The sequence below is a fragment of the Candidatus Dedyshia acidiphila genome, assembly GCF_051025295.1.
Classification (GTDB): domain Bacteria; phylum Acidobacteriota; class Terriglobia; order Terriglobales; family Acidobacteriaceae; genus KBS-83.
The window spans coordinates 1-56,222 of the sequence record NZ_JBMGJV010000014.1; the positions used below are offsets into that span (position 1 = coordinate 1).

The following is a 56,222-nucleotide window of genomic DNA, read 5'->3' on the forward strand; positions in this document are numbered from 1 at the left end:
CACACCAAGCGATCATCGTTTAGGGCTAGGACTACCAGGGTATCTAATCCTGTTTGCTCCCCTAGCTTTCGTGCATCAGCGTCAGTTGTGGTCCAGTGAGCCGCTTTCGCCACAGGTGTTCCTCCTGGGTCGCCTTCGGCCCGGCGTCACCTTCCCCACACTACCCGGTCGCCTTCGGCCCGGCGTCACCTTCCCCACACTACCCGGTCGCCTTCGGCCCGGCGTCACCTTCCCCGCACTACCCGGCAGTCGCCTAAGCATCAGCTCTAAATGAGCAGTCTTTCTGCTACTGAAGGTGCAGGGAGACACGAAAGATCGTCACACTCTCGGGACATGATCTTCGCGTATTCTCTCCTTGGAAGAGAATACGAAGGTTCATGTCCCTTTCAACTTGGGAGTTCGTAATCGTCGTCGCGTCAGTGATCCTGGAGATCACATTGACGGCACTTCTCCTGCGTAGACGCATTGCAAGCACCTATCCCAGCTTTTTTCTTTATCTGTTCCTCAACCTGATTGAGGACCCCTCATCGATCGCAATCAGGCGCATCTCGCTTGACGTCTACACACAGTATTATTTCGTCATCACGGTACTGGACTACCTCCTGCAACTCCTCATCCTGGGCGAGATTGCGAGAAACGTGTTCCGGCTATTTGATCGAAAACGCCCGTTCAGCTTGCGGCCTATCGCCGTGATTCTGAGCTTTGTGCTGTTGGCCGCAATCGTAGTTACTGGTGCGCTGCAGCACTTCGCGCCTGGAGGTCTCAACGCCGCCTCCATCACTGTCCTCGAGCAGGCGCTCGTGCGCATCTCCCTGATCCTGGCCGTACTCAAGATTCTTTTGTTTCTGTCGCTGGCGGGCTTTGCCCAGGTACTCGGGATCAGCTGGAAGGACCACGTCCTTCAGCTCGCCTCAGGCTTCGCTTTCTTTGCCGCTGTCTCCGTCTACATTCAGTACGCGAATAGTCACGTTACCCATGGCGTGGCCTATCTCAAACATGTAGCAGTGCTTAACGACATCCAGGCAGGAGCGTATCTGCTCACCCTGGCCTTCTGGATCTGGGCGTTTTCCCGAAACGACGCACCGCGCAAAGAATTCACTCCCCAAATGCAGGAAGTTCTGGTAACAATAGCCCAGTCAGCTAAACGTACTCGATTAGCGGTTACCCGGAGCACTGAACGCAGATGACGTACTCAGCCTTTCAGATCCTGCTCGCTGTCTCCCTCCTCGTCGTGGTGGGGCTGTGGCGTCGTCAGCAGACGAAGCGAAAACAGCGCACCTGGGACGAGATCGTGTCCGCTCTACGGGTCAATGACTGGGGCCTCGAAGATGTTTCGGACCGCTATCTTTACCGGGGCGGTATCAATGCGACTCCCACCGACATCTGGGCACGAATCGACGGCGCCCGCGGTCTCTGGGCCATGTACTGCAATGCGCCCCTTCTGCTCCAGCTCGCCGACTACGCAGCCGAACACGGCACAGATCCGGACGAAGCACTGCTCGAGGGCCTGCGTAGTGACGCCTTCCAGATTCGCCTGTGCGTGCTGATGGCCCTGGGCAAGTACGCGCTGTCGCACTCAACAGTCGGTGCTTCGGTCAACGCACATCGCGCAACTGCGATGTACAGCGAGATGCTAGCCCGCCTCACCACCTTGTTCCAGGACAGCGCCGGTCAGCTCTTCCCCAAATACCTCGAAGCGATGTGATTCACTCCGTCGCTGCAGCAAGAGAGCCTGCCCTCGCGGCAGGCTCTCTTGTTCTCAGAGCTCATGGACTAGGCGAGCAGCCGGTCCGCCGCACTGCGCAACTGCTCGTATTCAATGTCACTTAGAGTGAAGGATGTGGCTGGGAAGGTTCCGTCCACCTGGTCGGGACGCCGGGCGCCCACAATGGCCGCCGTGACGGCAGGATGGTGCAGGGTGTACGCAATCGCGACGACACCTGCTTCGACCCCATGCCGCTTCGCAATGGCGCGCAACTCCTCGACGAGTGCGAGGTTTTTCTCAAGCTTGGGCGCCAGGAACTGCGGACTCCGCCGACGCCAGTCGTCCTCTGGCATCGCGTCGATGCGCTCCTTGCTCATGCGCCCGGTCAGCAGGCCCGAGGCCATTGGCGAGTAATTGATCACGCCCACACCATGCTTCTTGCACCAGGGCAGAATCTCCGCCTCCACCTTGCGATTCACGAGTGAGTAGGGCGGCTGCAGCGAGGTGATGGGAGCGATCCTGGCTGCACGTTCCATCTGCGCAACGTTGAAATTCGACACGCCCAGGTAGCGGACCTTGCCCTCCTGCTGCAGGCGAGCCATCGTCTCCCAGCCCTCTTCGATCTCACCTTCGGGGTCAGGCCAGTGGATCTGGTAGAGGTCGATCACATCGACCTTGAGCCGACGGAGCGACGACTCGAGCTCTTCGCGTACGGAGGCGCCTTTCAGACTGCGGTAAATTTTGCGCTCCTTGTCCCAGCGCATCGAGCATTTGGTGAACAGATATGGTTTCTGCGCGGACTGCTCCAGAGCACGCGCGACTACCTCTTCCGAGTGGCCCAGCCCATAGATGGCCGCTGTGTCGATCCAGTTGATGCCCCGCTCAAGCGCGCGCCGGATCGCCGCGACCGACTCGTCGTCTTCCTGGTGACCCCACGCGAACTGCCAGTCACCGCCGCCGATGGCCCATGCGCCGAACCCGATCCGCGTGATCTCCATGTCAGAGTTGCCCAGTTTGCGTGTGGGCAGATGCTGTGTTTTGCCTGCTGCTGTCGTGCTCGATCCGGATGTTGTCGCCATGGCTCGTTCGATGACGGCGGCACGGGATCGGTTTCGGCTTGTGGAACACGTATGTTGATGCTCTGACGTTGCTCTGGCCAGCCGCCGGTGCTTGCGGAAAGCAGGGGCTTCAGCGATACTTGATGGGTTGGGAGTGGTGCGGGTGCCATCGCTATCCGCGTCGCCGCTGGCGTCATCGCCGGCCGGCCTCATCATCCCGAGACATCGTTCAAGGTAGCTGAAAGGAAACATTCCTGTGCTGATGATTCGTTTGGCGCGCTTCGGAGCGCGCAAGCAGCCGTATTACCGCGTTGTGGTGATCGAGAAGGATCGTGCGCGCAATGGCCGTTCGATCGAAGTGGTGGGCACCTACAATCCGCGCACTAATCCGGCGACCGTGCTGCTCAAGAAGGACCGCATTGAGCACTGGACCGGCCACGGCGCCCAGCTTTCCGATCGTGTCGCGAAGCTGCTGAAGAACTACCAGCCCGCCCCGTCCGCAACCATCACCGCATAAGCGCGCGCCGAGCATCATGCCCGGCTGCTTTGCCTGCTGCACATCTCTGCTGGAGTCGGTCTACATCCTATGACCCACGATGAGAAGCTGGACGCCGCCGAAGCTCTGATGACGTCCATCGCTCGCGCCCTGGTGGACGCGCCCGATCAAGTGCTGGTCGAGGCCGTCGAAGGAGATGAGGGCGACGATCTTAACGTGCTGGAAATGCGCGTCGCTCCGGATGATGTGGGCAAGATCATCGGCAAGCAGGGCCGCACCGTCCGCTCCATGCGCACCATCCTCTCGGCGGTCGCGCAGGCGCATCATCTCCGCTATGAGCTGGATGTGGTTGAAGATGAAGACGAGGATGCCGAGGACGAAGATGACCTCGACGAGATCGTCCCGGGTGGCAGTGAATCCTCCACTGCTGGCTGATTCGCGCTTCAATTCCCCGCTCTGCCCGACCTCCGTATGACTATGCCCTCTGCACCTGACGACGCCGACCTCGTCCGCCTTGCTACGCTCGTGCGTCCGCAGGGGCGGCATGGTGAGATCCTTGCCGACATCCTGACCGACTTTCCTGAGCGGTTCGCCGAACGCAAGGACGTGTGGCTCGTCTCTGAGCAGAACTCGCAGCCATCGCGACAAGCGAAACTCGAGCGTGCATGGCCTCATAAGGGCCGCATTGTGCTCAAGTTTGCCGGCGTGGACTCGATCAACGACGCTTCCTTGCTCAATGGCTGGTCCGTGGCCATTCCGCGCGATCAGCGTGCGGCTCTCGATGAGGACGCGGTCTACATCGACGACCTCGTTGGCTGCCGCCTTTTTGACGAGACGACCAGCCTCGACCTGGGCACGGTGCGCGGCGTGGAGCGTGGCGAGGGCGGCGCGGCCGATCTGCTGCTCATCGCTCGCGATGAGCAGCCGGCGAGCAACAAAGATGATCTGCTCGTGCCATTTGCAAAAGCGTATCTGGTCGGGATGGATCTGCAACAGCGCTCATTGCGTATGCGGCTGCCTGCCGGGCTGGCCGATCTGAACGCGCCGCTGACGCCAGAAGAGCGCGAACTGCAGCAACGCGCCCGCGAGGACGCCTGACGCCCGCAATGCTCGCCTCCCTTCGCTTCGATATCATCAGTATCTTTCCAGCATTCTTCGATGGCTTTCTGAGCCACGGCATGGTTCGCCGTGCGGTCGAAACAGGTGCGATCGCCTGCGCGCGTCACGACCTGCGCGACTTCACCACGGATCGCCATCGCACGGTGGACGACCGCCCCTTCGGTGGTGGCGAGGGCATGGTGCTGAAGCCGGAGCCGCTGGCCACGGCCATCGAATCGCTCGGGCTGGTCCCGCGCGAAGAGCGCAGTGCAGCGCGCCAGTCGGTGATCCTGCTCTCCGCACAGGGTACGCGCTTCACGCAGGCCACGGCGCGCGAACTCGCCGGGCTCGACCGCATCGTGCTGCTCTGCGGTCGATACGAAGGTGTGGATGAGCGCATCTCTACGCTCTTCTGCGATCGCGAACTCTCCATCGGCGATTACGTGCTAACCGGCGGCGAGTTGGGCGCGGCGGTGATCGTGGACGCGGTCACGCGGCTGCTGCCGGGCGTGCTCGGCAACGAAGCGTCTTCAGCCTTTGAGAGCTTTGGCCTGCCGGAAGACAGCGCAACGGAGCCTAGCACCGCGCCGCGCTCGACGCACGGGAGCGGCGGCCTGCTCGATTACCCGCACTACACGCGCCCTCCCGAATTTCGCGGCCTCGCAGTGCCGGACGTGCTTGCGGGAGGGGACCATGCGGCGATCCGCCGCTGGCGTCGCGAGCAGGCCCTACTAAAAACGCTGCGCAACCGGCCGGACCTGCTGACCACCGCCGCGCTCAGCCCTGCGGATCGCGCGTTCCTGGCGCAGGCGGAACGCCATCGTCACGGCGACGATTAGGGCTGCCGCGTTTGCGCCCAGTAGCTCTTGCGGGCCGTGATCTCGAGCTTCGTATCCTGCTTCACCTCCACCGCAATCGTGTGCAGACCCGGATGAGGATCTTGCGGGCGAAAGCTCAGGACGTATCGGTTGGGCACGTGATTTGACACCGTCAGCATGGCCTTTTCGAGACTCCTGCGGTCTTTGAAGCTGTAGAACTCTCCACCAGTAAGCGTGGCGACTGTCTGCGGCGCATTGTGGCGCAGCTGGTTCATCGCGACCATGCCAGCGACCTTCGCCAAACGCAGCGGCGGGGCCAGCAGCCCGAGACAGTGGTATGTCTTCTCCAGCTTCTTCTTGTGACGCGAGGGATCCTCGTTGGGATCTGTTGCGAAGCATCCTCCGGGTGGCCCCGGGTCTGGATCGTTGATGATGCGCTTAGCCTCGTCGCCGGCAGCAGACCTGGTCGAACCGAACGCGAAGCTGTAAATGATCGTGTTGGTATCGCTGACCGCGCGCACTGCGTCTTCGAGCGCGGTTTGGCTTCCGTGATCAACCGTCTCGCTGATCAGCAGGATGGCGCGCCGGTACTGCTGCGGCTGATCGTGCAGCTGTTCGACGGCATAGCGCAGCGCGTCGTAGATAGCCGCCCCGCTGTCTCCTGACTTCAGCTCTTTGAGGCCATCGGCTACGCGATCAGTGTCCGGGGTAAAGTCCCGCAACATCCGTGGTTCGCTGTCGAAGCCGATCAGGCTGACACGATGGGCCACGTCGCCGACCAGAGCTTCGACCGTCGTGCCCAGACTGCGGTAGTCATCGAGGTGCCTCGCGCCGGCGCCGCCAACCTGCACCACAACAGCGAGCGCCAGCGGCTCACGGTCAGTGTCGCTTTCAAGCGTGAGCGTCTGGGGCACTCCGTCGTCCGTCAAGACGAAGTCCTGCGCAGTCAGCGTGTAGACGGGCGCACCTGCGCTGTTGCGGACCAGTGCCGGGACGAGGACCAGCGTGGTGCCGGCGCGAAAAACGGGAGCAGCGGGCGCGGGCGGTTCCTGCGCGGGCGCGCTTGCTGCCGCCGTGACCAGCCCGCTGACTGCCAGGACGAGAAAGAACATTACTCTGAGCAAGGGTGTCACGTGCCCATTCCGTCGCAGCGCGCCCAGCAGAACAGACGCGATGCGACGTGTCTCCGTGCAGATCGTCTGCCGTTTGTGTACACTAAACCTTCGAGTCCAACCCAGGAAATTGCTATGTCTATTCATCCAGTGATGCAGCGTCTTGCCGAGAAGCTCCAGCGGACGGACCTTCCCGACTTCGTTCCGGGCGACACAGTTCGCGTGCAGGTCAAGATCAAAGAAGGCGAGAAAGAGCGTCTGCAGGCGTTTGAGGGCATTGTGATTGCCCGGAAGAACGGCCCGCAGGGATCCTTCACCGTGCGTAAGATGAGCTTCGGCCAGGGCGTCGAGCGCATCTTCCCTCTCAACTCCAAGGTCATCGACAAGATCGAGAAGATCCGCTCTGCGCGCGTGCGCCGCGCCAAGCTCTTCTACCTCCGCGGTCTGCGTGGCAAGGCAGCCCGTCTCAAGGAGATCGAGCGCACCTAGCGCTTCGTTTCGGATTCGCAGGGCCCCGGCATATCGCCGGGGCCTTGTTGCGTCTGCCGTCCCATTCACAGCATGCGCCAGTACACTAAAGTCGATGTGCCCTCCCAGGTTGGTGTCGGAGCAGGAGATCGAGCGGCTCGAGGATGACGCCCTCTCTCCGTCCACGCGAAAGATGCGCATGCTGCGCAAGCTCCGCTGTGGGCTGCGCTATGAGCGCGAGGCGCGAGCCGCCGGCGCTGTTCACATCGCGGGTGTGGATGAGGTAGGCCGTGGCGCGCTCTTCGGGCCCGTGGTCGCCGCAGCCGTCATCCTTCCGCCAGAGTGCCGCATCCGCGGCCTGCGCGACTCAAAGCAGCTCGAGGTGGACGACCGCGAGCGCCTCGCTAAGATCGTCGAGCAGCGCGCCATCGCGATCGCAATCGAAGAGGTCGACGCGGAGACGATCGATCGCCTGAACATCTACCACGCTTCGAAGCTGGCCATGCTGCGCGCCGTTGTGCGGCTGACGCCCGCGGCCGATCATCTGCTGATCGATGCTCTGCGACTGGATCTGCAATGTGCACAGACCAGCATCATCTACGGCGACTCCCTCTCGCTTTCCATTGCGGCCGCGTCTGTCGTCGCGAAGGTGTATCGCGACCGACGAATGTGCGAGTACCACGAGCAGTGGCCGCAGTACGGCCTCAATTCGCACAAGGGATACTCGACGCCAGAGCACAAGCGCGCACTCACGCGGCACGGTCCCACGCCGCTGCATCGCTTCAGCTTTCGCCCTGTATCGCTGCGCTCGCTGCCCTGGGATTTGCCCACGGCGCTCGATCCGGAGCTCGCCTGCGCTGCGGCTCCCCTAGCTGAGCCGGTCTTCGAACCCAACATGTTTCGCGAAACGAACCCTGGAGGAGAGCCGATTGGCCTTACGGCTGATGTGCGTCACAGCGCACCCTGACGATGAGAGCGGCGACTTCGGCGGCGCGCTGCGGATGGCGCACCAGCGCGGCGCGGACACACGCGTGCTCTGCCTCACCGAGGGACGTGCAGCATCCCATCGCGGCGACACACGCAGCGATGACGAACTCGCCGCAGCGCGGCTCGCTGAGCTGGATGAGTCGTGCCGCATCCTCGGCGTCACCGGGTACGAGGTCTGGCACTATCCCGACGGCAAGCTGATTGAAGCCAATCTCTTCGAGATCACCACGCGCGTCGTCGAGCGCTTCCGTCAGTTCCGACCACACATCGTGCTTACCTTCGGCGGTGATGGTGGGCCGAACCTGCACCGCGATCACGCCGTCGCCAGCTTTGTCGCAACGGCGGCCTTTCACTGGAGTGGGCGCAGCAACTTCGCGCCCGAGCAGCTTGCATTCGGGCTGCCGATGTGGACGCCGCACAAGCTCTACTACTCGTCCTCGCCATTCACTATCTCGAAGTTCGAAGAGGAAGCAGCGATTGCGCCGCGCACGCCGGTCTCGCTCACGCTTGATGTCGGCGACCTGCTCGCGGTCAAGCAGGCTGCGCTTGCAGCACATGCGACGCAGGGAGTGCTGGACCGTGCCGGTGAGGCACTCGCCAAATACGGCCACGAGGAGCGCTACCTGCTTGCGTCCGCGCGTGACCCGGAACGCTTCGCTGGTGAGACGGACATGTTCGCCGGTATCGACGAACGCGACGGCGAACACGACTAGAGGACACGAGGGCCAGCATGCAGCGGAAACCGACATCACGGAAGCTCGCGATGATCGCTGGCCTCGTGTGCAGTGCGTTCACCTCGATCTTGCTCGCACAGATAGCTGATACAGGCAGTGTGCAGGGGCGCGTCTATTGTGCGGATACGCAACGGCCTGCTCGCTTCGTCCACCTGCGCTTACAGCCGATCGGCGGAAGCGGCGAGCGTGGCGGCCGAGGCGGCTTCGCCAACACAGGCGCGGACGGCTCGTTCCGCATCAGCGGCGTCGCGCCAGGCGAGTATTACGTTGAGGTCAGCATGCCGGGGTACCTCGACCCGCTGCGCGGCCTGCGCGACGGTCCGGAGCTCTCGCCGGCAGTGCGCGACCAGCTCAACGGGCTGGTGACGAGGGTCAGTGTTGCGGCCGGACAATCTGTCACTGCATCCGTCACAATCTTTCGCGGCGGCACAATCGAGGGACGCGTCAGCTACGACGACGGCGGCCCCGCGGCTGGCGTCAGCGTCCAAGCCTTCGACGCCAGCACCTCTTCCACGGGAACTCTGGGTTCAGCCGCGTACGCTACCACCGACGATCGTGGCGAGTTCCGCCTGACCGGCCTGGGAGATGGGACCTATACGTTCTACGCTGCGCCGCGCGCTGTCTTCCCCGTCTACTTCGGCAACACCATCGATCGCGGCCACGCACGCAAGATAGAGATCCACGCGGCGGCGGAGGTGGGCGGCGCCGATATCGAGATTCCGGCAGTGGCCATGCACCGCGTCGCTGGCGTACTGCTTGGCGAGGATGGTCATGCAGTCGCGCACACGCCGCTGCAGATGCGGCTGAGCTCTGGCGAGACGACGTCCATCACGGCCATCTCGGGGACGGATGGCGCCTTCACGTTCCCTGCGGTTCCGGACGGCAGCTTCGTAGTCCAGGCAGCCGGCGGCCAGCAGGCCGTCATTGTAGCCGGCAGCGATCTCACCGACCTGGTCCTCCGGCCAACGACGCACAACTAAGTGATCGAGTGGAAGCTTACGCAGCCGCTGCTGCTCTCCGGCTGCGCGCACGGCGCTGCTCCAGCCAGGTCCACGCTGGACGCGCCAGCAGCAGCAGCGCCAGCAGCAGCGTGAGCGGCAGGGGCGTGAGCACGCCCTTCTTCACGATCCACCAGTAGTGCACAATCCCGAGCCCCGCCGCGACATAAACCACGCGATGCAGCAGCTGCCAGCGTTTACCGAGCCGGCGAATGGAGCCTTTCGTCGATGTGAACGCGAGCGGCAGCAGCAGCAGCCATGCGGCGAAGCCGACCAATATGTATCGCCGCTTCGTGAGATCCCCCACGATGGTGGGGATGTCGAGGTTCGCATAGAGCTTGAGATAAATCACGAGATGCAGGGTGGCATAGACGAACGCATACAGACCGAGCATGCGGCGAAAGCGGATGAGCCACGCCAGCGACTTGCTCAACCTTCGCACCGGCGTGATGGCAAGCGAGAGGATCAGGATGCGCAGCGCCGCGTAGCCCGTGCCATGAGCAAGCGTGGCCGTCGGGTCGGGCCCGAGCAGAGCCGGTAGCTCCGGATGCCGCAGATCGTGAAACGTGTACCACTGCAGCATCAGGAGTGGCGCAAGGCAGGCCAGGTGCACCAGCACCTTGAGCGCGACGATCAGACGGTTCGACATGGGGATCAGTAGTACTTCATCAGGTCCATGCCCTTATACAGCCCCGCCACTTCGTTGCCATAGCCGTTGAAGGGCAGCGTCGGCTGACGCTGCTTGAATAGCGGTGCTCCGATGCGCCGCTCGGTCTTCTGCGTCCAGCGCGGATGATCCTTGCTCGGGTTCACGTTCGAGTAGAAGCCGTACTCGTCGGGCGCGATGCGGTGCCACGTCGTCTCCGGCTGGTCCGCGACGAAGTTGATCTTGACCAGGCTCTTCGCCGACTTGAAGCCGTACTTCCAGGGCACGATCAGCCGCACCGGCGCGCCATCCTGGTTCGGCAGCACGTCACCGTACAGGCCGAAGGTAAGCAGCGTGAGCGGATGCATCGCCTCGTCCATCCGCAGGCCCTCGGCGTAAGGGAAAGGAATGGTGAGCCCCACCTGCTCGAGCTGTGGCATCTGCTTCGGATCAGCGAGCGAGAGGAACTGCACGTACTTTGCGCTGGGCAGCGGGTCGCACTGCTTGATGAACTCCGAGAGCGAGTAGCCGGCCCAAGGGATCACCATGCTCCAGCCCTCGACGCAGCGGAATCGATAGACGCGCTCTTCCATTGGCTTCAGCTTGAGCAGCGTGTCGATATCAAAGGTGCGCTTCTTCTTGACCAGCCCACCGACTTCGACCGTCCACGGCCGCGTGTGCAGCGCACCGGCATTGCGCGCGGGGTCGCTCTTATCCGTGCCGAACTCGTAAAAGTTGTTGTAATGCGTGATGTCCTGGAGCGAAGTCAGCGTTTCGCCTGTGGTCGAGAGCGGACTCTTGACCGTCTGCAGCTTGGTCGCGGCATAGGCGCGCTGTGGATCGGCCAGGTGCGCCAGTCGCTCGGACGCAAGCGCCACGACGCCAGCCGCGGCCAGCCCCTTCATCAACTGACGGCGGTTCAGGTAGTCGGACTTCGGCGTGATCTCGGAGGAAGGGATGGCGGGGGACGTGCGAATCAGCATCGAGTGACTCCAATGACCTGCAGAAGGCTTACAGGCCCTCGTCTATGGGACGCGCTCCGCGCCCTACGGTTACAGTACGTCACCGGGGGCGGCAGCGGATGTGCCGAAGCAGTGTGGACTCAGGTGCTTACCGTCTTACTTCAGAAAAGGCCACGCCGCATCGCGTCGCGCGCGCCACAGGTACACCACCAGACCGGAGACCGTGACTACCAGCGCCGCGAAGATCTCCCGCTGCGCATTGGGCCGCGAGGCAAGCACGAACAGGAATCCGAAGGTGGCCACCACGACCGGCACGGGGTAGAGCCAAATGCGAAATGGTCGCGGCAGGTCGGGTCTTCGCCGGCGCAGCAGCACCACGCCAACCTGCTGCAGCAGAAACTGCAGCACGATGCGCAGCGCGACGAGCGCAGCGATGATCGCCTTCAGGTCGAAAAAGCAGCAGATGGATGCGATGCCGCCCAGCAGCAGCAGCACGCGTCCGGGAAAGCGGCCCACCGGATGAAGGCGCGCGAGCGGAGCGAAGTAGTTGCCCTCTGCCGCCGCCGCCCAGGGCACGCGCGATGCGCCCAGCAGCAGCGAAAAGAGTGAGCCGAACGCCGTCCAGATCACCAGCCACGCGCCGACCCGCGCCCACAACGGCCCGAAGCTGCGCCCCAGCAGCACAGCGACGACGGCGGTGCGGCTCCCGGTGCTCACCGGATTCGTGAACTCCTGCCACGGAATCGCCCCGAGCACGCTGATGTTCATCACCAGGTACACGCAGGCAATGATCAGGATCGAGCCCACAATCGTCCGCGGCAGCGTGCGGCCCGGATCACGCACCTCGCCCGCAAGATAGCTGATGTTGTAGTAGCCCCAGTAGTCGTAGGTCGCGATCAGCATGGCCGCACCAAGTCCGGTGAAGAAGCGATGCGAGAGGTGAAACGCGCCGGGAGGCAGCGTGAACGCGAGCCGCGGATCGAAGTGCCATAGACCCGCAACGATCGTCACCGCCAGCGTGAGCACGACCCCGGCCCACAGCACCCATGCCATCTTCTCGACCGCACGCAGCCGGCGATAGAGCAGCACGACCACCAGCAGTACCACTGCAACGGCGAGAAGGCGGTTTCTATGCACATAGCTGAGCGGGCCCGACTGCGCGAGTCCGCTGGCGAGTGAGGGATAGAGATAGCTCGCATACTGCGCGAGCCCGATTGCACCCGAGGCCATCACGAGCGGCGCGCTCAACGTGAACTGCCACACGTACAGGAACGAAACCAGCCGCCCCGCGCGACCTGGTCCGTAGATCTCGCGCAGGTAGGCATAGGAGCCGCCCGCCTCCGGGAGTGCCGCGGCCAGTTCGGCCCAGACCAGCCCGTCGCACAGTGCCAGCAGCGCGCCCAGCACCCAGCCCAGCATCGCCTGCGGGCCGCCCATCGCAGAGATGACCAGCGGCAGTGTGATGAATGGCCCCACCCCCACCATCTCCAGCATGTTGAGCGCGAGCGCGCTTCCCTGCCCCAGCTCTCGCGGAAGCTCGCGGGGCACTGCGCGGGACTGCTCGTGAGCCGATGGTTCCAGATGCTTAGGCATGGCGAAGTGGCGCTCTCGCGTCCCGCGCCGTCGCGGTCCGCTCACCGAGTGTAGCGGGTGAGTTCTACGCGGCAGCGGAGCCAGTCTCCGCTCTCGCTTTGGCGGGCGCGCACGCAACGGTACACTCTAGGTCCATGCCTGACTGGCGCGCGCCCCTCTCCACTGCTGTCCTCGCAGCTCTGCTTGCAGCCGCGGCCAATGCACAGGCGCCCGCTCCTGCCACACCGAAGGCTCCTGCGCCGCAACGCGAAGCCGTGCCGATCCCGGAGAACCGCGGCGCAGCAGCCCTCTACGAAGATCTGAAGCGCCTCGACACCACGGCCAGCCTGATGATGATCGTCGCGCATCCGGACGACGAAGACGGCGGCATGCTCACTTATGAGAGCCGCGGGCTCGGCGTGCGCACGGCGCTGTTCACGCTGACCCGTGGCGAAGGCGGCCAGAACGCGATGTCTGCCGCCGACTACGACGCGCTCGGTCTCATCCGCACCAACGAGCTGCTGAACGCAGGCGAGTACTACGGGCTGAGCCAGCAGTACTGGGGCACGGTCGCCGACTATGGATTTTCGAAGACGATTGAAGAGGCGCTGGCACAGTGGGGGCACGAGCGCGTGCTCTATGACGCGGTGCGCGCGGTGCGCCTCTATCGCCCGATGGTGGTGTGCTCGGTGTTTGTCGGCGGCGTGACGGATGGGCACGGCCACCATCAGGTCGCGGGCATGCTGGCACAGGAAGTCTTCAAAATGGCTGGCGATCCGAAGGCATTTCCGGATCAGATTGCCGCAGGGCTCAAGCCGTGGCAGCCACTCAAGGTCTACGAGCGTGTGCCCGGCTTCTCGCTTTCACCGCAAGGCATGTTCGACTACGCCACCGGCAAGTACGCGCCTGTGCGCTTTCGCGACTACGTGCATGACAAAACAATCGACGGCGTGCCCGCGACCAATCTCGTGGTTGAAGAAGGCCAGATCGATCCGCTGCTGGGGCAGACCTATCTGCAGATCGCTCGTCGCGGACTGGGCGAGCAGCGCTCGCAGCACGAAGGCCCGAACGTGCCTCTCCCGACCGAGGCATCGAGCGCCTACCACCTGTACGGCTCGCGTGTTCCAGTCCAGCCGAAGGAGACCAGCTTCTTCGACGGCATCGACACGACCCTGCCGGGGCTGGCCGGACGCGCCGGCGCGAAGGCGGCGGACCTCCAACCAGAGCTGCTACAAATCCAGAGCCGGCTCCGCACCGCTCTGGCTGGCTATCGCCCGGATCACCCCGAGGCCACGGCGCCGCTTCTGGCTGAGATCGACCACCGGCTCAGTCGCCTGCTGACCCAGGTGGCCGCCAGCACGCTCGAGGACGAAGCCAAGAGTGCGTTGCGAGCGGAGTTGGAGATCAAGCGCGAGCAGACCAATCGAGCGCTGGCCGATGCGCTGGGGCTTGAGATGAGCGCGTGGATGACGCCGGGCGTTGGACCGAGCGGGCTCGACCTTTACTCGGGTAGCCACGGCGCACTGCCCAGCACGCCGCAATCGACCCCTGAACAAGTCACACCCGGCAGCACGTTCCAAGTGCGCGTGCACACGTTTGCGCCGACGCCGGCCGTAACGCTGCGTTCGGTCGAGCTCACGACACCGGCGAGCGAGCACTGGACGGTAGACCGGCAGACGCTGCACGAAGGCCAGCCCTCGACCGCGAGCGATGCGCTCTTCCGTGTCATGGCTGACCCGAATGCCGCGCCAACGGAGCCTTACTTCACGCGGCCCTCACCGGAGCAGCCTTACTACGACCTGACCGACCCTGCCGACCGCAACCGCTCCTTCGCACCGTATCCCGTCACGGGGGTTGCGACGTTTGACTACCAGGGTGTGTCGCTGCGGCTCGCTCAGGTGGTGCAGACCAAGCGCGACGCACTCGGCTTCGGTGCTGTCTATGCGCCGCTGGTGGTGACGCCCGCGTTGTCGGTATCGCTCGAGCAGCCGTGGCTGATCGTGCCGCTCGCCGAAGCAGCTCACCCGGTCACTATTCCGACGCGCATTCATGCCACCCAGGATGCGGCTGGCAACGTGCACCTCAGCTTGCCCAAGGGCTGGCAGGCAACGCCGCCCAGTGCCGAGTTCCACCTGCATGCGGGCGAGGATGCAACGTTCGGCTTTGTCGTCTCCGCTCCGGCGCTGAAGGCGGAGAGCTATCCCGTATCGGCCACAGCAGAGACCGGTAATAAACGCTACACCAGCGGTTACGAAACTGCTGGATACGGCGCGCTCATTCCATACAACCTCTACCGCCCGGCAGAGGCGCATGTGCGCGGTGTGGATGTCACCGTCCCCGCACAGTTGAAGACTCGCCCCATCGGCTACGTCATGGGCACCGGAGACATGCTGCCAACAGCGATCGGGCAACTTGGGCTGCATGCGGACCTGCTCACCGCTGCCGACCTGCTGTCGGGTGATCTGCAGCGCTACCGCACCATCGTCATCGGCATTCGCGCGTATGCGGCGCGGCCGGAGTTGCCACTCGCGAATGCACGTCTCTTGGCCTGGGTGCATGCAGGCGGCACGCTGATCGTTACCTACCAGGGGCCTGAGTTCGATCACGACTACGCGCCCTACCCTCTGCACCTGAGTGCACAGGGCATTCCCGAGCGAGTCGTCGATGAGCACGCACCCGTCGTCCTGCTGCTTCCAGACGATCCGCTACTCAGCACGCCAAATCGCATCACCGAAGCCGATTTCGATGGCTGGGCCGAGGAGCGCGGTCACTCCTTCATGTCCTCTTGGGCGCCGGAGTACGCAGCGCCTACTGAGACGCACGATCCAGGGCAGGATCCGCAGCACGGTGGTCTGCTGCATGCGAAGTACGGCGCAGGTGAGTACATCTACGTCGCGTATGCGCTGCACCGGCAGACGCCGGCGGGTGTCCCCGGAGCCTATCGGATTCTTGCCAACCTGCTGAGCGCCGGTACACCTAAGTAGCTCAGACCAGAATCGTGCCACTCTGGCACCTCGTGTGTCTTTCACACGATCGCAAGCCGACTATTTAACCCGAATTCTTCAAACGTTTACAGAACACTGTCACGCTACCTATGCATCCCTTGTGCCCGCTCACATAGAAAACGCGCTGCCCTCTCCAGAGGCAGCGCGTGCCGGGGGTGAACTTTGGGAGAGAGGCCGAATGAATACACATTTGAAAGCAGTGGCAACCTGTGTGCTGATGTCCGCCATGGCTGCCGCGCATGCGCAGACCACGACCGGTGGCAGCACAGGAACTACGAAGAAGAAGACCGTCCACCACGCGACCCGGGCGAAGAAGCCGACCGTGGAGACGCAGATCCAGCAGCTCCGGCAGGACATGGAGACGCAGATCAATCAGCTGAAACAGCAGCTGAATGACAGCAATACAGCGCTGCAGTCCGCCCAGCAGCAGGCCGCGGCAGCGAACGCCGCCGCAGCGCAGGCGCAGCAGGCCTCCCAGCAGCAGCAACAGGCGACCGCCGAGAACACCACAGCCGTCTCCAGCCTGCAGGGCGCGGTCAATGACCTGAAGACGAACAGCACCTCGCTGGCTTCGAACATTCAGGAGACGCAGACCACCATTCTCAAGAAGGTCGACAGCCCGGACGCGCTGCACTTCAAGGGCGTGACGCTCTCCCCGACGGGCTCCTTCCTGGCGGCGGAAACAGTGTGGCGGCAGAAGGGCATCGGTTCGGACATCAACACTCCGTTCAACTCGACGCCACTCAACCATGCGCCAAACGGTCAGCTCAGCGAGTTCTTCGGCTCCGGCCGCCAGTCGCGTGTGGCCCTGCTTGCCGAAGGCAAAATCAGCTCCGTCACGATGCGCGGCTACTACGAGGCAGACTGGCTCAGCGCAGGCGTCACGTCGAACAACAACCAGAGCAACAGCTACACCATGCGTCAGCGCCAGGTGTGGGCGCAGGCAGCACTGCACAACGGCCTGACCTTCACCGGCGGTCAACAGTGGAGCCTGGTCACCGAGACCAAGAAGGGCGTCGACAACCGGACAGAAGCACTGCCCCAGACCATCGACGCGCAGTACAACGTCGGCTTCAACTGGGAGCGCCAGTACGGCTTCCGCGTCAGCAAGAGCTTCCACGACAAGTTCTGGCTGGCGGCATCGGCTGAGAACCCGCAGACACTCAACCTGGGCGGCCGCAACACCCCGAACAACATCCTGGTCGGTCAGGCCGGTACCGGTGGCGGTCTCTACAACTCCACCGCGAACTACTCATACAACCTGGCACCGGACATGATCGCGAAGGTCGTGGCTGAGCCCGGCTGGGGCCACTACGAAGTCTGGGGCGTTGCGCGCTTCTTCCGCAATCGCGTCTACCCGAACGCGGTCTACACCACGACCGGTGGCGTGACCACGGCGAGCGGCAGCGCGATCGGCGCCTACAACGACTCAACAGTGGGTGGCGCCATCGGCGGCTCGCTGCGTGTCCCGACCCTTCACAAGCACCTTGACCTCGGCATCAAGGGTGCATGGGGTGACGGCGCAAACCGGTACAACAACTCCGGTCTGCCCGACGCCACTCTGCGCCCGAACGGTCAGCTGGCTCTGATCCACGGCTACTCCGGCCTGGCCACGGTTGAATATCACGCCACGCCGCGCCTCGATGTCTACGGCAACTACGGCACGGACGGCACGCTGCGTCGCTACTTCGTCGGCGCAAAGGGTGCGCAGACCGGGTACGGCGTCTACACCGAAAATCATGCGGGTTGCGCGACCGAGCCGGTTCCGCCGGTTGGCGGTGCGGGCTTCGTTCCGGGCTCGCAGAGCAACTGCACCACGGACACCCGTGACCTGCAGGAGCTCTCGATCGGCTACTGGTATGACTTCTACAAGGGCCCGGCGGGCCGCCTGCGTCAGGGCGTCCAGTACTCGTACCTGACCAAGCAGATCTGGTCGGGACTCGGAGCCACGCCGAACTCGGACAACAACATGTTCTTCACGTCGTTCCGCTACTACCTGCCGTAAACACCACGCAGCGCACCCAGGGCACCCGGCGACGGGTGCCCGCGCTGTTTGCGGCGTCGAACTGCACGAAAACCCTGTGGTACCGTGGTGTCAGCAGCAGAGCGATCCTGTGAGCTCGTAGCTCAGTTGGTAGAGCAACGCACTTTTAATGCGTGGGTCCTGGGTTCGAGTCCCAGCGAGCTCACCACCGATCCTCGCCGCTCTCCTTAGCATGTCCCTTGCCTCCCACCGACTGGTCGATGCCGTCTCCCTTGCTCATTTGCAGGACGCATGCACCGCTCGGTGGCACGAGGCCGGCGACCCCAGCCTCGCCTCTCCGCCTCTGCAGGAGCTTGCCGCACTGTTCGAGACGCAGCACGCGGCCAATTACCTGCTGTGGCATGTCGAGGATGAGGCGCGTCGCCCGGGGGCGAGCGATCACGACGTTGCGGCAGTCAAGCGAGAGATCGATCGCGTGAATCAAAGCCGCAATGACCTGACCGAGCATATCGACACCCTGCTGCTCTCGGCACTCGGGGCCACAGACCAACACCAGCGGCAGCGCGGCGAGCAACACTCGGAGACTCCCGGTATGATTGCAGACCGGCTCTCGATCTTGTCGCTGCGACTGTTTCACACTCGGGAAGAGCTGGCTCGGCCCGATGCGAGCGCAGCGCACCGCGAGCGCAACCAGGGCCGGCTTGCCGTGCTCGACCAGCAGCGCAGTGACCTGGTGCATTGCCTTGATCGGCTATGGCAGCAGGTATGTGCTGGAGAACGCTTCTTCAAGCAGTACCGGCAGTTGAAGATGTACAACGACCCGGAGTTGAATCCGGCCATCTACCGGTTGCGCGCTCAGAACACGCAGCGTTGATCGCGAAGCTCCACCTTACGGACGGTTGACGAACCGGGGGGGCAAACGTGTACAACCACTGCACAGTAAGCGATGCGTCAACCCCCGCTTGACCGCAAACCAGGGCAACTTCAGAAAGAGCGAGCATGGCGAGCACAGGCAGTTCCAAACCGCGCACCCCGAAGACCCTTCACGGCAAGGTGCGCACGATGACGGATCCGGCACAGCAGAGAACCATGCAGGAATATGAAGCAGCCTTGAAGGCGATGCAGGAAGGCAAGTACGACAAGGCGCGCGATGGCTTTCGCAAGCTGAGCGAACAGGCCAGCCCGGAGGTCGCCGAACGTGCGCGCGTCTATCTGGAAGCCTGCGAGCGCCAGGTGAAGAAGAATACGCGCAGCTTCTCCGGTCCGGAGGAGCAGTACGACTACGCGATCTCCCTGCTGAACACAGGTCTGTACGATGAGGCACGCGACCAGTTAGAGGAGATCCTCGGCCGCGAGCCACATGCGGACTACGCCCTTTACGGCCTCGCCATTCTCGAAAGCATGACCGGGCAGACGGAGCAGTGCCTCGAGCACCTGGCTCAGGCCATCGGCATCAACGGGCAGAATCGCATCCACGCCCGCGTTGACTCCGACTTCCAGGACATGGCCGACGATCCGCGGTTCACCGAGCTGCTGTATCCGGAAGTGCAGTAGTGCGGGCCTGCCCACTCTCATACTGCTCCTGAGAGGTACCGCCGCATGCCCGTGACTCGCAAAGACGCGCCTCCTCGGCGGGTGACTGCTCCGACCGGAGTGCCCGGCGCACAGGAGCACCACTCGTCCCTGCGCGTTGTGGCCATCGGCGGCGGGACCGGCTTGTCCACCCTGCTGCGCGGCCTGCGACACTACGCCCCGTCGCCACAGAGCGCCGAGCGGGACGTCAGAACGGCGCCCGCTGCCTCGGCGGCAGTCCCCAGCCTCATCAGCGATCTTGCCGCCGTCGTGACGGTCACGGATGACGGTGGTTCGAGCGGCCGCCTGCGCCGCCACTTCAAAATGCTGCCCCCGGGCGATCTGCGTAACTGCATGGTCGCGCTGGCCGATGACGAAGCGCTGCTATCGCGACTCTTCCGGCATCGCTTCTCGTCGTCGTCACCGACCAGTTCGGACGCCGACAATACCGGCAGCCTCGACGGGCACAGCTTCGGCAACCTGTTCGTCGCCGCCCTGGTTGAGATCACCGGCGACTTCGCCCAGGCCATCAAACTCTCTTCGCAGGTCCTGGCGACGCGCGGGCACATCTATCCCGCCACGACCGAAAACGTCACGATCTCCGCACGCATGGACGACGGCTCCGTGGTCGAAGGCGAGACGAACATCACCGCGAGCAAGCATCGCATCTGCGAGCTGTCGCTCCACCCCGCAGGCGCTGAGCCGCTGCCCGAGACGCTCGAGTCGATTGCCCGCGCCGACTTGATCACCCTCGGCCCCGGCTCGCTCTACACCAGCCTGATCACGAATCTTCTGGTCAAAGGCATTCCACAGGCGCTGGCCTCCGCCCGCGGGCTGCGCGTCTACGTCTGCAACCTGATGACGCAGTCCAACGAGAGCCTGGGGCTGACCGCGTCGCAGCACATCGAGAAGATCTATGAGCACGCCGGGCAGGCTGTCTTCGACTACGCGCTGGTGAACACTGCGCCGGTCAGCGACACGCTGCTGCGCAACTACGCGCGGGAAGGCGCGGTGCCCATCGTGCCGGACGTCGAGCGCATGGAAGCGCTCGGGGTCAAAGTCGTGACGGGAAACTTCGCCGCGGAAGGCGACACACTGCGCCACAACGCGGATCGCGTTGCCGAAACCCTGCTGCACCTGGGCCTTGGCGTGGAACAGCAAGCTGCGCGTACGCAGAGCGCCTGATCCCGCTCGCTCACTCCGCCCTAAACGACGCTACTTGCAGACGAACGAGGCTGCGCTGCGGGCGCTTCCCTTGCCCGTGTACTGTGCCTGCTGCGGGTAAGGACACGCCGGTCGCGTCATGCGCACGCCCGATGCCGGATCGAACGACTTCGCGTACTTGGTCGCGACGATCGCATCGGGCGCATGGCCCTCTTCCACCCACTCTTCGACTGCGCGGAACGCATTGTCCTTGGCCGTTGACTTGGGCCCGAGCAGTCCGAACTGGCCGATGCTGTCCGGCCCCGGTCCCTCGGCGCAGTGCTTCACACCGGGCAACATGTAAAGCCGCGTAAAGCTTGCTGCCGTGTCCGCGCCCATGTCCTTCTGCACGCCCTCGTAGTAGCGGATCGTGTAGAGCGGGCTGATCGCCGCATCCGCCCAGCCGTGATACAGGATCAACTTGCCGCCGCGATCGCGAAAGGCCTTCAGGTCGGTGCTGCGCGCGTCGAGCGTCGCTCCGGTCTTCTCCCGCGCCGCCTTCATCGCCGGCTCGGCTTCGAAGGTGTGCAGGTCCCACTTGCGGTCGCCGTAGACCATGTTGCTGAAGAAGCCCGTCGCGAAACCGACGCCCGCAGACTTCGCCGGGGCCGTTCCGGTGATCCAGCTCGGCCAGCCGTTGGGGTCCTGCTCTGCGCCGGTAGCAAGCACACCGGGAAGAGCCTCGCCGCTTACCGTGTGAGCGCTGTAGAGCGCGCCCAGTGCCTTCTCTTGCGCTGCGGTCAGGCAGCGCTGTCCGCCGCCTGCGCTGCACGCAATCGTGGCGGGGTCGAAGTGGCAGGCGCGCGGATCGGTCACCAGGCCATCGCGCAGACCGTCGCCCTGATCGCAGGCCGCCAGCACTGCATGAGAGATGGTCGCGACCTTCGCCGCCGGAATGTAGTTCGCCGGGCTCTCGAGCAGCGCCTTCATCGCGATGCCACCCGACACCATCAGGTCAGTCCAGGCATACGCCGGTGCGCCGGCCACAATGCCGTCGTAATCCGCGGGAAAGCGCTGTGCCTCCATCAGAGCTTCACGTCCGCCGTCCGAGCACGCAGCGAAGTAGTTGTGGCGTGCCGGGTAGCCGTAGAACGCCGCCACGACCGCCTTGGCCTGCACCGTCATCTGGTGAATGCCCCGCCAGCCAAAGTCGACCACCTTCTGCGGGTGGCCGAGCGCCCAGCTCGCGTCCAGTCCATCGCCCTGGTGCCCAGTGTCGGTCGCCGTCGCAGCGAAGCCGTTCAGGACCGACGCAGCAAGCTGCCGGTCGTCGATCTCGCCCGCGAAGCCACCATTGCCGATACCCTGCAGCCGCTTGTTCCAGCCCTCTGCGGGCAGCCAGACCTCGATGCGAATGCTGGAGTCGGGCGACGGCGCTGCGTGCACGATCACGCGGCAGAATGCCGGCGTATGGTTGAACAGCGTCGCAAGAGGGTCCGCTTTGCCATCCTTCGCCGCGGGCCGGCTGAACGTTCCGGCGGCCACCGTCTCCGCCGAGACGACGCGCGCCTGATGCAGCGGCAGGTGCTGCAGGCGTGAGCACGCATCCGCCGCACTGGACTGTGCCCGGGCAGACGTGGCCGGAGCAGACATGGTCGGTGCGGACTGTGCTCGCGCGGATTGCGCCAGCGCGGGCGAGACAACCGTGGCAGTAGCGACCAGAGACAACAGCGCGGGCAGGAGCGACGACGAGTGACGCATGCAGTGCCACTCTATCCCAGGACGCAACTGCTCTGGTCTGACGCAACCGGAAAAGCACTCAGTCGGCGTTGCTCTCTGTCGTCTTCTTCAATTGTCCGCAGGCCGCGTAAATATCGCGCCCGCGCGGGCGGCGGATGAACGCAGGAACGCCACGCGCGATCAGCCGCTCCTGGAACGCGGCGACGTCCTTCGCTGCGGGCTCCTGGTACGGAATGCCCGGCCCTGGGTTCCAGACGATCAGGTTCACCTTCACTGGGAAGCCGGCTCGACGGGCGAGCACGACCACTTCGTCTGCATGCACCAGCGAATCGTTGACGCCGCCGAGCAGCACGTACTCGAACGTGATCTTCTCGCGCGGGGCAAGCGGCAAAGCGCGCGCTGACTCGAGCACTGCTTCGATCGGCCACTTCCGCGTGATCGGCATGATCGACTCGCGCACAACATCGTTCGAGGCATTCAGCGAGATCGCCAGCCGCGGACGCACCGTCTCTCCCGCAAAGCGCACAATGCCGGGCACGATCCCTGATGTCGAAACGGTCATGCGCGATGCCGCGATGCCCACTTCTTCCACCAGCAGGCGCACGGCATCCATGAACGCGTCGTAGTTCAGGAAGGGCTCGCCCATGCCCATGAAGACCAGGTTGATGCGGTCGCGGCCGAGTTCCACCTGCTGGCGGCGAAGAACGGCGACAACCTGCCCGGCGATCTCGCCCGAGGTCAGGTTGCGCTCGATGCCGAGCTTCGCCGTCAGGCAGAACTGGCAATTCACAGCGCAGCCGATCTGCGAAGACACGCAAATCGTCGCGCGGCGTCGCGCCGGCTCTTCGCCGTCGCTGTCTTCCGCACCGTCGCCCTCAGGCATCCAGACCGTCTCCGCCGTCTGGCCGCCGCTCACCCCGATCAGGTAGCGCTCGGTCCCGTCGGATGACTGAAACGCCGCGGCGATCGAAGGCAGCCCGACTCCGTACCCCGCATCCGTGAGACGACGGCGCAGCGCTGCCGGAAAGGTGGTGATCTCGTCCAGCGAGACAGCCCAGTCCCGGTAGAGCGCCTGGGCAAGCTGGCGCGCGCGAAACGGGGGCTCCCCGAGCTCGGCCATGAGCGAGCTAAGTTGCTGAAGGGATTGGCCGAACAGTGACAGCGACGGAGATTGCACCGGGGACGGTGCAGCGCTTTGGATCGAAACCGCCGCAGCGGAGTCTAAAATGGTGAAGTCTTCCTTCTCTGGCACGGTAGGCAGCCCCAGCGGCTGCTTCGACGGCATCACAACGAGCGCTCCGATTCTGGCCTCAGGATAGCACCGGCGTTCGGCTCTGCTATCACCTCCGCCGCGTCACGGAAGGCACGGAAACGACAAGATATGGCAAACGAACGCAGTGTGGAACGAACGGTTCTCCCCAACGGGTTAACGATTCTGACCGAGCGCATGGAGCATGTGCGCTCGGTAGCAATGGGCGTGTGGATCCGCGCCGGCTCGCGACACGAGGTCGCGGAGCTGAATGGGATCTCTCACTTTGTCGAACACATGGTCTTCAAGGGCACGGAGACACGCTCTGCGCAGCGCATAGCGCGCGAGGTCGACGCGATCGGCGGCAATCTGGATGCGTTCACCGGCAAGGAGACCATCTGCTTCAACATCAAAGTGCTCGATGAGCATGTGCCGACGGCGCTCGACGTGTTGAGCGACCTGGTGCTGCATCCCGTCTTCGCCGAGCAGGACATCCTGCGCGAGCGTGGCGTGATCCTCGAAGAGATCAAGATGGACGAGGACAACCCCGACTACCTGGTGCACGAGATCTTCACCCAGAACTTCTGGAAGGGGCACCCGCTGGGCAAGCCCATCCTCGGCACCAAGGAGACGGTCGGCCGGCTCGAGCAGGCCAAGCTGTTCGGCTATTACGGCGACCGCTTCCGCGGCGGCAACGTCGTCTTTACCGCGGCCGGCAATCTGGACCATCAGAGCTTCGTGGACGAAGTGCGCCGGCGTTTTGAAGCGATGCCAGCAGGCATGCCGCAGGACACGAGCGTTCCGCCGACCACGACGGCGCGCATCATCCTGCGCAACAAAAAGTCGCTCGAGCAGGTACAGCTCTGCATGGGCGTGCCCTCGCTGCCCATCTCGAGCGATCGCCGCTACTGCGCGCTGCTGCTGAACACGGTGCTGGGCGGCGGCATGAGCTCGCGTCTGTTCCAAACCGTGCGTGAAGAGCGTGGCCTCGCCTACTCGATCTACAGCGACCTGAGCCCGTTCAAGGACACCGGCATGCTGTGCGTGTACGCCGGCACGTCGTCGAGCAAGGCCGTCCAGATGATCCAGTTGATCACCGACGAGTTCCGCCGCCTCAAAGACGAGCCCGTCGCCGCCGACGAGCTGCGGCGCACCAAGGACCAGCTCCTGGGTAACATCATCCTCAGCATGGAGAGCACCGGCGCACGCATGTCCAACCTGGCGCGGCAGGAGATGTACTTCGAGCATTTCTTCGGCATCGACGAAGTGATGCAGCGGGTCGAATCCGTTACCGCAGAGCAGGTGCAGGAGCTGGCGAAGGAGCTGTTTTCGCCGGAGCGTATCGCGGTCACCATGCTCGGCCGGCTGGACGGCATCAAGGTCGGTCGCGGCGACCTCGACTGCTAAGAAGCAGGGGGAGCAGGACGAGACAGGTCAGGGCATCGTCTTCCGGGCCGCCGGTCTCCCCTGCCGTCATTCTGTAGTCCTGCCCGGTAGGGAGGATCTGCAGTCCCCCGTAGCGGGTAGGACTGCCAGGTCCTTCGCTTCGCTCGGAGATGACACCGCTCACACTTCCTACGAGCGCTTTGTGTCTCCGCTGCGTCTCTGTGGGGCAGGTTCAGGCCGATTTACGCTGCCCGCGCGCGAGTTTGGTACGCTGGCTTTCGGCAGATTTGTAAGCAGAGGTAGTAGCCATGATTACCCCGATGACTGAAACCAACTCGACACAACGATCCGAGCGGCTCCTTTCGTCTCTCCCGCCCGCGGCGGGCAGCGAGGCCGGCTTCACCCTGATGGAGCTGCTGATCGTAATGTCGGTGATCCTGATCCTGATGCTGGTCGCGATCCCGAGCCTGCTGAATGTCACAATCCAGGCGCATGAGACCTCCGCACTGGGCTCGCTGCGCGCGATCCAGGCAGCCGAGGTGCAGTACTCCGCCAGCTACCCGACGAACGGCTTCGCGTGCTCGTTGACCGCGCTGGCCGGCACGCCTGGGTCCGGGCCGCCCAGCGCGCAATCGGCGCAGCTGCTGCAGTCCTCGCTCGCCAACGGCCAGAAGGACGGCTACACGTTCAACATCACGAACTGCACAAAGGCTGCCAACTCGACCTCCGGCAGCCAGGATTACTTCACCTCGTACGAGATCACGGCCGTGCCACAGACGGTCGGCCGTACCGGGCACCGCGGCTTCTGCATGGATAGCTCCGGCACCATCAAGGCCGATCCTGCAGGCGGCACCAACTGCACGATTCCGCTTTCGTGAGTAACGAGATCATCAACAAAGGCCAGCAGAGACGCTGGCCTTTGTTGTTTCTGGCGCTCGGGCTCGCGCTGCCGCTGGCCGCACAGCCTTCCGCGCCGGAGATGGCCGCTCGCGTCGATCAGCACTACAACACGCTGAAGCGGCTGGAGGTCCAGTTCACGGAGGAGTACGCGGGCATGGGCATGGACCGGCGCGAGAGCGGCGTGCTGATGCTGGAAAAGCCGGGGCGCATGCGCTGGAACTACGCGCAGCCACCGGGCAAGGTGTTCGTGCTCGACGGCAAGTACGGCTGGTTCTACACGCCAGGAGACGCGCAGGTGCAGCAGATTCCGGCAAAGAAGCTCGACGATCTGCGATCGCCGCTGCGCTTCCTGCTTGGACATGCGCAACTGACGAAGGAGCTGCGCGGCCTCACCCTCGCACCCGCGGACCACGGCAGCTACCGGCTGCGCGGGGTGCCGGTCGGGATGGAGCAGCGCGTCCGCGAGCTCGAGTTGATTGTCACGGCAGTGGGCACCATCGAGCGGCTCACCCTCGAAGAGCTCGACGGCGCACGCACCAGCTTCAGCTTCCGGAACGAGCAGGCCAACCCCGCGCTCGCACCGGACACCTTCCACTTCACGCCGCCCCCGGGTGTGGGCGTCGTGGCGGGCACGCCGCCGGTCTGACTTCGAAACACGACGGCCTGAGCACGACGGCCCGACCCAGCCCTTGCCTCTTTCACCAAGCGCTGGTCCGCGCAGTATCCTGTCCGGCATGACCTCCTCCCGCGGCGTCCGGACGCTCGCTGCCCTTGGAGCGAGCGCGCTGGTGCTTGGCGGCTCGCATGTGCTGCTTAATTTGTATGGGCCGCAGCCGCAATACGCCCTGACCAGCCCGATGGAGGCGCCGCTCGACTCGGACGAGTTCGTGCAGTTCCTGGCGCTGGTCACCAATGGGGCGCGCCGCCACTCCCGTCTGCGCCGTCTGCGTAATGGGGCCGAGTTCTTTCCCGAGATGCTGCAGGCGATCCGCCGCGCTCGGCATGCAATCAATCTGGAGATGTACGAGTTCCTCACCGGCAGCGTGGCTAACGACTTCCTCGCAGCACTGGCGGAGAGGGCCCGCAGCGGCGTCGAGGTGCGCGTCGTCGTGGACGCGATCGGCAGCTTCGGCACGCCGGACGCGCTGTTCGATCCCCTACGCGCCGCCGGTGGTCAGATGGCCTGGTATCACCCCGTGCGCTGGGACACGTGGCAGAAGGTGAACCAGCGCACGCACCGCAAGCTGCTAGTGATCGATGGCCAGACCGGCTTCATTGGAGGCGCAGGCATCGGCGATGACTGGCTGCTGCCCTCGCGGAAAGGGCCCGCGTGGCGGGACACGATGTTTTGCGTCGAAGGCGAAGCGGTCGCGGGGCTGATTTCGACGTTTTGCGAAAACTGGCTGGAGGCTGCGGGCGAGATCCTGTCGGGCAACCAGCAGTTCGGCTTCCGCTCCATGCCGGAGGGTGCGGATAGCTTTGTGGTCTCGAGCACACCACGCGGCGGCGGCACGGGCGCACGCATCCTCTTCCAGGCGCTGATCAAGTGCGCGCGGGAGACGATCCACATCACCACGCCCTACTTCCTGCCCGACCGGAGCGCGCGCCAGGCGCTGATCGAGGCGGTCGGACGCGGGGTACAGGTCGAAGTCCTGACTGCTGGACCACGCATCGACCATCCCTACATCCGCACGCTGAGCCGGCACAGCAGCCGACGCCTCTTGCGCGGCGGCGCCAGCATCTTCGAGTACCAGCCGGCGATGATCCACGCCAAGCTGATGACCATCGATGGGATATGGGCCGTGATGGGCTCGACCAACTTCGACCATCGCTCGTTTGCGCTCAACGACGAGGTGAACCTGGCGGTGCTCGATCGGGAACTCGTCGCCGTGATGGAGGCAGACTTCCGCGACGACCTCGCGCAAAGCAGGCGGCTCACGCTGGACATGTTGCGCGAGCGCACGCCCCTTGGCAAGCTGGAGGAGCCGTTCCTGGACGTGGTGGAGGCGGAGAGCTGACCGTTCAGGACGGCGGAGCGGACTTGTATTCGATCAGGCCGCGACTGCCGCGACTGCTGCCCCGCCGCGCCCAGTAGCCAAGCTGGCCGGCGAAGATGGGGATCTGCTGCAGGTGCGAGTGCAGGGCGTAGGCCATCCGGAGGCGCCTCGGCAACGCACGCCGGCGAAGGGCCGTCCGCAGGATGAGTGCGCCCGCTGCTGCGCCGAACACCGCGAGCGGGACCCAGGAGCGCAGCACCCCTGCCAGCCCGGCGGAAGCCACAGGGCCGGCAGTCCAGAACAGTCCGCGTGCGACATTGCGGCGGCTGTCCGCCAGCCAGAGCGGATCTTCCGTGTTCTGGTACATATCTGAGACCTCGGCATAGGCGTGCCCCGTCCGTTGCGAACGACGCCAGTACTGGCCGAAGTGGTGCATCGCGAGATCGTGGCCGGTCATGGGCTCCGCGACATGAAGGATGCGGTAACCCAGGCCGCGCATGCGGCGGCACAGGTCCGGCTCCTCGCCGGCGATGAGCGTCTCGTTGTAGCCGCCGGCCTCCTCGAGCGCCGCGCGGCGGACCAGGGCATCGCCGCCAAAGAACAGCGCTTCGCCGGCGGGCGCGTTCCAGTCGAGATCGAAGATGGCGTTGTAGATCGAGTCGCCCGTGCGGGTTTCGCGGCGGTCGCCAGCGACCCCGGCCAGACGGGGATCGGCGAATCGGGGCAGGTTCCTGGTCACGAACCCGGGATCGAGCAGCGTGTCCCCGTCAAGGAACAGGATGTAGGGCGTTTCGGTGCTGCGCCAGCCCGCATTGCGTCCACGTGCGGCGGTGGTTGGACCGGAGAGCAGGATGGTGCGTACGCCGAGGCACTGGGCGAGCGCGACGGAGCCATCCGTGGACGCCGAGTCCACATAGACCACGTCCAGGTGCGGGTGATCCATGGCCAGCACGGATGCGAGACACGCACGCAGGCGCTCACCCTCGTTGCGGCCGATGATGACCACGCCCACGCGGTCAGTACTGCTTTGGGATGAAGATGATCCGGTGGGCTGCGGGTCGTTCGGTTGAAGGTCCGGCGGCTGCGCGTCCATGGCTTGTTTCTACAGGAGTTTCGTTCACAAGAGGATAGTGGGCAAGGGCCAGCGAATCTGGCCCTCCCCGCCGCATGGTCCCGCTCTGCCGTTTATCCTGAAGGAGCATGCGTTGTCGATCTGTTCGTGCCCTCGGGCTGCGGGCGGCCGCCGCGGTCCTTGGACTCTGTTGTGCGGGCCTGGCTCGGCTGGCCGTCGTTCCCTTTTTCGCTCCCACCCTGGCGAGTTCCCTGCAGGCTCCCGCACCGGCAGCTCCGGCGCCGAGCACTGCCTGGAATCCGTGGGAGTCGCAGCATAGCGGCACCACCCAACCCCTGCGCGGCATTCACGCGGTGGGCAATGGCGTGGCCTGGGCCAGCGGCGCGGGCGGGACTGTGCTGCGCACCGAGGACTCGGGCTACGTTTGGCAGCAGTGCTCGATGCCCGACGACGCCAAGGCGCTCGACTTCCGCAGCATCTGGGCCTGGGACGCGCAGCGGGCGGTCGTGATGTCGTCCGGCAAGGGCAAAGACAGCCGGCTCTACAAGACCACCGACGGGTGTGCGCACTGGACCGAGCTGGTCACCAATCCGGACCCGGATGGCTTCTGGGACGGGATCGCCTTCTCCGACGAGAAAAACGGCTTCCTGCTGGGCGACCCGGTACGCGGCCACTTTACGCTGTTGCGGACACAGGATGGCGGAGCGCGCTGGCGGCTGGTCAATAGCAAGGAGCTGATGATCGACGGCCCGAAGCTGGGTGCCTTCGCGGCCAGCAACCAGGCGCTGGTCCTGACCGACCCGCTGGCCGGCGAGGTGGCGACGCCATGGTTTGCGACGAGCGGCGCGAGCGGAATCCAGCACCCGTTCGTCTATACCGGTGGACTGGACTGCACAGCCGACCGGGTGCAGCGGGCTCCGGAGAGCTGCCTGAGCCACCACTGGACCTTTAGCCGCGAGGAGGTGCCGATGGCGGGAACGAGCGAGGCACAGGGCATCTTCGCGCTGGGCGTGCATAAGGATGGGTCGGGCGCGTGGCACAGTGTTGCGGTGGGCGGGGACTACACCGCGCCGGGGGCGTCCTCTGGCACGGCGGCATGGCGCGATCCCAAAACGGGCAAATGGGCGGCGGCGACGAAGCTACCGCATGGATACCGCTCGAGCGTCCAATGGGACGACGCCGACCAGGGGTGGATCGCGGTCGGTACGAATGGTGCAGATGTTTCGTATGATGACGGGCAGACGTGGTCGGCGATCGGCAGCGACGGCTTCAATGCTGTCAGCCTGCCCTGGCTGGTCGGCTCCGACGGCCGCATCGCCAAGTTGAAGAGCTTGAAGAGGAAGTAGGACGCAGGGCACGCCTATGGCAGAGTTTGTCATCCGATTAGCCGACGAACGGGGCCGTCTGCAGGAGCAGGTGCAGAGCGCGACCACGGCGGAGGAGCTGCGCGCGCGTTTCACGCAGGCGGGCTACTACGTCTACTCGGTGAAGGCACGCGGCCTGCGCACCTCGCAGCGCAAGGTCAAGCTCGAGAGCTTTTTGATCTTCAATCAACAGTTCCTGACACTGGTGCGCGCCGGCGTGCCCATCCTGCATGCGCTCGAGATGCTGGCGAAGAGCCAGAAGAATCCCGCATTCAAGGCACAGCTCGAAGCGGTGTCGCAGCGCATCCGCACCGGGCAGTCGCCGTCTGAGGCCTTTGAAGCGCAGGGCGGCTTCCCGGTCATCTACACCACGACCTTGCTGGCGGGCGAACGCAGCGGCCATCTTGAAGATGTGCTCGCGCGCTATCTCACGTTTCAGCGCGTGGCGCTGACGTTCCGCAAGAAGCTGACGGCATCGCTGTTCTATCCGGCGCTGCTGATCGTGATGGTGGTCGCGATGTTCCTGTTCCTGATCACCTTCGTGGTGCCGCGCTTCGGGCAGCTCTATGACCAGATCGGTGGGCACCTGCCCGCGCTGACGGTGTTCCTGATCGCCCTGGGGAATAACTTCCAGGAATACCTGTTCTATGCGCTCCCGGTGGTCGCGCTCATCGGCTACGGGCTGTGGCGCTGGAGCCGCACCGATCGCGGCGGTGCGCAGCTGGACCGCGCACGGCTGCGCGTGCCGATCTTCGGCAACATCTGGCTCAAGTACCAGGTCGCGCTGTTTGCCCGCACGCTGTCGACACTGCTCGAAGGCGGACTGCCGCCGGTGCCCTCGCTCGAGACAGCGGCACGGTCGATCTCCAGTCGCTCGGTTGCGGATGCGGTGCGCCGCGGCGTGACCGGCGTGCGCGAAGGACGGCCACTCTCGCGCGCTTTGATCGAGACGCGCGTCTTTCCTGAACTGGCTACCTCGATGGTCGAGGTCGGCGAATCGACCGGCGCACTGCCGCAGATGCTGAACTCGGTCGCCGAGTTCTTCGAAGAGGACGTACAGACCGCGCTGACCGCGGCGTTGTCGCTGATTGAACCAGCCATTCTGATCGTGATGGGCATTGTTGTCGTCACCATCATGATTGCGCTCTACCTGCCCATCTTCTCGCTGGGGCAGGCGGGCAGCTTCGGAGGCCGCTGATGTTGAGGCTTACTGAAGCACGCGCCACTTTGACTTGCGTCACCCTGGGCAAAGGAGTTCCCCCGCATGGCTGAGATTCCTGTGATGATGCCGCCGCCACCGCCAGCGCAGCCGCTGGTGGACGAGGTCGCGCGTGCGCAGGCGCTCGCCGCCCGCTATCGCTGCGAGTTTGTTGACCTGAAGAATTTCCGCATCCAGCACGAGCTGTTCCGCTCCGTGCCGGTCGACATGATGTTCCGCTACAACTTCGTGCCGCTGGAGCAGATGGAAGACCGGCTGGTGATCGCGGTCGCGGACCCGAGCCGGCTGATGGTGCTGGACGAGATCGCCGGCCTGCTGGGCCAGCGCGTGGTGACTCGAGTCGCCACGCTGTCGCAGATCACCGACCTGCTGAAGAAGACCGAGCAGTCGCAGCGCGTGCTCGATGAGGCCTCCGAGGGGCTGACGTTCGACGTTATCTCGTCCGAAGAGAACCCGGACGAGAACATCTCGATCGAGAAGCTGACCTCGGAAGAGGACATCTCGCCGATCATCCGGCTGGTCGACACGACCATCTTTACCGCGCTCGAGCGCCGCGCTTCGGACATCCACATCGAGACGTACGACGACTCGCTGCTTGTGAAGTACCGCATTGACGGCGTGCTGCAGGCCGCCATGGCGCCCATTGCGCGCGAGCACCACACGACGATCCTGTCGCGCATCAAGGTCATGAGCGAGCTCGACATTGCGGAGCGCCGCGTGCCCCAGGACGGCCGCTTCCGGGTGCGCTACAAGGGGCGCCTGATCGATTTCCGTGTCTCCATCATGCCGACTGTGCATGGCGAGAATGCCGTGCTGCGCGTGCTGGACAAAGAGTCGATGAGCGAGAAGTTCAAGAAGCTCACACTCGATGTCGTCGGCTTCCAGGCCGAAGACCTGGCGCGCTTCCGCCGCTACATTCGCGAGCCTTACGGCATGGTGCTGGTCACCGGCCCGACGGGTTCCGGCAAGACGACCACGCTGTACGCGGCACTGAACGAGATCAAGAGCGACGAAGACAAGATCATCACCATTGAAGATCCGGTCGAGTACCAGATCCGCGGCATCACGCAGATCCCGGTCAACGAGAAGAAGGGTCTGACCTTTGCGCGCGGACTGCGTTCGATCCTGCGCCACGATCCGGACAAGATCCTGGTTGGTGAGATCCGCGACCAGGAGACGGCGCAGATCGCGATCAACTCCGCGCTCACCGGTCACCTCGTCTTCACCACGGTGCACGCGAACAACGTGCTCGATGTGCTCGGACGCTTTCTCAACATGGGTGTGGAGGCGTACAACTTCGTCTCCGCGCTGAACTGCATCCTGGCGCAGCGGCTGGTGCGCACCATCTGCGAGTTCTGCAGCCGGCCGGCGCGCATCTCCGACGAACTGCTCGAGGAGAGCGCGCTCGACGCGAATGAGTGGCGCGACTTTCCGTTCCGCGAAGGCGCGGGCTGTATCGAGTGCGGCGGCACTGGCTTCCGCGGCCGGACCGCGATTCACGAGCTGCTGGACCTGAACGACACGATTCGCGAACTGATCCTCGAGAAGCGGCCGACGTCCGAAATCCGCCGTGCGGCGCAGGGGATGGGCATGAAGTTTCTGCGCGAGTCAGCGCTCGAGCGCGTGCGCGACGGATTGACAACGCTGCCTGAGATCAACAAGGTCACCTTCATCGAGACCGGACGTTAGAGGACACGTATGAGCATCGTCCGCCGCATCTTCCCTTCCGACATCGACGCGCTGCGACCGCGACTGGCGTGCGAGATCACGCCGGCCGGCGTGCTGGCAGCGCGTCCCGGCTCTGTTGCTGTCGCCGGGCAGGCGCAGGATGTGCAGACGCAGTTTGCGCCTCTGCGGCTGGGCACGCTAACGGCGGGGCTGAAGACGCCCGCCATGCACGACCGCTCGGCTGTAGCCGCCGCCATTCGGGCCGCGCTCGATGGCATCGTCGAACGCGATCGCAAGGTGACTGTGATCGTGCCGGATGCGTCGGTGCGTGTGTTACTGCTCGACTTTGATACGCTGCCCGCCAAAACCGCGGACGTGCTGCCGATCCTGCGCTTCCGGCTGCGCAAGCTGGTGCAGTTTGAAGTGGAAGATGCCGCGATTACCTGGCAGGTGCTGCCCAAGGCTGGCGATGGCGATACGCTGATCCGTACGGTCGTCGCAGCCATGCCAGCCGCTGTGCGCGCCGAGTACGAAGACGCTGTCCGCGAGGCCGGTTATGAGCCCGGTGCGGTGCTCTCGAGCTCGCTGGCCGCGCTGGCTGCTGTGCCTGCGGATGAACCGGCACTGCTCGTTAATCGCAACGCGAACTGCATCACGACCGCGATTGTGAGCGGGGCACAACTGCTGCTGTTCCGGACGCTCGACCTGGGGGAGGCCTCGGCCGAGGGCAGTGCGCCCGACGCCGTGTTCGAGTTGCAGCGCACCGTCTCTGTCGCGATGGCGTACTACGAAGACACGCTGGCCACGATGCCGCGGACCATCTACTCGGTTGGGCCCGGGGGCGCCGCGGAGCTGGACCGGCTGCTCGCGCTCGACGGTATAGAGGTGCGGGACCTGATCGCCTCGCGCGAAACCGGGGGCGCAGCAGGTATGCTGGCTCCGGTCGTCGGCGCGCTGGCAAGCTGATTGCTGTTTTTGCCGCGCCCGCTCCCTCCGGCCCGGCAACCTGAAAGACAAAGCATGGACTCTGCTGACTGATGCGCATCACACTCAATCTCGCCTCCCGGCCCTACGTCGAGCTGCGACCGCTCTATCAGCGGCTGCGCGTGGTCGCGTTGCTGCTGCTCGTCGTTGGCGCACTCTGCTGGTGGGTGCTGCGCACCGAAAAGACACGCGCGGCCGAGGCGCAGGCACGCGCCAACGCGCTGTCGTCGTCGATTCAGCAGGCGCGCGCAGTGCGCAGCGGGGCTGAGCTCTCGATGCGACAGCCGCAGAACGCGGCCGTGCTCGACCAGGCGCACTTCCTGAACAATCTGTACCTGCACAAGTCCTTTTCGTGGACGGCGGTGATGATGGACCTGGAACAGGTGCTGCCCGCGGGCGTGCAGGTGCTGACCATCGATCCGGTGGTCGGCAAGGACGGCACCGTGACCATCCGGATGCGCGTGGCCGGTCCGCGCGATCGGGCGGTGACGCTGGTCCGCAATCTGGAGCACTCGCGCCGCTTCCGCGCGCCGCGCATCGTGGGCGAAACCGCGCAGACGCAGAGCGGCCCGACGGCGACCTTCCAGCCGGTGAGCACGGGCGATGCGGTGAACTTCGACGTACTCGCGGACTACAACCCGCTCGAGCCGCGCGAGACGAAACATGCGGAGCGGGACGGCGATCACGCAACAGCAACGACGCACCGCCGTGCCCGTGCCACTGCGGCGAAGACACCAGCGGGTGAGCGGAGGCAGCCATGAAGGTGACTCGCTCCAGTGCACTTACGCAACTCAACCTGCACATCGCGGTTATCAGCCTGCTTGCGCTGGTGGACCTGATCCTGCTGGTGCAGCTCTTCATGGCGTGGCACACGCTGCGCGCAGACCGGCCGGAAGAGCTGGCGGCGCAGCAGACGCAGTTGCGCACCGCGCAGTTGCAGGCCATGCCGCTGCGCAACCTGCCGACGCGCATTGCCGATTCGCACGACGGCGCAGCGCGCTTCTTCGATACGCGCGTGGCCGGCGCGGACTCGGGCATCCTGGCCGAGCTCGGCAGCGTGTCGCAGAAGTCCGGCGTGCGCCTGGGCCGGGTGCAGTACGCGCTGGCACCTGCGCTGAAGGACACCTCCGAAGTGCGCATCGACGCGAGCGTGAGCGGTGACTACACGCCGGTGATGCGCTTCATCAACGATCTTGAACGGGACAAGATGTTTTTCGTCATCAACGGAATCACGCTGACCGGCCAGCAGGGCGGACTGGTGAACCTGCGGCTGCGCATGACCACCTATCTGCACAGCGCGGACGCCCAGCACCTGCAGCCCAGCGGCAATGCCGACGAGGGCAGTCAGAGCGGGGGCGAGTGACATGGCTCTGAAGGTCGGCGCAGAAAACAAGCCCAAGCTCTACGCGGCCGTTGGTCTCGGCGTTGTCGTGCTGCTGCTCTCGCTGCGCACGTTCTCGATCTACTTCGGCGGCTCCTCGGCGCCGACGCCCCCACCGGCGCAGGCGATCACGGCGGCACCTGCCCCCGCAGCAACAAACGCAACGAACAACACCTCGACGCAGGGGGCGTTTCCGCACCAGGCGGTTGAGGTGGCCAGCAGTTCGGCGCTCGATCCGACACTGCACCCTGAAGTGATGGAGCAGGCCGAGCACACCAGCTACACGGGGACCGGTCGCAACATCTTCTCGCCGAACTCCGCCGCACCAGCGCCGGTCGCGATTCCGAAGGTGAACAATCCCATTCGACCAGTGCCGACCGGGCCGCCGCCACCACCGCCACCGCCGCCGATCGACCTGAAGTTCTATGGCTACTCGTCCGCGAACGGCGGCAAGCGCGAGATCTTCCTGCTGCACGGGGACGATATCTTCCTGGCGCACGAGGGCGACGTGGTCGACCGGCGCTATCGAGTGGTGTCGATTCGGCCGTTCAATGTGGAGATCGAGGACATCCCGTACCACAACACGCAGAGCGTTCCGCTGACGCAGAACTAGTCACCCATGCTGTTCCCTGTTTCCAAGCCGCGCACCGCATCGGCCGTCTCACCTGGTGAGGAGGGCTACCTGCTCCTGACCGTGCTGGTCATGGTGTTCCTCGTCCTGATCGCACTGTCAGTCGCTGCGCCGCGCGTCGCCAAGCAGATCCAGCGCGATAAAGAACTTGAGACCGTGCAGCGCGGGATGCAGTACCGGCGCGCCATCCAGCTCTATTACAAAAAATTCGGCAACTATCCGACCGATATCAAGCAGCTTGAGAGCACAAACCAGGTTCGCTATCTGCGCAAGCGCTACACCGACCCGATGACGGGCAAGGACGACTGGCGCATCATCCATGTGGGCGAGGCGAAGGTGAAGCCGCTCGGCTTCTTCGGCCAGCCGCTGCAGACCGGACTGAGTTCGCAGTCGACCGGCCCCGGCATCGGTTCAGGGACAACGCCCGGCGGCACGAGTACGGGTGGGACGGACACAACCAGTAATAGTGGCAGTAGCACGTTGGGAAGCGGCGGCCTGCAGAATAGCGGCAGCGGTTCGTCGAGTGGACCGGGCTTCGGCAACTCGAACAGCGGTTCGGGATTCGGATCGTCCGGCAGCAGCTTTGGGCCGTCGAGCGGCACCAGCGGGCTCGGTAGTGCGAGCAGCACATTGGGGTCCGGCAGTAACGGCAACGGCCTGGGAAACAGCAGCAATGGTCCGGGCACGAGCGCCTTCGGCAGCGGCAATGCCAAGTTCGGCGGCGGACCGATCGTCGGCATTGGCGTGCCGGTCGATAAATCGTCACTCATCGAGTATCACAAACAGAAGAAGTACTCGCTGTGGGAGTTTGTCTACGACCCGGCGCAGGACGCGATGGCAACGGGCGGTGGTCCCCTGAACGGCGGCAACGTGAATGGCACGGGCAGTAACGGCGGCTTCGGGGGAGGCAGCAGTGGATCCCAGCCGAGCACCGGCTTCGGATCGCAGTCCGGCTCCGGAAACGGCTTCGGGTCGCAGTCAGGATCAGGAAGCGGCTTCGGGTCCAACTCTGGCGGTGGTTTCGGGAGTGGAACAGGCTCGGGAAGTGGTTCCAGCAGCGGCAGCGGGAACGGTGGTTCAAGCAGCGGCAATGGCGGTTCGAGTCCGCAACCGCCCCAGTAACCGGTCGAGATCAGCTTTCCGGCGCGGGTTGCAGCAGGCCCAGTTCGCGATATATCGGCCGCATGGCATCCCGCACTTCACCAATGCTGCGAGAGAACCACAGGGCACCCAACACGCAGCAGCTTCCGGTAAGAACCAGCGCCCACGACGCGCTCATGACGTGCGCAAGGCCGCCGGCGAGCAGGCTGCCGAAGGGCGCCATGCCGACAAACGCAATCGTGTAATAACTCATCACGCGGCCGCGCTTATCGGCCGGCGCCAGTGTCTGGATGATGGTGTTGGTGGCTGCCATGCCCTGCATCATGCCAAAGCCCACGGCGAGCATCAGCAAGAGTGAGAGCCACAGCACATGCGAGAGGCCGAACGCGACCAGGCTGATGCCAAACAGCGCGGCCGATAAGGGCACCATGCGCAGCAGTCCCTTGACCGTGCGGCGCAGCGCCAGCATCACGGCCGAGACCAGCGCGCCTACGCCGGCTGCACCCATCAGGAAGCCAAGCGTGTGCGGTCCGCCGTGCAACACCTGCGATGCGAAGATCGGCATCAGCACGGTGTAGGGAATGCCCATCAGGCTGACCACAGCAAACAGGAGCAACAGATTGCGGATGGGCAGAAAGCGAGTGACGTACTGCCAGCCTTCGCTGAGCTGCGCGACCATGCTTTCCTTAGCCGGAAGCTCAAGCAGCGGCGGCAATTGCATCAGCAGCAGTGACAGAATCACGGCCAGGTAGCTGACCCCATCGATCAGAAAGCACCAGCCCTCGCCCTTCCAGGAGATGATGAGCCCCGCGATGGATGGGCCGATCAGCCTCGCCATATTGACGATGGACGAGTTGAGCGCGATGGCATTGCCCAGCACCCGCTTGTCCTCGACCATCTCCACCATGAAGGACTGGCGAGTCGGCATATCGAAGGCGTTGATCAGCCCCTGGAAGATGCTGAGCAGCAGGATGTCCAACATGCTGACGCGATGCGTGAGGGTGAGCGCCGCAAGCATCAGTGACTGGACAGCAGCAAGCGCCTGCGTCCAAACGAGCACGCTGCGCTTGTTGAGGCGATCCACCCAGACACCGGCGAAGGGCGCAAGCAGAAAGGTCGGGATCTGGCCGGTGAAGCCGACGATGCCCAAGAGCCACGCCGATCCGGTCAGCCGGTAGACGAGCCAGCTGGTCGCGATCCGCGTCATCCATGTGCCGATAAGTGAGACGCTCTGGCCCATGAAGAACAGGCGAAAATTCGGTGCACGCAGTGCGCTCCACGCGTGCGAGAAGCCCGCTGAACGCGGTCCGCGTGCCGTTTCCGTGGCTGCAAGTTGGCTGTCGGGCGGAGCGGCGGCCAGCATAGGGTCCTGCACGGGCGCGATCGCGTCCTCTGCAGCGGATTGGTGCGGCGCACCTGGATTGTCGATCCCGTGGGAAGTGTCTGGCATGGCCGGAGTCATTCGTTTTGATGCCTCGACAGAGAGCGCGGCTTCAGTCTCTGCCGGCCCTTGCCGCTCTGCTTTCGCTTCGGTTCAATAAAGGAGTCATGCTTCCCTTCTCGCTGGTGTACCGCGATGGCTTCTATCTGCCGTTTGGCAAGGCGCACGTCTTTCCCGGCGTGAAGTACAAATTGATTCGTGAGCGGCTACTCGAGACGCACGCGGCGAGTGAGTCGGACTTCGTGGCGGCAAAGCCCATCGAACTCGAAGATGTTGTCCGCGTGCATGACGCGGGCTTCGTGGACCGGCTGGTAAACGGCACGCTCGCAGCCCAGGAGATTCGGCGCATGGAGCTGCCGTACTCGAAGGCACTGGTCGAGTCGACGCTGCTCGGCTGTGGCGGTACGCTCGAGGCGGCGCGGCTGGCGCTGCGCGACGGTGTTGCTGCATCCATCGGCGGCGGCTTTCATCATGCCCATGCGGACCACGGCGAGGGCTTCTGCATGCTCAATGACGTAGCAATTGCGATCGCACGGCTGTTGCACGACGGTAGTGTGCAGCGCGCCATGGTGATCGATCTCGATGTGCATGACGGCAACGGCACAGCCGCAATTTTTCCACCAGAGGGGGCACGCGCTCCAGCGTATCGCCTGGGCGCAGTCAGCGGCCCGATGCAGCCAAGCGCGAACGGTGTCTTCACCGTCTCGCTGCATCAGCAGAACAACTACCCGGCGCTGAAGCCGCCGTCGTCGATCGATGTGCCGCTCGAGGATGGGACCGATGACGCTGCGTACCTGGAGGCACTCGAAGCAGCGCTGCACGCGGCGTTCACTCACTTTTCGCCGCAGATTGTCGCGTTCGTTGCGGGCTCGGATCCGTACATGGATGACAAGCTGGGCGGCTTGGCGCTCACGCTCGATGGGCTGAAGGAGCGCGACCGCATGGTCTTTCGCGCGGCGCAGTCAGGGGGCGTGCCGGTGTTCTCAGTGTTCGCTGGTGGCTATGCCAATCGGCTGGAGGACACGGTGACCATTCACACAAACACGGTGCTCGCCGCGGCCGAGGTGTTCAGCTTTCACGGCGCTACCAGTTGTTAAGGCGCTAGCGCGAGGCGATCGTCTTTTCGATAGCGGATGCAGCGAGCGGCGCCATCAGCCGATAGCCAGCCGCGTTGGGGTGCAGTCCGTCCTCACTCAACTCGCGCTTCAGCAGCCCGCTGCCATCGACCATGGCGCTGAAGTAATCGAGGTAGTAGCAGTTCGTCGATGCGCAGTACGCCTTGATCCACTGGTTGAGCCGCAGGATCTGCGCGGGTGGCCGATCCGCGAAGAAGCGCAGCGAGGCGGGTGTGTAGTTGTTGACGGGCATCACGGAGGCGAACACCAGCGCCACGTTATGCGCGCGCGCCAGCTCCGCCATCGAGGTCAGATTGCCTTCGATCTCCGGGATCGAGATGGGGCCGGTGTTGCCTGCAATGTCGTTTGTTCCAGCCAGGATGACCACTACATCCGGGTGCAGGTCAATGACGTCCTGACGAAAACGCAACAGCAACTGCGACGTGGTTTGCCCGCTGATCCCGCGGTTGAGATAGCCCTTGCCCGGAAACGACTGGGCGATGGGCCAGTGGTCGGTGATGGAATCGCCGTAGAAGATGACGCGGTGCTCGCCAGGTGCGGGCGCCATCAGCTCGGCGTTGGCTGTGCGGTAACGGTGCAGGTCGGCGAAGTCGCGTGCCCATTCGGCCATTTGTGATCGCTGGTAATCGTTTAGAGGAGCAGGCTGCTCAGCCTGCGGAGCGGCCTCTGCTCCGGGCCGCTGTTCGAGTTGTGGAGACTGCTGCGCAAACACGGGGATGGCACAAATAGAGCCGAGTACCAGCCATCGAATCGCGGCACGCACAGGCGCACCCGCACCGCCCAGAAGTCGTCCAGACATGCCTGACACCTTACACTGCCGGGTCCCGACGCGCCTATGGCGGCTGGTAGACTTGAGGTGACCCCTATGTTTGAGAACCTGTCGGACCGACTGCAACGAGCCTTCAAGAACCTGCGCGGCGAAGGCTCCGTCACGGAAGAAAACATTCACGAGGCACTGCGCGAGATTCGCGTCGCCCTGCTCGAAGCCGACGTGAACCTCTCGGTCGTCAAAGAGATGATCGAGCACGTTCGCGAGAAGGCGATGGGCTCCGAGGTGATGACCGCGCTCTCGCCCACCGAGCAGGTGATCAAGATCGTGCGCGATGAGCTGGTCGCCATTCTTGGCCACGACACGGCGCGCTTCAACTTCGCGTCCCGCCCCCCGACGGTGATCCTGATGGCCGGGCTGCAGGGCTCGGGTAAGACGACAACCTCGGGCAAGCTCGCTGCATGGCTGCAGAAGGGCGGCCATCGCCCGATGCTGGTCTCGGTGGACGTGTATCGTCCGGCAGCGCGCGAGCAGTTGAAGATCGTGGCGCAATCGATTAAGGCGAATATCTATGAGGGCGATCTAAGGGGCGAGCCTGCGGGCACGCCGCTGGTCGAGCGGCTGGCACGCGAAGCGCGCCGTGAGGCAGCGAACTACGGCTGTGACGTTCTCATCGTGGACACTGCCGGCCGCCTGCACATTGACGAAGACCTGATGAACGAGATGCGCTCGCTGAAGGCGCTGCTCACGCCGCAGGAGATCCTGTTCGTTGCCGACGCGATGACCGGTCAGGACGCCGTGCGCTCGGCCGAGAGCTTTCATAAGCAGCTCGCGCTGACCGGCACCGTGCTCACCAAGATGGACGGCGATGCACGGGGTGGCGCTGCCCTCTCCATTCGCCACATCACGGGCCAGCCAGTGAAGTTCATCGGCACGGGCGAGAAGCCGGATGCGTTCGAGCCATTCCACCCGGATCGCATTGTGAGCCGCATCCTCGGCATGGGCGACATTATGACGCTCATCGAGAAGGCGGAGGCCACGCTTGATCGCAAGAAGTCGGAGGACTTCGCGCGCAAGGCGCTCTCCGGCGACGGCTTCACGCTCGAAGACTTTCGCGATCAGTTGCGGCAGATCAAGAAGCTCGGCTCCATGCAGAGCATCATGAAGATGCTGCCCTCTGTCGGGCCGTTCCAGGGCCTCCAGCAAATGGCCGGCCAGGTGGATGAAAAGCAGTTCTCGCGCGTGGAAGCGATCATCAATTCAATGACCGCGCAGGAGCGCCAAAACCACGAGATGATCTCAGGTTCCCGTCGCAAGCGCATCGCTGGCGGCTCCGGCACGAGCGTGCAGGAGGTCAACCAATTGCTGCGGCAGTACGCGCAGATGCGCAAGATGTTCAAGAGCGCGGGCAAGCCGGGCATGCAGCGCAAGCTGATGGGTTCCCTCGGCGCGATGCGCGGCATGGGTGGCGGTCTCGGCCGCTAGATCTTCCACAACGATAGTTCCCTATGACGCTGCAGGACAGGCTGGACCAGATCACCGAACGAACGCGCGACCTGGTCCAGCCGGAGCGGCTCGAACTGAACGAGCGTGCCGTTGCCGAACTATTCGCAACCGGTATTGAAGACCGGCTGCTGAAGCCAGGTGCGGTCGCCCCCACGTTTGCGCTGCCCGATGTGGATGGTCGGCTGGTGCGCTCGGCCGATCTGCTCGCGCTGGGGCCGCTGGTGGTCTCGTTCTTCCGCGGGCGCTGGTGCCCGTATTGTGTGACTGAGCTCGAAACTTGGCGCGATCTGTTCCCGGCGCTGCGCGAGCGCGGCGCGCTGTTGGTTGCGCTCTCACCACAGACGGCCCGCCAGAACGGGTTCGCGACGGACCAGCACGGGCTTCACTTCCCGCTGCTACGCGACGAGCGAGCCCAGGTTGCGGAGGCGTTCGGAGCGATCTACTCCGTTCCCGAACCGATGCAGGCGTACTACCGGTCCATTCTGGTGAATATCCCGTTCATAAACGCCGAAACGAGCTGGCGTCTGCCCCTTGCTGCGACGTTTCTGATCGGTCAGGACGGTGTGATCCGGTGGTCCCAAGGGTACGCCGATTTCCGCGTGCGGCCGGACCCGGAAGAGCTGCTCAACCTGCTCAAAGAATGAGACTTACCTGAGGAAACGAGCATCCGCGCTCGCTTGACGGCAGCACCCTCGCTTGTTACTATCATGTTGCGGGGTGGAGCAGCCCGGTAGCTCGTTGGGCTCATAACCCAAAGGTCGTAGGTTCAAATCCTACCCCCGCAACCAATTAGCAAATTCCGACCCCAAGGAATCGGAGTTAAGAGGCCATCGTTCCAGCGATGGCCTTCTGCTTTTGTCCTGAGAGAACCATTTGCACGACCTTCGCATGAGCCTCTCTCTTCCCTTCCATATAGGCATTTCCGTAGACGTTCATCGTGGTTGAGACCTGTGCGTGTCGCATGAGCTTCTGCTGCACACCGATGGGTGCTCCTGAAGCTTGATATGGGCTTTCGTCTTCCCTGCCATCGGCGCCGTCACCCTCTGTTTCTTGCCTTTGACACGGTGAGTAGGCTTCAGCCCTTTCAACCAGTCCTGCACAAGCAGAGGCTTCATCTCCTCCAGAAAGACATCTGCCCATGTCGGACGGATGTGCTTCTCGATTACGGAGAGATACGAGAGCGCGGTCGCATATCGCAAGCCATCGCCTAGTGCCTCTCCCGGCGGCTGCGCTTTTATCTCTCGTAGCCTTTCCGTTTCGATGAAGCGATCTATGACAAGGCCAAATGTCGGCTCCTGTTGCTCCGCATACGTCTCATGCCCGTTGATCTTGAGCAAGAGAGGTGCAAGAGCCGCAAGCGCCTTTGCCTTGGTTGGAAACTGCAACGTACTGAGTGTCTTTTGGCGCATCGGCGAACCAGCGACAGAGCTGTCCAGATAACGAAACTCCCAAATATCGGGGCCGTTCTTCCGTGTGACTCTGCGCAAGCTGCCTCTCTGATACCGCTGTCGTGTGTGTCGCATAGGCTCCTATCCGACTTACGCAGCGGGGCTGACTGAGCCTGACTGTACAGAAGAACGAAGCCATACGTCCAGTTCGCTTGCGCGGAACCGCCAGCGTCCCAGGTCATAAGCGGGAAGGCGGCCCTCTCTGGCCCAGCGTTTTAAGGTTTTGAGATGAACTGCTAAGAGCATAGCGGCCTCTTCAGTGCCGAGAAGAGGCTCAAACATGGGTAATGGGTTGGGAACTGAATGAGTGATTCCATTTGCAGACGAGTTAGCTCCAAGGGCAGTAGCCTGTTTCTCAGAGGGAAAAGCCGTCCTACTTGGCCGGGAAACCAACGGCCAGATGGGACGGCACTCTAAATGCAAGGGATGTCAGTGACTTGGTGGAGGGGTTGTACCGGCGCTGATCCACTCGCATGAGATCGGACGCGGCCTTCTGATCCGAGTTCTTGCCAAGAAGCGTGCACTCGGCTTTATCGACATTCGGGTCTACTCCCACGCTGGTGAGACGCTGGGGGATGGTCATCTTGTTCCACGCCGGAGGATCACGCCGCTGCACTGATTCGGCAGCGGTGACGATGACGTGCTCATCATTGCGAACACGGGACGCCTGTGTGGCAGCCAGCTGAGCCTTAAGCTGTACCATCCGATCCTGTGACTCGCCGTACAACCTGCGATACACATTGGCGGCCTAAGTGATAGGCTACACGCCTCTTCTGCGCGGCAGCGGACGATAATTGAAGAAATCATAGCGGACTCCGTTCTGTTCGAACGCCACGTTATCGAGCCATCGCGCAGCAGAGTGAAGCGGAATGCATGATGCCGTCACAATGCACGATATTTACGGGATAAAGACGATTGCTATGGTCAAAGGCACGGACCTCAACATTGGGGCCGCATGGTTCCGCAGCAGCAGACTGCGCATGTCCGCAGTCGGCTGCTGCGAATGCCCGAAGCGAGGACATTGGTAATTGGCTTAACACTCGGCGGTGTTAGGCCGGCAGGCGGATGCTCATTCCACGCGGATGCTCGCCTGCCCCAACACAATCTCATCCCCTTCTCTGAGCGGGATTCCGCGGCTCGTCCCTGGCGGCACAGGAATGATGGCGGCGTCACGGATAACGATCGTTCCGTGGGTGCTTCGATCATCGAAGAGGCGAAACACTGCGTCGTCGAAATCGTAGTCAATGTGAGCGTGGGAGCGTGACACCGTCGCATTGGGTGCTCCGGCGATGTCGTGAAACGCGATGTCATTTCGGCGCACAACCCGTTTCGCTCCATCGAGCACTTCACCGACGCGGCCGAGATAGATGCGCTTTTTCCGCGAACAAAGTTGTTGCGGCTCGGCGCTGCCGGTCAACACGGCCAGCCGCAACTCTGGCACCTCTGGTGCGGTCCGTCCCTCCTGCAGGTTTTCGTAGATTACTTCGAACCCGCGCCGCGAGGACTCCGCCAAACGCCGTGGCAGCTCCACCTCCAACACCAGTTCAACCGGAAGCTCAATGCCCTCTTCTTCAAGGCGAGAACGGATGTCTCGCAGCATCGCGTCCCCTTCGATGAACGCGAGTTCGTAAGCACGCGGCTGTCCCTCATCCCCGATTTCGATTTGGAGTCGCAATTTCGTGTAGGGGAATACCCGCCTGCCGCCAGGCAGCACTGCGCTGTGAGCGGCGACGTCGTCGAGTACTGCCCGATGAATTTCGACTATTTCTCGCGTTTGCCCTGGGGAGGATGGCCGCAGCATTCCGCGCAGCCGCTCATCGATACGTCGTTCAAGCTCGTGCAAACGGCTCATGGAGCTCCTTGGAAATAGCCGAGTGATCTGGCCGACTTCATCAACTCGGCTGCCAGCGGAGCAGCCGCGGTGCCACCATACTGTCCGTTCTCTATCAGCACGGCAAAGGCGATCGGGTGTTGGAAGCCGTACGGCGCAAACCCGATGAACCACGCGTGAGATTGCGCATGTTCCAACTCGGCAGTCCCTGTTTTACCTGCCATGGGCAGATCAGGCATGTTCACGCTCCGACCAGTTCCCGACACAACGACACTGCGCATGTACTCACCAATAAGCGAAGACATGCCGGGCTGAAGAATTGCTCCGGAGGCATTCTGTCTGGCGTTAGCTGCACCCGCGATCCACCGGCCCTGGGGCATCACGCCCTGATGTGCAATCGTGGCTGCTACGCGTGCCATCTGGAATGGGCTCGCCACTACCTGACCTTGGCCGTAAGATGTCTGCGGCATCTCTGCGCGGAGTGTCTTCACATTCGATGGAGACGCTACCGAGATGCCGAGACGCGTTGCAGTGTCCAGCAGTGCTTCGGCACCAACTTTGTAAGTGCCCAGCTGTGCGAAATATGCATTGCAGGAGACTGCTAACGCCGTGCCCATCGAAATATTGCCGTGCGGAGCCGTGTCCCTGATGTCATCGTGAATGGGTCGGCGCCAGCCTTCGACGAAGTTGCCGGTACGGTCGTCAGGCAGGCGCTTGCATTCATACCTCTGCTGCGCATTCTGCGGATCCTTGCGAAGAGCAGCCATCGCGGTGACGATCTTGAAAGAGGAGCCGGGCGGATAGAGGCCGTAACGTGCGCGGTCGAGCAGGGCGTCGTCGTCCTCGTGCGACGATGCCGCCGGCGCAGTCTGTGCTGGCGCCGGATAGCTCACGGAGGCGAGCAGGTCTCCGCTCTCCGGATCGAGCAAGACAACTGCCCCCTTCTTGCGTCCCAGGGTCCGAAGTTGCTGTTGCAGCAGTTCTGCTGTGCGCATTTGAAGCCGTGCGTCGATGGTCATGTGCAGACTGCGATCGCGTTCTCGAAACGACTGCACATACGCGTTGTCCGGCTGCCAGCGGTGCCGAAGCAGCGGCACCAGTTCGCGAAGATCGTAGCGCAGGATGTGCTGCGATGTACGAGTTTGCGGGTCGAACAGCTCGACCACGCTGGGTCGGTCGTCGTAGCCCTGCAGGGTGACCGTGGCGTCGCGCTCGGCGTAGGAAGTATTTCGTGCAGACCAGTTGACGCGTGTCCGCACATCACCCAGGAGATGGAATGTTGCCGCTCCCAATGGATAGTAGCGAGTCTCTCCGGATGGAGGCGTCGCGGGCAATGTAACTCCCATGCTTGTATAACTATCCTTGTTGCGTATCGCTTCGTTCCAATCGCTGGTCGCAAGCGGAATGCCATTCCGATCGTAGATGGTCCCGCGTGGAACCGAGTGCGCGATGGAGAGCAGACGAGGGTTGTACTCGAACCTGCGCTGTCCATCTGCCTGTTGCGCCAGAGCGCCAGTCCCGGCAAATGCATCCGCATGAACCAGCTGAATGTAGGCCGCCTTCAGCATCAGGCAGGCGGCAATCAATCCAAGCCCATAGGATAGCCTTCGCAGGCTGGCTCGAAACTGCTGAGCCGCTTGCGGCATGGAAGCAGCTTCCCTTCCAAGGGATAAGAGAATCCCGATGATTGCAAAGTTTGTGATCAGTCCCGTTCTGCCGTAGCTAAGAAAGGGCATCACCACACCCGACAACGGAATTAGTCCAAGCACTCCGCCTGCGATCAATGACACCTGCAATGCGAAGGCAAGCGTAAGTCCGAGTGCGAGAAAGAGGTGATAGTCGGATGGGGCACGGAGCGCCACACGCAGGCCGAACCACACCAGCGTGGTGTAGAGGACAAGCACGACCAACACACCGACAAATCCCCACTCCTCGCCGAGTACCGCGAGGATCAGGTCTGTGTGGGCGGCGGGCATCCATTGCGGATCGCCCAGTCCCAAGCCAGCGCCGAGAGCGCCTCCGCTGGAGAACCCCCAGAGCGCATGCGCGAGCTGCTCACCACCGCGAACAGCGTTGTCCCACGGTGAAAGCCACATGGAAACGCGTCCAGCGACGTTCTTGGGAATGCCGAGAAAGTAGCCAGAAGCAAACCCTGCAAGAATCACGCCTATCCCGAGTGAGGCAAGCAGATAGCGATCGCGAGCCACAGCGTACATCGCAAGAAACACCGCCGCGATCAGCAGTGCCGGTCCAAGGTCTTTCTGCAGAAAGAAGAAGGTCAGCGAGAAGGCGACCCCGACCAAAACGGGGAGGGCGTACTCCAGCCTGGGTATCTCTACCCAGTGCGAGACTCTCTCCAGCTTGCTGCGGTTCTCCTTCAGCGTACGAAGAAGCTGCCAGCGGTCCGCAAAGTAGCCGGCCAGAAAGAAGACGATCAGAACGCGGATGATTTCCGCGGGCTGGAATCCGAGCAGGTTCACTTTCGCATCGCTGCCAGCCGGTCCGGACCCAAAGAGGATGAGTGCTGCGGAGAGAACAAAACTTCCCAGCAGAAACACATAGCTCAAGCCGCCAGCGATGCGCCGGTAATTCAGAGCGCTGGCGAGACCGAGGAAGAGGCATCCGCCGATGGCGCCCTGGGCGAAGTTGGTGAACGCCAGAGTGTCGCGCAGTGGGTCCCGCAACGTGAGCATCAACGTCAGACCGATGCCGCTGAGCAGCATCAGAGCGGGCAGCACGTACTGCGCGCATTTCAATCCGCGGATCGACCAGAACAGGTGCACTCCGGCGAACGAGCAGAAGAAGAGGGCTGACCACAGGATCAAGTGGTGAAGGAACTGCGATCGACCTCGGACCACCAACAGCGGCTTCAGCTGTGCGACCTCCGCAGGGCTGAGCAGTGGGATCGAATCAGCCTTACTTCCCTTCGCTTGCTGTTGTTGCGCGCGCTCCTGCAGATGCGTCAGACCGCGTGTCTGCATCACCTCGCGGATGTTTACGCGGATGCGGCCGATCTCTCCTACATGCGAAAAGGAACTGGGGGCGGTGCGAGTTTGCTCGAAAATTTTCCCGGCTACATACTTGCGCTCAGGGGTGGAGACAATCGACTGCAGAAATGGAAGCAGTTGCTCTCTCCTGTCTAACGCAGAGAGGTTCAAAGGGCTCGCGTTTTGAGCGCTGATGCGAGCCAGTCTCGCAGTCGCTGTAAGGGCGATGGCTGCAAGGATGAGAAGAGAGGCCAGCAGCAGAAGTACGCGTTCGAGCGATCTGGAATGACCGCCGGCGGATACCCCGGAGTTCTGCGCGCGCTCGAAAGCCGTGCTGCGTGTTACAGCCATTCTTGTTCGTGTCCTATCTAGCGGATGAGATGCGCTTCATCATTTCACTCACCTCTTGCAGCTTTGCGGCGGCTGCGTCACTCGGCAGGATGCGCTCGTACAAGCGCCGCGCGCGTGCCAAATCAGGCGCAGCCAGCCGATAGTAATGGTCCGCTTGCGTCCTTGCGGCGGCCTGATCACCAGTCGCAATAGTGTGCTTGGCACGTTCCAGATAACCATCCGCCAGTTCCGTTGTCTCCCGCTTCCCTGCCCCATGATTCAGATGGCTGGCCTGCCGTATTGCTGCTTCGCCTCGTGGCAGGTCATGCAAAGCGTAGATGTAAAGAGGAGCCATGCCGAGCCAGGGATCAGGTGACTTCTTCATCGAATCTGCTGCGGCCTGAAAGTCTTGCCGTGCATCCTCGAGCAGTCTTGGATCCTGTTCTGCTGTGCCCCGCAATCGGGCGAGGTGGCCATCGACCAGCGACAGCTTGCCATGCAGTGTCTTGTCATTGGGAGAGAGCTCGAGGGCGCGCGAGATGTCGCTGCGAGCGCGGCTCCATTCGGCTTCCGTCACCGGGCCGCCATTTGCGACTCGATATCTGAGGATCGTGTGGTCAGCGTCCGCTACGAGGTGCTTCTGCAATTCAGCCCTGGCGGCCCAAAGGCTGATGGGGAGATGGGATCGCGAGGACAGTGATTGATATTGGCTCCACGCCGCATCCAGATTCTGTTGCTTCTCGCTCGAGAGGTCACGCGCCAGCTGGTGCGCGCTGCCCCAGACCCAATATTCGTTGAGCGTCAGGTAAACCAGGCTGAACACAACGGCGAGAAAAACCGCAGCAACGGTCCGCAGGAACTTGCGCAGGCCGCCCGCGCGTTTTCGGACCACTGGCTGGACAGAAACCTGCGCCCAACGGGGTTGCGCCGTTTGTCGCGTTGCTTCGGGCCCCGCAGCCACCGCTCGGGGCTTTGCCTCAGGGTGCTCCGTGCGCCTGGTTGCCTCGTCTCCGAGCGGCACCCTAACGGTGGCATCGGTATCCCGGCTCCAGATCTCATGGGTCGCGGGAGCGAGCGATCCTCCAGTGCGAAAGGCTTGCAGATCGGTAGCAAATGCCGCCGCAGTATCGTAGCGGGCTTTCGGATCAGGATGAAGTGATCGCGCCACGATCTTGCGCAGGTGTTCGGGCCACTCATGAGGGAGACGCGGCACATCGTGGTGGTTGCGAATCTGCTGTTCGAGCTTGGTCCCATTCTCTGCTTGGAAGTAGGGACTGACGGCCAGCATCTCGTATAGCACCGCACCAACAGCCCAGAGATCTGAGCGGACATCCACCTCGCCCGTCAGGAGCCGCTCCGGTGAGGAGTACTGGACACTGCCGAACACATTCTGCGTAAAGCTCCGCGTAAGCGAAAGAGCCTTGGCGATGCCGAAGTCGAGCACCTTCACGCGACCTTCTGGAGTCAGCCGGATGTTGCGCGGCTTCAGATCGCCATGAACCACTCCTCGTATCGATCGGCCTTCGAGTGTCGTCGTGAACGCGTGAGCGTGATCCAGCACTTCCAGCACGTCCTGGGTGATGCGCGCTGCCACCATCGGATCCATCGCGCGCCCGGCGTACACCTCCGAGAGGTCGCGACCCTCGACATACTCCATCACGATGTAGAAGTACCGGGGCATTTCGCCGAACTCGAAGACCGCAGTCACGCGTTCGTCGAACGCGCAGAGCTGGCTTTGCAACTCCGCTCCTAGCCGCTCTGCATTCACGATCTGAACGCTTTCTGCGTCGGTCCCAAGGTCGATCAGCTTCAGCGCTACTCGCCGCGGACGGTTTGGATCGTCTGCCTCGAAGACCCGTCCCATCCCGCCGGCTGGCAGTTTACGTAAGAGCGTGAAGCGACCAACTGTCTCTGGGCTCATGGCCCGACCACCTTCAGCTGCTGGCGGCTCTCCGGCAGCTCCGGAGCGACAGCGTTGTCCGTCATCAGGCTGCCTGGGTGAAAGGACAGAGGCGCCCATATTTGCTCCGCTCCGCTCTGATCGATGACATTGGCGTACAGAGACGGAACAGCCTCTTGGGTGATCAGTATGCCGGGCAGCATTCGTTGACCATGCCCGTTGTGCCGGATCAGATTGTGCTCAATCAGTGGACGTGCAGTTCCTTCCAGAACGACCCCTGGCCCGGAATTATCCGCAATTTCGCAAGCCTGGATGACGCTCTTCCCACTGCCGCTGATCTTCACCCCCGCCTCCTCCATCCGACTGACCCGAACGTTTGTGACCTGAAGGTCGGAGTCATCGATGAGAATTCCAATTCGTCCAGGACCGGTGAGATCAAAGCCGTCCAGGCGTGCGCCGCGCACGTGGTCGCCAACCACCGCGACATCATCAACCTGAATTCTGGCAGCGTGCGGGACAGTGCTCAGCACCGCAACTCCGCTTCGCAGATGAATGGCTTCGTGATAATCGCCGGGGTCCACGTCTATGGTGTCTCCTGCTCGCGCCTGCTCCAGCGCAACTGCGATCGTCGGCACTCCCGCCGCTCCCACCTTCCAGCTTCTTGGGGTCCTGACGATCCCGAAGCGAATTCTCGGCAAGGTGATGCCCGGCTCCCAGTACGGTCGCGCGGCAAGAAAGCATAATGCGGCTGTGAACACGCCCAGAAGGAACCATGTCCACCTCCGCGTACTCGCTCGATGGGAGTGCGCGACGTTGCTGGAAGAGGGAGTGCAGTATTCCGGCGTCTCGACCAGGACCACCGTGACGTTGTCCTTACCTCCTGCATCGTTTGCGGCCTGCGCCAGGGCGCGCACGGCCGTGTCCGGCTCACCCGCATGCTGCTCAACGAGCGATTGAATCTCCGCAGCATTGACCTGATCGGTCAGGCCGTCGCTGCACAGCAGCAGCGCCGAAGCGGCCGGAAGCGGAAAGGAATGGACATCCACAAAGCCCGCGTCGTCCGGGGTATGTGCAGCGCTCCCAAGGTCGCGGTATACCTCGTTCCTGCGCGGATGCCGCATGGCCGCATCTTCGCTGATGCTCCCGGCATCCTCCAGTTCTCCTACGGGTGAGTGATCCAGCGTCACCTTCTTCATGGCTCCCAGCGTCAGCAGGTACAGCCGCGAGTCCCCGACGTGCCCCACCGTGACCTCGTCATCTTCGACGAGGGCGAGTGTGGCCACGCATGACATGCCCCTCGATTCGTGATCGCGAGCGGCCTCCTCGAAGATGGCTGTGCTTGCCAGCGCGAAGGCCTCCTGGATACGTCTTTCGCGCGCGCCAGTACGCCGGGCCAGCCGTGCGGAGATGATGTCTACCGCAATCTCTGCTGCGCGCTCACCGGCGGCATGACCGCCAATGCCATCCACTACCAGGAAGACGCCCGAATCGGCATCGACGTAAAAACGGTCTTCGTTATCGCTCCGCTTCAAGCCGACATCAGAGTAGGCCGCCGTTCGCAGTTGTGAGGTTGCCTGCATCGTCTATTCGCTTCGGCGGAGATGAACCCAGACCAGCAAGAGGACCATGGCGAGGAGGGCCAGGAGAAATGGAATGCGCAACCAGAACAGAGTGGAGGTCATGCTGAGGGCTCGACTTCGAAGTCAATCGAGAACACACCGGCGAGAACGATCTTTGCCGGAGAGGGGAGGAGCACTTCGCCTTGGCGATCCACCATGCCACGGCCACTGGGAAGAGAACTTCCGTTGACGACTGTTCCGAACTGGCTTAGGTCCTTGATGAAGAAGCTGCCGGTCTTGCTGTCCCGCCGAATACGGCAGTGCTCGCGGGAGACATCCGACTGCGCTTCGATCTTCAGGTCCACCCATACAGCCTTTCCGCCACGGCCGATCACGATTTCTTCGCTGTCCATGACGAACGTCTTGTCTTTGCCGCCGTCGCGAAAGCGCAGTCTTGCAAAGATAGCGTCGCGGTCCCGCTGAACGCTCTGAACCACCCGTTCCGTGGCATTTCCAGTAGCGTGGCGCGTCACGAAGGTTGTCATGGCTCCTGCGCCATAGTCCTTCGGATTCGAAGTACCCAACTCCGAGTAAATTTCGATCTCGCCCGGACGAAGTCGTTCTTCGAGGTCCGCGTGGAACTGGATCGTCCAATTCTTCTCGAGGGTCTTGTATTCCCGTTGCTCAGCGCCTGCCAAGCCGAACCGCCTCGCGAAGCGCTGCGGCGGGGTGCGACGCTTGTTTAGCTCGGCGAGGTGCTCGCTCAGTGCACGGGCCGCTTCTTGCTGCACGAGCTCAGCAACGGGCTGGATGACACCAGCATCGCGTGGATGTAAGTAGACGTTGAAGATGCAGGGCACAAGGATGGTGTAGTGAACGTTGAAGAATCCTGCTTCGGCGTTCCGTATCAACTCAGAGATGATCTCGTCAGCCGCAAGCTGACCCGCAGCGCCGTCCTTCATCACCCTAACCTCGAGGCCATGTCCTCAGGCATCTGATGTCTTTCTGAGCCCTCGCGCCGCCCAATGAAGGCTCTCCGGGCCGTTCTGCCCCCAGTTTTGGGGTCCGCTGCGAGATGATCGCGCATCGGTCGGGTGCTTGCAGCCGGCCGCAACAGCGCAATTCCTGTATCGGATCGATGGAAGCGCAGTGGTCAGCGGCGGGGTCTTAACAATGGGCAGGCATGGACAACGGCTTGTTGTGGCTGAACTGATCTGGCGGATGGGAGCGCATTCGCAGCTTTGCGTGGGAAGGTCACAACCTCGGACCGATCACTAATTGACCAGAACTCCTTGTGAGCATGAGTTTACGCTTCGGGATGCCCAGCGTAGGGCCGTGATTGCCCACCCTACTATGCAAACTTCTGCACAGTGCCACATCCAGGGGTTAAGGAAGGAGAGCGGAGCACCCGCCTAACCCATTTACTTTCATGACATTCTTCCGTTACCAGCCCCTACAACCTTTATGGTACGCGGGTTGCCTATAAAGGGTCAGAGATCAACGTGAACAGATGTGTAGCTCACTCTGTGCCGGTACTTAGCTTCGCCGGTGTCCTAACTGTGAGCCGTCAAGACACTTGACTTACAGGGGGCATCGTGAAAATCCGCAATCTTATTTTGGCTTTCGCAGTCACGGCGATCACCGCTGGGGCGGCTCACGCAGACACCATCCAGGGAAGTTCCACATTCAGTTCCAACATTGGTGGCGTGTCAAATACGTACAACACCAGTGGCGGTAGCTTCGACTTAACGAACGTTACGGTCGGCGTGCCGGTGACGATCACTAACTACTTGGACATTTTTTCAAATGGCAACGGGACCGCTAATCTCACTGTCGATTTCACCATTACCGATCCCGGAACTGGAACCGGAAACGTTGGTGGTAAGGATGTGTTTGCTCTTCAGGGTCAATCGAACACAACTCAAGGATCGATCACTTGGACTAACCTCTCAAGCCTGCAACTTAGCAATGGTCAGTTTCTGAGTATCAGCCTGTCGCCGGTTAAGAATAGCAACTTGTCAAACGGAGCGTACGTGGATGCCACGTTTACTCTCACAGGCACCCCGACAAGCCTGAGTGCTGTTCCGGAGCCGTCCACCCTTGCTCTGCTCGGGTCTGGTCTGCTTGGAATCGCATTTGTGGGCCGCCGCAAATTGCGCGGCGGCATGCAGCAGCCTGCAACGCTAGCTTAAGCCGTTCTCCAAGCCAACGACAAAAGGCCCACTCTCATAGAGTGGGCCTTTGCCGTGCCTGAGATGTCCAGAGCACACACATTCTGCTCTTCAGAAGCTGTCGCGCCCCTGCGGAGGGTTGCGGAGGCCTAGCACTTCGAATTGCGTAAGACGATTCTTAGGTACATACACCAGCCGATTGTTGCTGCCCGGATCCGTGGGTATAAGTGTCACGCATGGCGCAAGCAGATGCGCGGCTGTGTTGGCCACGATGCCCTCCATGAGTTCGCCGTCGTCGAACTGGATTCTTACCCATAACCCCTTGCTGACGGGCCTATGAGTGTGGAAGTGCAGTGGATTCCGGAGAGCATTGCCCTCAAGCGTCTTCACCAGGAATATCGCCTTGATGTCTGCGACCGGGAAGTGCTCGACGATATCGGAGCCAAGCTTTAGCGCAATTGGATCAGAGAAGCAATGCGGCGAGCGCATCCGCTCCTCTATCGATGGGATTTCATCGACGTCTGCATAGCCCTTGACGGTGCGGTCGCCATACTGGAGGACGACCTTCTCCCCCTCAGGCAAGCTCCCCTTGTGGGGACGAGCTACTGGGTTGCGGGAATGTAAAGTTATCGAGGCCGCGCACGCTCTCACCTCGTGCCACCAAGGCGTGCGCGATGGACGAGCCGATGAATCCTGCAATTCCAGTGATCAGATACTTTGGCACCAGGCGTGCTCCTATCGAGCTGGGGATATCTCGACTATGCCAAACCATCTTTCGCTTGTCGAGGCTTGCAGACCTTAAGGAGACCCTCATCCCCTCCCGAGACGCCGAAGACCTTTGGGGCGACGTACGATGTGATCGAGGCGGGAAGACTCCAGTTGTCAGTCGAGAGCTCAAGCTGTTTGAGCGGTTTTAGACCCATCCTGCCGGGCCTGGCAAACCTGTTAACCCGAAAGTTGTGACTCGATGCAGTGAGCGCACCCAGCACATCTTCCCTGCCGCCGTTGCTTACATCAAGCTCATGGTCCGGGTGTCCTATCCTCCCGGCGTGGAGGAGTTTGACCGTTCGCCTTTGCATTGGCGATAGAAGGCGACCAGTCAATGCGGCCGGTGCGCTCCCGTTCCTTCATGAACAACGTGCTGATTAGGAACCTAGCAGGCTGGATCCTCAGACGACCCGCGGTGCAGCGCGTGATTGTTGGTCGACGGGCCGACGGGTTGAAGGAGTGATGGTGACTACTGCGCATCGTCTGATGATGGTGCAGCGAAACCGATCGATCTGGTCGACCGAGGCTCGTATCTGCGGTTGCGCTTGCGTCGTTGTGCTTGCATCCCTAGAGGCGAATAGACCGTTCAGGCAACGAACGCATCAAAAATATGATGGCTGAGGATGTTCTACCTCGCAGCATCGATACCGATATCGAGACGCTCCAACGTGACGGTGTCGTCGCGCACAAAGGCGCATTTACGCGCGAGTTCGTCGAAGCAATGCGGGAAGACATGATGACGGCGTTCTGGGAGGCCATCCAGCATCCCGGGAGAGCCGTGAGCCGGGGCCCTCGTCGTTGGTATGTAGAAGTACACCCTCAGGCGATCAGCGGGTTCACGGAAATGGTCACGCACCCGTGGTTCGTTGCAGTATGCGAGCGTGTACTCGGTTCGGAATACAAGATCGTCGAGATTGGGTTCGACACGCCATTCCAGGGTGCGAAGGTGCAGCCCTGGCACCGGGACTTCCCGTCGCCTCCTGAATCGTATATCGACCATCGCATCACCTCGCTCGCGTTCAATCTCACCGGCGTAGATGTCACGGAGGATATGGGCCCCTTTGAGATCGCTCCGGGGACGCAGTGGGATGACGGTCGAGCCTGGAACCACGAGATGTTTCCTGACAGGGAGCTGTGGCCGCGGTTCGAGGAGCGAGGCGTGCGGAAGTTTCCTCACATGGGCGACATGTCGTGCCGGTCGGCGCTGACGGTGCATCGCGGAACGCCCCATGCATCACCCATATCGCGCCCCGTGCTCGTCATTGGTGTCGACGCACCGGGTGCCGGTCATGACAAGCTGCACGATCTGATGGTGACCGAGGACTT

At 63.0% G+C, this 56,222-nt stretch carries 51 protein-coding genes, 2 tRNA genes, 1 rRNA gene and 1 pseudogene (1 of these 55 running past the window's edge); 34 read left to right on the top strand and 21 right to left on the bottom strand.

Annotated features, from left to right (window positions below; genetic code table 11):
- Positions 1-181 (bottom strand): 16S ribosomal RNA (locus AC5IJH_RS07745); the annotation flags it as partial.
- Between the two features lie 196 nt (positions 182-377).
- Between AC5IJH_RS07745 and AC5IJH_RS07750 the strand changes: the two genes are divergently transcribed.
- Together AC5IJH_RS07750 and AC5IJH_RS07755 are read left to right on the top strand one after the other, a co-directional pair.
- Positions 378-1,187, top strand: coding sequence for a hypothetical protein (locus tag AC5IJH_RS07750; protein WP_491902240.1), 810 nt, complete (start codon positions 378-380; stop codon positions 1,185-1,187).
- Positions 1,184-1,705 (top strand): hypothetical protein, encoded by a 522-nt coding sequence (locus AC5IJH_RS07755; protein ID WP_491902241.1) that lies wholly within the window; start codon positions 1,184-1,186, stop codon positions 1,703-1,705. Before AC5IJH_RS07750 ends, AC5IJH_RS07755 begins: the two co-directional genes overlap by 4 nt.
- Positions 1,706-1,773: 68 nt before the next feature.
- Here AC5IJH_RS07755 and AC5IJH_RS07760 read toward each other — a convergent pair whose 3' ends face one another.
- Positions 1,774-2,784 (bottom strand): aldo/keto reductase, encoded by a 1,011-nt coding sequence (locus AC5IJH_RS07760; protein WP_491902242.1) that lies wholly within the window; start codon positions 2,782-2,784, stop codon positions 1,774-1,776.
- A 241-nt stretch (positions 2,785-3,025) separates the two neighbouring features.
- Between AC5IJH_RS07760 and rpsP the strand changes: the two genes are divergently transcribed.
- The 4 genes from rpsP (at position 3,026) to trmD (ending at position 5,196) form a co-directional block, all read left to right on the top strand.
- Positions 3,026-3,280, top strand: coding sequence for a 30S ribosomal protein S16 (gene rpsP, locus AC5IJH_RS07765; RefSeq protein WP_491902243.1), 255 nt, complete (start codon positions 3,026-3,028; stop codon positions 3,278-3,280).
- Positions 3,281-3,349: 69 nt separating this feature from the next.
- Complete coding sequence (locus AC5IJH_RS07770; protein WP_491902244.1) at positions 3,350-3,694, top strand: KH domain-containing protein; 345 nt, start codon at positions 3,350-3,352, stop codon at positions 3,692-3,694.
- A 42-nt stretch (positions 3,695-3,736) separates the two neighbouring features.
- Positions 3,737-4,357 (top strand): ribosome maturation factor RimM, encoded by a 621-nt coding sequence (gene rimM / locus AC5IJH_RS07775; protein WP_491902245.1) that lies wholly within the window; start codon positions 3,737-3,739, stop codon positions 4,355-4,357.
- An 8-nt stretch (positions 4,358-4,365) separates the two neighbouring features.
- Positions 4,366-5,196, top strand: coding sequence for a tRNA (guanosine(37)-N1)-methyltransferase TrmD (gene trmD, locus AC5IJH_RS07780; protein WP_491902246.1), 831 nt, complete (start codon positions 4,366-4,368; stop codon positions 5,194-5,196).
- Here the strand turns inward: trmD and AC5IJH_RS07785 are convergent.
- Positions 5,193-6,287 (bottom strand): VWA domain-containing protein, encoded by a 1,095-nt coding sequence (locus AC5IJH_RS07785; RefSeq protein WP_491902247.1) that lies wholly within the window; start codon positions 6,285-6,287, stop codon positions 5,193-5,195. The genes trmD and AC5IJH_RS07785 overlap by 4 nt on opposite strands.
- A 135-nt stretch (positions 6,288-6,422) precedes the next feature.
- Here AC5IJH_RS07785 and rplS point away from each other — a divergent pair, with 135 nt between their 5' ends.
- The 4 genes from rplS to AC5IJH_RS07805 all read left to right on the top strand — a co-directional run bounded on the left by rplS (position 6,423) and on the right by AC5IJH_RS07805 (position 9,456).
- A complete protein-coding gene (gene rplS / locus AC5IJH_RS07790) occupies positions 6,423-6,776 on the top strand; it encodes a 50S ribosomal protein L19 (RefSeq protein ID WP_491902248.1) in 354 nt (117 codons plus the stop codon).
- Positions 6,777-6,870: 94 nt separating this feature from the next.
- Positions 6,871-7,722, top strand: coding sequence for a ribonuclease HII (gene rnhB / locus AC5IJH_RS07795; RefSeq protein ID WP_491902249.1), 852 nt, complete (start codon positions 6,871-6,873; stop codon positions 7,720-7,722).
- The gene (locus AC5IJH_RS07800) at positions 7,685-8,455 is read left to right on the top strand and encodes a PIG-L deacetylase family protein (RefSeq protein WP_491902250.1); all 771 of its coding nucleotides are present in this window, start codon (positions 7,685-7,687) and stop codon (positions 8,453-8,455) included. Before rnhB ends, AC5IJH_RS07800 begins: the two co-directional genes overlap by 38 nt.
- Before the next feature lie 50 nt (positions 8,456-8,505).
- A complete protein-coding gene (locus AC5IJH_RS07805; protein ID WP_491902251.1) occupies positions 8,506-9,456 on the top strand; it encodes an MSCRAMM family protein in 951 nt (316 codons plus the stop codon).
- A gap of 16 nt (positions 9,457-9,472) precedes the next feature.
- Here AC5IJH_RS07805 and msrQ read toward each other — a convergent pair whose 3' ends face one another.
- The 3 genes from msrQ to AC5IJH_RS07820 all read right to left on the bottom strand — a co-directional run bounded on the left by msrQ (position 9,473) and on the right by AC5IJH_RS07820 (position 12,675).
- A complete protein-coding gene (gene msrQ / locus AC5IJH_RS07810; protein WP_491902252.1) occupies positions 9,473-10,123 on the bottom strand; it encodes a protein-methionine-sulfoxide reductase heme-binding subunit MsrQ in 651 nt (216 codons plus the stop codon).
- Positions 10,124-10,128: 5 nt separating this feature from the next.
- Positions 10,129-11,103, bottom strand: coding sequence for a protein-methionine-sulfoxide reductase catalytic subunit MsrP (msrP, locus tag AC5IJH_RS07815; protein ID WP_491902253.1), 975 nt, complete (start codon positions 11,101-11,103; stop codon positions 10,129-10,131).
- A 135-nt stretch (positions 11,104-11,238) separates the two neighbouring features.
- Positions 11,239-12,675 carry an APC family permease gene (locus AC5IJH_RS07820; RefSeq protein ID WP_491902254.1) on the bottom strand — a complete coding sequence of 479 codons (1,437 nt, stop codon included), beginning with the start codon at positions 12,673-12,675 and terminating at the stop codon, positions 11,239-11,241.
- Positions 12,676-12,809: 134 nt separating this feature from the next.
- On the opposite strand from AC5IJH_RS07820, the gene AC5IJH_RS07825 reads away from it, so the two are divergent.
- From AC5IJH_RS07825 to AC5IJH_RS07850, 6 genes are all read left to right on the top strand, one after another.
- Positions 12,810-15,638: a PIG-L family deacetylase gene (locus AC5IJH_RS07825; RefSeq protein WP_491902255.1), complete on the top strand. Its 2,829-nt coding sequence runs from the start codon at positions 12,810-12,812 to the stop codon at positions 15,636-15,638.
- Between the two features lie 199 nt (positions 15,639-15,837).
- A complete protein-coding gene (locus tag AC5IJH_RS07830; protein ID WP_491902256.1) occupies positions 15,838-17,664 on the top strand; it encodes a hypothetical protein in 1,827 nt (608 codons plus the stop codon).
- A 111-nt stretch (positions 17,665-17,775) separates the two neighbouring features.
- Positions 17,776-17,851, top strand: a tRNA-Lys gene (locus tag AC5IJH_RS07835).
- 24 nt (positions 17,852-17,875) lie between these two features.
- Complete coding sequence (locus AC5IJH_RS07840) at positions 17,876-18,517, top strand: DUF4254 domain-containing protein (RefSeq protein ID WP_491902257.1); 642 nt, start codon at positions 17,876-17,878, stop codon at positions 18,515-18,517.
- 125 nt (positions 18,518-18,642) lie between these two features.
- Positions 18,643-19,197: a tetratricopeptide repeat protein gene (locus AC5IJH_RS07845; protein WP_491902258.1), complete on the top strand. Its 555-nt coding sequence runs from the start codon at positions 18,643-18,645 to the stop codon at positions 19,195-19,197.
- Between the two features lie 45 nt (positions 19,198-19,242).
- Positions 19,243-20,400: a gluconeogenesis factor YvcK family protein gene (locus AC5IJH_RS07850; RefSeq protein WP_491902259.1), complete on the top strand. Its 1,158-nt coding sequence runs from the start codon at positions 19,243-19,245 to the stop codon at positions 20,398-20,400.
- A 30-nt stretch (positions 20,401-20,430) separates the two neighbouring features.
- Here AC5IJH_RS07850 and AC5IJH_RS07855 read toward each other — a convergent pair whose 3' ends face one another.
- The gene (locus AC5IJH_RS07855; RefSeq protein WP_491902260.1) at positions 20,431-22,119 is read right to left on the bottom strand and encodes a tannase/feruloyl esterase family alpha/beta hydrolase; all 1,689 of its coding nucleotides are present in this window, start codon (positions 22,117-22,119) and stop codon (positions 20,431-20,433) included.
- Between the two features lie 58 nt (positions 22,120-22,177).
- Complete coding sequence (gene rlmN, locus AC5IJH_RS07860) at positions 22,178-23,383, bottom strand: dual-specificity RNA methyltransferase RlmN (RefSeq protein WP_491902261.1); 1,206 nt, start codon at positions 23,381-23,383, stop codon at positions 22,178-22,180.
- 96 nt (positions 23,384-23,479) lie between these two features.
- On the opposite strand from rlmN, the gene AC5IJH_RS07865 reads away from it, so the two are divergent.
- From AC5IJH_RS07865 to AC5IJH_RS07880, 4 genes are all read left to right on the top strand, one after another.
- The gene (locus tag AC5IJH_RS07865) at positions 23,480-24,754 is read left to right on the top strand and encodes a M16 family metallopeptidase (protein WP_491902262.1); all 1,275 of its coding nucleotides are present in this window, start codon (positions 23,480-23,482) and stop codon (positions 24,752-24,754) included.
- A 299-nt stretch (positions 24,755-25,053) separates the two neighbouring features.
- Positions 25,054-25,611 (top strand): type IV pilin protein, encoded by a 558-nt coding sequence (locus AC5IJH_RS07870; RefSeq protein ID WP_491902263.1) that lies wholly within the window; start codon positions 25,054-25,056, stop codon positions 25,609-25,611.
- Positions 25,608-26,279: a LolA family protein gene (locus AC5IJH_RS07875; protein WP_491902264.1), complete on the top strand. Its 672-nt coding sequence runs from the start codon at positions 25,608-25,610 to the stop codon at positions 26,277-26,279. The genes AC5IJH_RS07870 and AC5IJH_RS07875 overlap by 4 nt, the downstream gene beginning before the upstream one ends.
- 88 nt (positions 26,280-26,367) lie before the next feature.
- The gene (locus AC5IJH_RS07880; protein WP_491902265.1) at positions 26,368-27,651 is read left to right on the top strand and encodes a phospholipase D-like domain-containing protein; all 1,284 of its coding nucleotides are present in this window, start codon (positions 26,368-26,370) and stop codon (positions 27,649-27,651) included.
- A 4-nt stretch (positions 27,652-27,655) separates the two neighbouring features.
- Here the strand turns inward: AC5IJH_RS07880 and AC5IJH_RS07885 are convergent, their stop codons facing one another.
- Entirely contained in the window at positions 27,656-28,723 is a 1,068-nt protein-coding gene (locus AC5IJH_RS07885) for a glycosyltransferase family 2 protein (protein WP_491902266.1), read from the bottom strand.
- A 107-nt stretch (positions 28,724-28,830) separates the two neighbouring features.
- Here AC5IJH_RS07885 and AC5IJH_RS07890 point away from each other — a divergent pair, with 107 nt between their 5' ends.
- The 8 genes from AC5IJH_RS07890 to AC5IJH_RS07925 all read left to right on the top strand — a co-directional run bounded on the left by AC5IJH_RS07890 (position 28,831) and on the right by AC5IJH_RS07925 (position 37,071).
- Positions 28,831-30,048 carry a WD40/YVTN/BNR-like repeat-containing protein gene (locus AC5IJH_RS07890; protein WP_491902267.1) on the top strand — a complete coding sequence of 406 codons (1,218 nt, stop codon included), beginning with the start codon at positions 28,831-28,833 and terminating at the stop codon, positions 30,046-30,048.
- Positions 30,049-30,064: 16 nt separating this feature from the next.
- Entirely contained in the window at positions 30,065-31,264 is a 1,200-nt protein-coding gene (locus AC5IJH_RS07895) for a type II secretion system F family protein (protein ID WP_491902268.1), read from the top strand.
- Between the two features lie 66 nt (positions 31,265-31,330).
- Positions 31,331-32,974 carry a GspE/PulE family protein gene (locus AC5IJH_RS07900; protein ID WP_491902269.1) on the top strand — a complete coding sequence of 548 codons (1,644 nt, stop codon included), beginning with the start codon at positions 31,331-31,333 and terminating at the stop codon, positions 32,972-32,974.
- A gap of 9 nt (positions 32,975-32,983) precedes the next feature.
- Positions 32,984-33,919, top strand: a complete 936-nt coding sequence (locus AC5IJH_RS07905; RefSeq protein ID WP_491902270.1) for a hypothetical protein — start codon at positions 32,984-32,986, stop codon at positions 33,917-33,919.
- Positions 33,920-33,990: 71 nt separating this feature from the next.
- Entirely contained in the window at positions 33,991-34,698 is a 708-nt protein-coding gene (locus tag AC5IJH_RS07910) for a PilN domain-containing protein (RefSeq protein ID WP_491902271.1), read from the top strand.
- Positions 34,695-35,300, top strand: a complete 606-nt coding sequence (locus AC5IJH_RS07915; RefSeq protein WP_491902272.1) for a GspMb/PilO family protein — start codon at positions 34,695-34,697, stop codon at positions 35,298-35,300. The genes AC5IJH_RS07910 and AC5IJH_RS07915 overlap by 4 nt, the downstream gene beginning before the upstream one ends.
- Position 35,301: 1 nt before the next feature.
- Positions 35,302-35,931: a hypothetical protein gene (locus AC5IJH_RS07920; protein WP_491902273.1), complete on the top strand. Its 630-nt coding sequence runs from the start codon at positions 35,302-35,304 to the stop codon at positions 35,929-35,931.
- 6 nt (positions 35,932-35,937) lie between these two features.
- Entirely contained in the window at positions 35,938-37,071 is a 1,134-nt protein-coding gene (locus AC5IJH_RS07925) for a type II secretion system protein (RefSeq protein WP_491902274.1), read from the top strand.
- Between the two features lie 10 nt (positions 37,072-37,081).
- On the opposite strand, the gene AC5IJH_RS07930 is transcribed toward AC5IJH_RS07925, so the two are convergent.
- Entirely contained in the window at positions 37,082-38,413 is a 1,332-nt protein-coding gene (locus AC5IJH_RS07930; RefSeq protein ID WP_491902315.1) for an MFS transporter, read from the bottom strand.
- A 185-nt stretch (positions 38,414-38,598) separates the two neighbouring features.
- Here AC5IJH_RS07930 and AC5IJH_RS07935 point away from each other — a divergent pair, with 185 nt between their 5' ends.
- Positions 38,599-39,588, top strand: coding sequence for a histone deacetylase family protein (locus tag AC5IJH_RS07935; RefSeq protein ID WP_491902275.1), 990 nt, complete (start codon positions 38,599-38,601; stop codon positions 39,586-39,588).
- Between the two features lie 4 nt (positions 39,589-39,592).
- Here AC5IJH_RS07935 and AC5IJH_RS07940 read toward each other — a convergent pair whose 3' ends face one another.
- On the bottom strand, positions 39,593-40,426 hold the full coding sequence (locus tag AC5IJH_RS07940) for an SGNH/GDSL hydrolase family protein (RefSeq protein WP_491902276.1): 834 nt from the start codon (positions 40,424-40,426) through the stop codon (positions 39,593-39,595).
- Between the two features lie 66 nt (positions 40,427-40,492).
- Here AC5IJH_RS07940 and ffh point away from each other — a divergent pair, with 66 nt between their 5' ends.
- The 3 genes from ffh (at position 40,493) to AC5IJH_RS07955 (ending at position 42,690) form a co-directional block, all read left to right on the top strand.
- Positions 40,493-41,881 carry a signal recognition particle protein gene (ffh, locus tag AC5IJH_RS07945; RefSeq protein ID WP_491902316.1) on the top strand — a complete coding sequence of 463 codons (1,389 nt, stop codon included), beginning with the start codon at positions 40,493-40,495 and terminating at the stop codon, positions 41,879-41,881.
- Positions 41,882-41,904: 23 nt separating this feature from the next.
- On the top strand, positions 41,905-42,546 hold the full coding sequence (locus AC5IJH_RS07950; protein ID WP_491902277.1) for a peroxiredoxin-like family protein: 642 nt from the start codon (positions 41,905-41,907) through the stop codon (positions 42,544-42,546).
- A 67-nt stretch (positions 42,547-42,613) separates the two neighbouring features.
- Positions 42,614-42,690 (top strand) — tRNA-Met (locus AC5IJH_RS07955).
- 144 nt (positions 42,691-42,834) lie between these two features.
- Here the strand turns inward: AC5IJH_RS07955 and AC5IJH_RS07960 are convergent.
- From AC5IJH_RS07960 to AC5IJH_RS07995, 8 genes are all read right to left on the bottom strand, one after another.
- Complete coding sequence (locus AC5IJH_RS07960) at positions 42,835-43,389, bottom strand: hypothetical protein (protein ID WP_491902278.1); 555 nt, start codon at positions 43,387-43,389, stop codon at positions 42,835-42,837.
- Between the two features lie 51 nt (positions 43,390-43,440).
- On the bottom strand, positions 43,441-43,632 hold the full coding sequence (locus AC5IJH_RS07965; RefSeq protein ID WP_491902279.1) for a helix-turn-helix domain-containing protein: 192 nt from the start codon (positions 43,630-43,632) through the stop codon (positions 43,441-43,443).
- A 91-nt stretch (positions 43,633-43,723) separates the two neighbouring features.
- On the bottom strand, positions 43,724-44,053 hold the full coding sequence (locus AC5IJH_RS07970) for a hypothetical protein (RefSeq protein WP_491902280.1): 330 nt from the start codon (positions 44,051-44,053) through the stop codon (positions 43,724-43,726).
- Between the two features lie 366 nt (positions 44,054-44,419).
- Positions 44,420-45,202: an FHA domain-containing protein gene (locus AC5IJH_RS07975; RefSeq protein ID WP_491902281.1), complete on the bottom strand. Its 783-nt coding sequence runs from the start codon at positions 45,200-45,202 to the stop codon at positions 44,420-44,422.
- Positions 45,199-48,162, bottom strand: a complete 2,964-nt coding sequence (locus AC5IJH_RS07980) for an FtsW/RodA/SpoVE family cell cycle protein (protein WP_491902282.1) — start codon at positions 48,160-48,162, stop codon at positions 45,199-45,201. Before AC5IJH_RS07980 ends, AC5IJH_RS07975 begins: the two co-directional genes overlap by 4 nt.
- A gap of 370 nt (positions 48,163-48,532) precedes the next feature.
- Entirely contained in the window at positions 48,533-50,419 is a 1,887-nt protein-coding gene (locus AC5IJH_RS07985) for a serine/threonine-protein kinase (protein ID WP_491902283.1), read from the bottom strand.
- Positions 50,416-51,930: a protein phosphatase 2C domain-containing protein gene (locus tag AC5IJH_RS07990; RefSeq protein ID WP_491902284.1), complete on the bottom strand. Its 1,515-nt coding sequence runs from the start codon at positions 51,928-51,930 to the stop codon at positions 50,416-50,418. Before AC5IJH_RS07990 ends, AC5IJH_RS07985 begins: the two co-directional genes overlap by 4 nt.
- A gap of 146 nt (positions 51,931-52,076) precedes the next feature.
- Positions 52,077-52,817, bottom strand: a complete 741-nt coding sequence (locus AC5IJH_RS07995; RefSeq protein ID WP_491902285.1) for an FHA domain-containing protein — start codon at positions 52,815-52,817, stop codon at positions 52,077-52,079.
- Positions 52,818-53,552: 735 nt separating this feature from the next.
- Here AC5IJH_RS07995 and AC5IJH_RS08000 point away from each other — a divergent pair.
- Positions 53,553-54,149, top strand: coding sequence for a PEP-CTERM sorting domain-containing protein (locus tag AC5IJH_RS08000; RefSeq protein ID WP_491902286.1), 597 nt, complete (start codon positions 53,553-53,555; stop codon positions 54,147-54,149).
- Positions 54,150-54,239: 90 nt separating this feature from the next.
- On the opposite strand, the gene AC5IJH_RS08005 is transcribed toward AC5IJH_RS08000, so the two are convergent.
- Both AC5IJH_RS08005 and AC5IJH_RS08010 read right to left on the bottom strand, forming a co-directional pair.
- Positions 54,240-54,710, bottom strand: coding sequence for a DUF6982 domain-containing protein (locus AC5IJH_RS08005; protein WP_491902287.1), 471 nt, complete (start codon positions 54,708-54,710; stop codon positions 54,240-54,242).
- A gap of 19 nt (positions 54,711-54,729) precedes the next feature.
- A pseudogene (locus AC5IJH_RS08010) lies at positions 54,730-54,852 on the bottom strand (NAD-dependent epimerase/dehydratase family protein); the annotation flags it as partial.
- A 657-nt stretch (positions 54,853-55,509) separates the two neighbouring features.
- On the opposite strand from AC5IJH_RS08010, the gene AC5IJH_RS08015 reads away from it, so the two are divergent.
- Positions 55,510-56,222, top strand: the 5' portion of a protein-coding gene (locus tag AC5IJH_RS08015) for a phytanoyl-CoA dioxygenase family protein (RefSeq protein ID WP_491902288.1). It continues 109 nt past the right edge of the window; the window shows 713 of its 822 coding nt (coding positions 1-713); it begins with the start codon at positions 55,510-55,512; its stop codon lies off the right edge, out of view.

Bases quoted from the DNA above. Each gene is read 5' to 3' on its own strand.
- AC5IJH_RS07750 (WP_491902240.1), top strand. From the start codon at position 378: ATGTCCCTTTCAACTTGGGAGTTCGTAATCGTCGTCGCGTCAGTGATC.
- AC5IJH_RS07755 (WP_491902241.1), top strand. From the start codon at position 1,184: ATGACGTACTCAGCCTTTCAGATCCTGCTCGCTGTCTCCCTCCTCGTC.
- AC5IJH_RS07760 (WP_491902242.1), bottom strand. From the start codon at position 2,784: ATGGCGACAACATCCGGATCGAGCACGACAGCAGCAGGCAAAACACAG.
- rpsP (WP_491902243.1), top strand. From the start codon at position 3,026: ATGATTCGTTTGGCGCGCTTCGGAGCGCGCAAGCAGCCGTATTACCGC.
- AC5IJH_RS07770 (WP_491902244.1), top strand. From the start codon at position 3,350: ATGACCCACGATGAGAAGCTGGACGCCGCCGAAGCTCTGATGACGTCC.
- rimM (WP_491902245.1), top strand. From the start codon at position 3,737: ATGCCCTCTGCACCTGACGACGCCGACCTCGTCCGCCTTGCTACGCTC.
- trmD (WP_491902246.1), top strand. From the start codon at position 4,366: ATGCTCGCCTCCCTTCGCTTCGATATCATCAGTATCTTTCCAGCATTC.
- AC5IJH_RS07785 (WP_491902247.1), bottom strand. From the start codon at position 6,287: ATGTTCTTTCTCGTCCTGGCAGTCAGCGGGCTGGTCACGGCGGCAGCA.
- rplS (WP_491902248.1), top strand. From the start codon at position 6,423: ATGTCTATTCATCCAGTGATGCAGCGTCTTGCCGAGAAGCTCCAGCGG.
- rnhB (WP_491902249.1), top strand. From the start codon at position 6,871: ATGTGCCCTCCCAGGTTGGTGTCGGAGCAGGAGATCGAGCGGCTCGAG.
- AC5IJH_RS07805 (WP_491902251.1), top strand. From the start codon at position 8,506: ATGATCGCTGGCCTCGTGTGCAGTGCGTTCACCTCGATCTTGCTCGCA.
- msrQ (WP_491902252.1), bottom strand. From the start codon at position 10,123: ATGTCGAACCGTCTGATCGTCGCGCTCAAGGTGCTGGTGCACCTGGCC.
- msrP (WP_491902253.1), bottom strand. From the start codon at position 11,103: ATGCTGATTCGCACGTCCCCCGCCATCCCTTCCTCCGAGATCACGCCG.
- AC5IJH_RS07820 (WP_491902254.1), bottom strand. From the start codon at position 12,675: ATGCCTAAGCATCTGGAACCATCGGCTCACGAGCAGTCCCGCGCAGTG.
- AC5IJH_RS07825 (WP_491902255.1), top strand. From the start codon at position 12,810: ATGCCTGACTGGCGCGCGCCCCTCTCCACTGCTGTCCTCGCAGCTCTG.
- AC5IJH_RS07830 (WP_491902256.1), top strand. From the start codon at position 15,838: ATGAATACACATTTGAAAGCAGTGGCAACCTGTGTGCTGATGTCCGCC.
- AC5IJH_RS07840 (WP_491902257.1), top strand. From the start codon at position 17,876: ATGTCCCTTGCCTCCCACCGACTGGTCGATGCCGTCTCCCTTGCTCAT.
- AC5IJH_RS07845 (WP_491902258.1), top strand. From the start codon at position 18,643: ATGGCGAGCACAGGCAGTTCCAAACCGCGCACCCCGAAGACCCTTCAC.
- AC5IJH_RS07850 (WP_491902259.1), top strand. From the start codon at position 19,243: ATGCCCGTGACTCGCAAAGACGCGCCTCCTCGGCGGGTGACTGCTCCG.
- AC5IJH_RS07855 (WP_491902260.1), bottom strand. From the start codon at position 22,119: ATGCGTCACTCGTCGTCGCTCCTGCCCGCGCTGTTGTCTCTGGTCGCT.
- rlmN (WP_491902261.1), bottom strand. From the start codon at position 23,383: ATGCCGTCGAAGCAGCCGCTGGGGCTGCCTACCGTGCCAGAGAAGGAA.
- AC5IJH_RS07865 (WP_491902262.1), top strand. From the start codon at position 23,480: ATGGCAAACGAACGCAGTGTGGAACGAACGGTTCTCCCCAACGGGTTA.
- AC5IJH_RS07870 (WP_491902263.1), top strand. From the start codon at position 25,054: ATGACTGAAACCAACTCGACACAACGATCCGAGCGGCTCCTTTCGTCT.
- AC5IJH_RS07880 (WP_491902265.1), top strand. From the start codon at position 26,368: ATGACCTCCTCCCGCGGCGTCCGGACGCTCGCTGCCCTTGGAGCGAGC.
- AC5IJH_RS07885 (WP_491902266.1), bottom strand. From the start codon at position 28,723: ATGGACGCGCAGCCGCCGGACCTTCAACCGAACGACCCGCAGCCCACC.
- AC5IJH_RS07890 (WP_491902267.1), top strand. From the start codon at position 28,831: ATGCGTTGTCGATCTGTTCGTGCCCTCGGGCTGCGGGCGGCCGCCGCG.
- AC5IJH_RS07895 (WP_491902268.1), top strand. From the start codon at position 30,065: ATGGCAGAGTTTGTCATCCGATTAGCCGACGAACGGGGCCGTCTGCAG.
- AC5IJH_RS07900 (WP_491902269.1), top strand. From the start codon at position 31,331: ATGGCTGAGATTCCTGTGATGATGCCGCCGCCACCGCCAGCGCAGCCG.
- AC5IJH_RS07905 (WP_491902270.1), top strand. From the start codon at position 32,984: ATGAGCATCGTCCGCCGCATCTTCCCTTCCGACATCGACGCGCTGCGA.
- AC5IJH_RS07910 (WP_491902271.1), top strand. From the start codon at position 33,991: ATGCGCATCACACTCAATCTCGCCTCCCGGCCCTACGTCGAGCTGCGA.
- AC5IJH_RS07915 (WP_491902272.1), top strand. From the start codon at position 34,695: ATGAAGGTGACTCGCTCCAGTGCACTTACGCAACTCAACCTGCACATC.
- AC5IJH_RS07920 (WP_491902273.1), top strand. From the start codon at position 35,302: ATGGCTCTGAAGGTCGGCGCAGAAAACAAGCCCAAGCTCTACGCGGCC.
- AC5IJH_RS07925 (WP_491902274.1), top strand. From the start codon at position 35,938: ATGCTGTTCCCTGTTTCCAAGCCGCGCACCGCATCGGCCGTCTCACCT.
- AC5IJH_RS07930 (WP_491902315.1), bottom strand. From the start codon at position 38,413: ATGCTGGCCGCCGCTCCGCCCGACAGCCAACTTGCAGCCACGGAAACG.
- AC5IJH_RS07935 (WP_491902275.1), top strand. From the start codon at position 38,599: ATGCTTCCCTTCTCGCTGGTGTACCGCGATGGCTTCTATCTGCCGTTT.
- AC5IJH_RS07940 (WP_491902276.1), bottom strand. From the start codon at position 40,426: ATGTCTGGACGACTTCTGGGCGGTGCGGGTGCGCCTGTGCGTGCCGCG.
- ffh (WP_491902316.1), top strand. From the start codon at position 40,493: ATGTTTGAGAACCTGTCGGACCGACTGCAACGAGCCTTCAAGAACCTG.
- AC5IJH_RS07950 (WP_491902277.1), top strand. From the start codon at position 41,905: ATGACGCTGCAGGACAGGCTGGACCAGATCACCGAACGAACGCGCGAC.
- AC5IJH_RS07965 (WP_491902279.1), bottom strand. From the start codon at position 43,632: ATGTTTGAGCCTCTTCTCGGCACTGAAGAGGCCGCTATGCTCTTAGCA.
- AC5IJH_RS07970 (WP_491902280.1), bottom strand. From the start codon at position 44,053: ATGGTACAGCTTAAGGCTCAGCTGGCTGCCACACAGGCGTCCCGTGTT.
- AC5IJH_RS07975 (WP_491902281.1), bottom strand. From the start codon at position 45,202: ATGAGCCGTTTGCACGAGCTTGAACGACGTATCGATGAGCGGCTGCGC.
- AC5IJH_RS07980 (WP_491902282.1), bottom strand. From the start codon at position 48,162: ATGCAGACACGCGGTCTGACGCATCTGCAGGAGCGCGCGCAACAACAG.
- AC5IJH_RS07985 (WP_491902283.1), bottom strand. From the start codon at position 50,419: ATGAGCCCAGAGACAGTTGGTCGCTTCACGCTCTTACGTAAACTGCCA.